Genomic DNA, 57671 nt, shown 5'->3' with positions numbered 1-57671 from the left:
CCCGGGGGTCGTCGGCATCCAGGTTGACCTGGTACGCCCCGGCGAACCGGCTGCTGGCCTGGCTCAGCCGCCCGCTGACGAAGTCCGCCATCCCGAGCCGCCGCATCGCCGAGGCGCGCGGTCCCGGCAGGTCGTGCCGGGTCGCCACCTGCAACGCCTCCTGCCAGGAGTGCACCGCCCGCGCCTGGTCGCCCTGGGCCAGGTACGCCTGACCGACCACCAGCAGTGCCCCGGCCCGTACCGCCACGTCGTCACCGGCGTTCGCGCCGATCTTCTCGGCGAAGGCCAGCGCCTCGGCGATCCGCCCCACCTGGAGCAGGGCGCGGGCGTGCACCAGCCGGTCGCCACCGGGTACCGACTCACCGGCGAGCCGGGCGGCGCGTTCGGCGTACTCGACCGCCTGGGCCGGTTCCCCGGCGGCGAGTGCCCGGCGGGCGGAGCGGCCCAGCGCGGCCATCCCGAGCGGCGCCACGTTCCGGGCGGTGGCGTCGGGTCGCAGGCTGATCACGTCGGCGAGGGCGCTGGCCCGTTCGGCGTGCTCGGCGACGAACGCGTCGCGTTCGGCTGTCGGCAGCCCGCTCGCCCCGGACGGGACCGCCTCGGCCAGCCCGGCACCCGGGTTCGGCGGGGCGGCCCACTCGGCGAGCGCGGCGTGCCGGTCGGCGAGGTCGGCCTTGCCGATGCCGGCGTAGACGGCCTCCCGCATCAGCGGGGTGGCGAAGATGTAGCCGTCCCGGTTGCGGTGCAGCATCCGGCGCTGGAGCAGCTCCTCGACGGCCCGCTCCAGTTCGACCGCGACGACGGCGGTGGGGCGCCCCTCGCGGCCGGCCCGCCGCTCGCGCAGCGCCTCCAGCGCGCCGGCCGGCACCGTGTCGCCGACCACCGCCGCGTCCCGCAACGCCGCCCGGGCGTCCGCCGGCAGCGCGTCGATCCGGGCCGCCAGCACGGCGGCGAGGTCCCGGGAGAGCAGCCGGCTGCCGAGCGAACCGGGCGCCAGCCGCCAGATCCCGGCCGACCCCCGGCCGCGCACGGTGGTCAGCGCGCCCCGCTCCATCAGCAGGGTGACCAGCTCGGCGAGGTAGAACGGGTTGCCCTGGGCGGTGGCGAGCAGCCGGTCCACGTCGGCCTGGGGCAGCCGCCCCCCACCGAGGTACGCGGTCAGCAGCCGGGCGGCGTCCGCACCGCGCAACGGCGGCAGCGCGTGCACCTCGGCGTCGGAGACCCGGGTCAGCGCACCGGCGGTCCGGACCAGCTCGGGGCGACCGAACAGCAGCACCAGTACCGGACCGGTCAGCCGGGACAGGGTCACGCCGAGCGCGTCGACGGTCTCCGGGGTGGCGTCGTGCAGGTCGTCGACGATGACGGCGAGCGGTGTCTCGGCGGCGAGCGCGCTCAGCAGCTCGGCGACGGCGGCCGGGATAGCGTCCGAGTCCGGGCCCGGTTCGCCGGCCGACCACTCGGCGGGTCCCGCCGGCACGGTGCCGTGCGCGGGCGGCAGCTCGGCATAGCCCAGCAGGGCGAGCAGCAGGTCGACGGCGACCGGCGGCGGGTCCGGCCGATATCGGGAGAGCCGCTGGCCGAGCCGGCGCAGCCGCTCCTCCACCACCGGCCGGGTGACGGCGGTGGCCGGGCTGTCCGGCAGGCCGACGGCGGCCCGGACCAGGTCGGCGAGCGGGGCCAGCCGGCGGCGCTCACCGAACGCCGCGCACTTCACCGAGAGCACCCGGGCACCGGTGTGTGTCGCGTAGCGGCCGGCGCCGACGTCGTAACCGGCGGCCAGCCGCTCGACCTCGGCGGCGAACCGGGACTTGCCGATCCCCGCCTCGGCGGTCATCAGCAGTACCCGCGGCTGCCCCTGGTCGATCACCTCGGCGAGTCGGCCGGCGACCCGGCCGATCTCGGTCTCCCGCCCGACGAACGGTGCCTCGTCACCGAGCCCGGAGCGGGTGCCGGGTGCGTCCAGCAGGCCCAGCAGCTCGTACGCCTCGACCGGCTCCCGCTTGCCCTTCAGCCGCAGCGGCCGGAGCTGCCGCCAGGAGGCGACCCGCCGGGTTGCCGCCGCCGTACGCGCACCGGCATAGACGGCGCCGATCGCGGCGGCGTCGGCCAGCCGGGCGGCGGTGTTCACGGTGTCGCCGATGACGGTGTACTCGATCGAGGCCTGGATCCCGGCGACGACGTCACCGGTGTTCAGCCCGACCCGCAGGCCGAGCGGGGCTCCGCCGCCCTGCTCGTCGTCGAGGACCCGGCGCACCGCGCGCTGCATCGACAGCGCCGCCCGGACGGCCCGCTCGGCGTCGTCCTCGTGCGCGACGGGGGCGCCGAAGACGGCCATGATCCCGTCGCCGGTCAGCTTGTCGACGTGCCCGCCGAAGGTCTTGACCGCACCGGCGAGCGCGGCGAGGACCCGGTCGGTGACCGTACTGACCCGCTCGGGGTCGAGGTCTTCCGACCAGGAGGTAAAATCGGACAAATCACCGAAGAGCACCGTTACGACGCGGCGCTCCGCTTGCGGCAGGGTCGCGGCAGCCGGCAGCGCGACTCCACAGTTGTGGCAGAACCGCGCACCGGGTACGGCGACAGTTCCACACACCGGGCAGGTCACGGATTTTCCAACCCACCGGACCCCGGGCCGGATTCCCGGTTCTGCGCGACGGGGCCGGATTTCCGGCTCCCCTGACCGGAATCGCCCGCCTGGTCCGGACCGGAACCGCCCGCCTGGTCCAGACCGGAATCGCCCGCCTGGTCCGAATGACCGAGATAGCCGAGCTGGGCCCGGACCGACCACTCGGCCGCCGGCCAGAGCGACCGGTCCACGTCCGCGTAGACCGTCGCCACCACCTCGGCGGCGGTCCGCGCCCCCCGGCCGAGCGCCGCGCGGACCTGGTCGAGCCGGGCGTGCCGGTGGGCCAGGTAGAACCGGGCCGCGGCGGCACAGTCGGCCAGCGGCGGCCCGTGTCCGGGCAGCGCCGGTACGCCGGAGAACTCGGTCAGCTTCGCCAGGCTGGCCAGGTAGTCCCCGAGATCACCGTCGGGGTGCGCGACGACCGTGGTGCCCCGGCCCAGGATGGTGTCGCCGGTGAGGACGGCCCGCTCGCCAGCACCGTCGACGACGAAGCAGAGCGAGTCGGCGGTGTGGCCCGGGGTGGGCAGCAGCCGGATCCGCAGGCCGGCCAGTTCGACGTTCGACCACGCGCAGCGGGCGGTCAGCTGCTCGGCGCCGGTCAGCTCCAGGAACCTGTCCAGCCCCTCGGTGTGGTCGGGGTGGCCGTGCGTGACCAGCACCGCGGCGACCCGACCGTGCTCGGCCACGGCGGCCAGGTGACCCTCGTCCAGCGGTCCGGGGTCGATCACGACCACCTCGCCCGCGCCGGGCACCCCCAACACCCAGGTGTTGGTGCCGTCCAGGGTCATCGGCCCCGGGTTGGGTGCCCGGACCAGCGCCGCCCAGCTCGGCAGCTGGTCGGCAAGCGCCGCCGCCGGCGCGGTCACGTGCCCGGTCATGGCAGAGATGGTACGACCCGCGGGCGAACAGTCCGTGACCTGCCGCGTTCCGGCTCGGGTCCGACGGCCGTCCGCCGGGCCAGGTGCGGATGCGGATGCAGATGCGGACGCGGCTCAGCCCGGGGCTGACTCGGGCCACCTCGACCGGCTCAGGCCACCTCGACGATGACGTCGATCTCGACCGGCGCACCCAGCGGCAGCTCGGCGACCCCGACCGCGCTGCGGGCATGCCGGCCGGCCTCGCCGAACACGGTGCCGAACAGCTCTGAGGCGCCATTGAGCACGCCGGGCTGCCCGGTGAACCCGTCGGCGGAGGCCACGAAACCGCTCACCTTGACGATCTTGACGACGCTCTCCAGGCCCACCAGCGCGTCGATCGCGGCGAGGGCGTTGAGCGCACACTGCTCCGCCAGGTCCTTCGCCTGGTCGGCCGAGACCCCCGCACCGACCCGGCCGGTGGCCAGCAGCTTGCCGTCCCGGATTGGCAACTGGCCGGAGACGTAGACCTGGCGGCCGGACTGCACCGCCGGCACGTACGCGGCCAGCGGCGGCACCACCTCGGGGAGCAGCAGGCCCAACTCGGCGAGCTTGGCGTGTGGCCCAGCCGTCACGACTTGGCCCGCTTGAGATACGCGACGAGCTGCTCCGGGTTCGGACCGGGTATCACCGCCACAAGCTCCCAGCCGTCCTCGCCCCAGTTGTCGAGAATCTGCTTGGTGGCGTGCGTGAGCAGCGGCACCGTGGCGTACTCCCACTTCTGCATCGCTAGAGGTCTCCTCGTCTCGGACTTGTCGGCGACAGCCTACGGGCTGCGGCCCCGGCGGTACGCGTACGCCTCCCGAATGGTGCCGGCGGAACCGGGCTCTGTCCCACGGCGCGTAGGCGTGGCTGCTCCGGTCGGGCGGGCCGGGATACCCTGCCGGGGCGGGTCGCCACAGCCCTTCCGCCACACCCACGGACCACGCCAGCCCTCCCGACCCGCCGGCCGGCGCCTTGACCACCGCATCGGGGCCGTGCGGGGATTGGGGAGACATGAGGCAACCGTCCGACGGCGACGAACCCGCCCACCCGCCGGCCGAGCCCTCACCACCGGCCGAGCAGACACCCTCGCCGGAGGCACCGGCACCAGCCGAGCCCCCGCCGCCGGACGAGTCGACTCGTCCGATCGCGGTGGATGCGACGGAACGACCGGCAGACGCCTCGGCGGCGGCAGACAGACCGGCCGGGGCCGGGCCGGCCGAGGACGAGTCCGACGAGGAACCGGTCGAGCGGGTTCCGACCTCACCGGAGCTGCCGACCCAGCGGATCGCCCCGCCAACCCGACCGACCCCAGCAGCCTCGGGAGACACGACCGCTCCGGAAGACACGACCGCTCCGGTAGACACGACGACCCCGGCGGAGACGACGACCCCGGCGGAGACGACGACCCCGGCGGACAGGACTCCCTCGGCGGCCGCGACCGCACTGTTGGCTCCCCCTGCTGCTGAGGCAACTGCCCGCCTGGGTCCGACGCAAGCCACCGAACCGACCGGGGCGACGGAAGCGACCGAGGCGACCGGGGCGACCGGGGCGACGGAAGCGACCGAGGCGACCGCGCCGATGGACCCGGGGATGACGGCGGACGCCCCGTCGGCGCCGCCGATGCCGGCCGACCCACCGCCCTCCAGCCCACCCAGCTCCGCCCCGCCGGTGTCGACGCCACCCGGACACGGGGCGCCGGGGACGCCGATACCAGGACAGCCCGGTCCGGCTGGCTATTACGCCGGGCAGCCTGGACCAGGACCGGCCGGGCCGGGCTATCCGGTACCTCCCGCTCATCCGCCGGCCGCACCCGCCGCCCGCTGGCAGAAACGGCGCGGCCTGGTCGTCGCATCGGTCGCACTGGCCGTCACACTGCTCCTCTGCGTAGTGGGCGCGGTCTCCGCCGTACTGGTGATCCGGGGTGCGGAGCAGGGTGAGGGGGCTGGCGACCCGGTCGTCGCCGTGGACGAGTTCCTGACCGCCGTGTACGGCGAACGGGACGCCGACCGGGCGAGCAGCCTGGTCTGCTCGGCCGCCCGGGACGCCGACGCGATCGCCGCGAAAATCCAGGAGGTGGCGAACTTCGCCGGGCGGTACGACACCGCGCGGTTCCGGTGGACCACACCCAGGGTCGACGAGCAGACCGCCGACCGGGCCGTCGTGTCGACCAGACTGACCATGACGACCGGCGACGAGCGGTCGGTGGAACAGCAGCTGACCTTCGTGGTGGTGCGCGAAACCGGCTGGTGGGTCTGCGACGTCGCCTGATGCCCCGCCGCCCCGGCCCGCCAGGTCCGCGTCGGGACCTCGCCGGGACCGCATCGGGACGCATCGGGACCGCGTCGGGGCTGATCCGGCCGGCCGGCGGCCATGCTCCCGGGGCTGGCCGTGCTCCGGCGCTGGTTAGGCTCGGAGGATGCGAGTGGGCGAGGAGTCGGGCGATCGGGTGGACGCCGACCGGGCGAGTGCCCGGTGGCCGGCCCGGCTGCACGTGATCACCGGTAAGGGCGGGACCGGCAAGACCACTGTCGCCGCCGGGCTGGCACTGGCGCTGGCCAGCGGTGGTCGCCGTACCCTGCTCGTCGAGGTGGAGAGCCGGCAGGGCATCGCCCAGCTCTTCGGCACCGACCCGCTGCCGTACGAGGAGCGGTCGATCGCCACCGCCCCTGGCGGCGGTGAGGTGCGCGCGCTGGCCGTCGACTCCGAGGAGGCGCTCCTGGAGTACCTCGACATGTTCTACAAGCTCGGGGCGGCCGGCCGGGCACTGCGCAAGCTCGGCGCCATCGACTTCGCCACCACGATCGCACCGGGGCTGCGGGACGTACTGCTCACCGGCAAGGTCAAGGAGGCCACCACCCGGACGGCGGACCGGCGCCGGGTGTACGACGCGGTGGTGCTGGACGCTCCGCCGACCGGTCGGATCGGCCGGTTCCTGAACGTCACGGCCGAGACCGCCCGGCTGGCCAAGGTCGGCCCGATCAAGACCCAGAGCGAGGGGGTGGCGGCACTGCTGCGCTCCCCGATGACCTCGGTACACGTGGTCACGCTGCTGGAGGAGATGCCGGTCCAGGAGACCATCGACGCGATCACCGACCTGAACGGCCTGCGGATCCCGGTCGGCCGGGTGATCCTGAACGCGACCCGTCCGCCGCTGCTGGCCGGCAGGGTCAGCCAGGCGGAACTGCGCCGGGGGCTGGCCGCCGCCGGGTTGCCGACCGACCGGGCGACCGTCGCCGGCCTGCACGCCGAGGCCCGGGACCAGCTCGTCCGGCGGGAGTTGGAGGAGTCGCTCCGGGCTGACCTGGTCGAACTCGGGTTGCCCCTGGTGGAGCTGCCGCTGCTGGCCGAAGGAGTGGACCGCACCGGCCTGGACCTCATCGCCCACACGCTGCTCACCGCCGACTGAGGTGTAAGGAAGGGCCCCCTCTACAACGAAAAGCGATAACCGGGGGCCCTTCCTTACACCTCAGAGCCGATTGACTCACACCTGAGTGGCACCACGCCGTCGGCGGCGCGTCGTCCCGATACGCTCGGTTGGTGCGTCCCGATCACCCAGTGCCGGAGCTGGACATCGACCAGATCCTCGCCGACCCAGGCGTCCGGATCGTGGTCTGCTGCGGCTCGGGCGGGGTGGGCAAGACCACCACGGCGGCCGCCCTCGCGCTCCGGGCGGCCGAGCGGCACGGCCGGCGTACGGTGGTGCTGACCATCGACCCGGCCCGACGGCTGGCCCAGTCGCTCGGGCTCAACGAGCTGGACAACACTCCCCGGCAGGTCAAGGGGATCGACGTCGAGGCGAGCGGCGGCGAGCTGCACGCCATGATGCTGGACATGAAGCGGACCTTCGACGACGTGGTGCTCGCGCACACCGATCCGGCGAAGGCGGCGGAGATCTTCGCGAACCCGTTCTACCAGGCGATGAGTTCGACCTTCGCCGGTACCCAGGAATACATGGCGATGGAGAAGCTGGGCCAGTTGCACGCCCGGGGCGAGTGGGACCTGATCGTGGTCGACACCCCGCCGTCCCGGTCGGCCCTGGACTTCCTGGACGCGCCGGCCCGGCTCTCCCGGTTCCTGGACGGCCGGATGCTGCGGCTGCTGCTGGCACCGGCCCGCAGCGGTGGACGGAGCATGTTCAGCCTGGTCACCGCCTCGTTCGGGATGTTCTCCCGGGTGGTGCAGAAGGTGCTCGGCGCCCAGTTGCTCACTGACCTGTCCGGCTTCGTGGCGGCGCTCGACTCGATGTTCGGGGGCTTCCGGCAGCGCGCCGAGCAGACGTACCGGGTGCTCCAGGCCCGGGAGACGGCGTTCGTGCTGGTGGCGGTGCCGGAGCCGGACGCGGTCCGGGAGGCGGCGTACTTCGCGGGCCGGCTCGGCCAGGAGCGGATGCCGCTGGCCGGTCTGGTGCTCAACCGGGTGCACCGGCCGGCGGTGGAGCGGCCCACCGCGGCCGAGAGCCTGGCCGCGGCCGAGCGGCTGGTGGAGCTGGGCGGCCACGAGTCGACCGTCGAGACCCTGTTGGCGCACGCCGCGCTGGTGCAGCAGGCGGCGCGGGAGCGGCGGGTCGCCCGGGTCTTCACGGACGCCTTCCCGGCGGTACCGACGGTGGCGGTGACGGCTCAGCCCGCCGACGTGCACGACGTCGACGGGCTGCGCACGATAGGTGCCGCGATCAGCCGGCGGTGACCGGCTGTCAGCCGGTGTCGCCAGCTACGCGCCGGCGTTGACCAGGACCTTGTCCTTGTTCTTCAAGGCCGCTTCGAACATCTTGCGCCAGCTCGCCACCTGCGGGTGACGACGCAGCAGCGCCCGACGTTCGCGTTCGGTCATGCCACCCCACACGCCGAACTCGATGCGGTTGTCGAGCGCGTCGGCCAGGCACTCGTACCGCACCGGGCAGCTGCGGCAGATCCGCTTCGCCACGTTCTGTTCGGCGCCCTGCACGAACAGCGCGTCAGGATCACCGTTCTGACACGCCGCCAACGTGGGCCAATCTGTGATCATGCCCATCTGTTCCTGTCCCCCCTTGCAGTCCCGCTACCGACCAGAGCCGGTCAGCCGGCGATAACCCCCCGGCCATCCGTGCCGCCCTCCCCCGGGCACCACGGACGACATGCGTTTCTCTCGCCCGACCATCATGCTCTGTAGTCAATCGATTACGCAACGTTGTCAGCCAAATCCGTCAACCCGGACATTTATTGACGCATCATCCGGCAATCCGGCCCTGACTACCCGGCCGCGATCTGCGAAAACGCTGCGGAGACTTCCCGGAGGGAGGAGACTCTGCAGCAAGGAGCCCGCAACCGCGCACCAGGGGTCGTGCGTTTAACACAACGAGGCCAGCGCCCGCAGGAAATGGGGAAAGTACGCAGGGCGCGCCCGCTGTGTCGACTCACGTACCCTGTCGAGGTGACCTGGATGCGGAAGCGTGACCACAATGTCTTCACGAACGCCGCGTCGCTGCTGATCTGTGGGCTGCTGGCCGGCGTGGTGGTTGCCGCGGCCGCGTTCCCCGCGGTGGCGATGTCCGGGCTGGCCGCCAAGGCCGGCGCGGAGACGTTCGACAAGCTGCCCACCGAGCTGACCGTCAAGAAGGCGCCGCAGATCAGTTACCTCTACGCATCCGACGGCAAGACGCCGCTCGCCACGATGTACGACGAGAACCGCCGCGACGTGCCGCTCAAGGACGTCGCGCCGGTGGTCGCACAGGCACTGGTCGCAGCCGAGGACAAGCGCTTCTACGAGCACAACGGCGTCGACGTCAGCGGCGTCGCCCGGGCGTTCGTGGCGAACAACCAGGCCGGGGTCACCACCCAGGGTGCATCCACGCTCACCATGCAGTACGTCCGGCTCACCATCGCCTACTCGGCGACCCACCCGCAGGACGTGGTGGCGGCCACTGAGGACACCAGCATCCGGAAGGTGCGCGAGATGCGGTACGCCCTGCAACTCGACGCCGACCTGAGCAAGGACGAGATCCTGGAGGGCTACCTCAACATCGCCCCGTTCGGCAACGGCGCCTACGGCATCTTCGCCGCCAGCCAGGTGTACTTCGGCAAGCATCCGAAGAACCTGAAGCTCGAAGAGGCCGCGATGCTGGCCGGGATGGTGAAGGCCCCCTCGGAGAACGACCCGACCACCAAGAGCGGCTACCCGGCGGCCGTCGAGCGGCGCAACTGGGTGCTCGACCAGATGGTGGAGACCAAGGCGATCACCGCCGAGGAGGCCGAGAAGACCAAGGCGATCAAGCTGGTGGTCAAGGACAAGCGCACCCCGAACGGCTGCGTCGACGTCGGCAAGAACGACTGGGGCTTCTTCTGCGACTTCTTCTACCGCTGGTGGATGCAGCAGGAGACCTTCGGCCGTACCCAGTACGACCGGGAGCGGCGGCTCAAGAGCGGCGGCTACACCGTGGTCACCACGCTGGACGCCAGGACGCAGAAGGCCGCCAAGGACGCCGTCGAGCGCAACGTCAAGACGGGCAAGAAGGAAGCCATGATGGTGGCGGCGGTCGAGCCCGGCACCGGGCGGGTCCGCGCGCTGGCGGTGAACCGGAACTACAAGCTCGACGACCCGAACAAGCCGCAAAACAAGATCAGCACGAACCCGGCGAAAAAGAAGAAGAAGATCCGGGGTACGTACCCGAACACCACCAACCCGCTGCTCACCGGCGGCGGCGACATCACCGGCTACCAGGCCGGCTCGACCTTCAAGATCTTCACCATCGTGGCGGCGCTGGAGAACGGCTACCCGCTGGAGTGGAGCATGAACGCCAAGCAGGTCGCCCAGACGAAGTACATCGTCGAACGGGGCTCGAAGGCCGCCTGCTCGGGCACGAACAAGTACTGCCCGCAGAACGCCAGCAAGAGCATGGCCGGCGTACACAACATGTGGAGCGCGTTCGGCTCGTCGGTGAACACCTTCTTCGTGCCGCTCCAGGAGCGGGTCGGCGCGGCCAAGGTGGTCGACGCGGCGAAGCGGATGGGCATCACCTTCCGGGCCAGCAACGACGCGAACTTCGCCGCCACCAAGCAGGCCGCGGACGGCTGGGGCGCGTTCACCCTCGGCGTCTCCCAGACGACCCCGCTGGAGCTGGCCAACGCGTACGCCACGCTGGCCGCCGACGGCAAGTACTGCGAGCCGATCCCGGTGCAGCTGATCCGGGACCAGGAGGGCAACAAGCTCGACATCGCCAACCCGCGCTGCGCACAGAACATCAAGACCGAGGTGGCCCGGGCCGCCGTGGACGCGGCCCGCTGCCCGGTCGGCGACCGCTCCGCCACCACCCGCTGCAAGGGCGCCACCGCCCCCAACGTGCGGGGCGCCGTCGGCAAGCCGGTCGCCGGCAAGAGCGGCACCACCGACAGCGAGAAGAGCGCCTCCCTGGTGGTGATGACCAAGCAGCTCGCGGTCGCCGGCATCCTCGCCGACCCGGACTGGGCCGAGACCACCCAGAACATGGGGCACAACGAGCCGGGCGGCGTCAACCACGCCGTCTACCAGACGCTCCGCGACGCGATGAAGGGCAAGCCGACGATCCAGTTCACCCCGCCCGGCGGTAAGACCCTCAAAGGTGACCAGCGGAACATCCCGAACGTCAAGTGCCAGCCGATCCAGACCGCGCTCTCCCGGGTCCGGGGCGCCGGGTTCGACGCGGAGGTGGGCGGCCAGGTCGACTCGACCTGCCCGGCCGGCACCGCCGCCGGCACCAGCCCCGAGGGTCGGACGATCAAGGGCGGAGCCGTGAGCATCGAGGTAAGCAACGGCAAGGCACCGGCCGGCGACACGGCGGGCGGCCCCGGCGGCCCCCGACCACCCGGCCGCCGCTGACCGGGTACGACGAGGACGGGCGGGCACCCCGAGCCGGGGTGCCCGCCCGTCGCACGTCAACCGGCGCGGTGCGCTGTTGCGCGGGCGCCTGGGGCGCTGGTGCGCGTGGCTGTCAGCCGGCGCCGAGCTGCCGGCGTACCTCGGCAGCCACCCGACCGCCCTCGGCCCGGCCCGCCACCGCGGCCTGGGCCGCCTTCATCGCCGGGCCCATCTGGCCGCGATCGGTGAAGCCGCCGCCGGCCAGCGCCCCCGCGACCAGCTCGGCCAGCTCCTCGTCGGCGAGCTGCTTCGGCAGGTACCGGTCCAGCACCTCGCCCTCGGCCCGCTCCCGCTCGGCCTGCTCGGCCCGCCCGGCGTCACCGAAGGCGGTCGCCGCCTCACGGCGCTTCTTCGCCTCCTTGGTCAGCACCGCCAGCACCTCGGAATCGGACAGCTCCCGCTTCTGGCTGCCGGCAACCTCGGCGGTGCCGATCGCCGCCAGCGCCATCCGCAGCGTCGAGGTGGTCAGCTCGTCCCGAGCCTTGAGCGCGGAACGCATGTCCGTGGTCAGGAGGTCCTTCAGGGTGCCCATGGAGGGTCAAACTACCCTGAGCGGCATGCGAAAGCGCACAGTATTCCGGCTGGCCGCCGGCACCGTCGTCGCGGGCGGCGCCGTCCTGGCGTACGCCTCGCTGGTCGAGCGCAACCTGTTCACCCTGCGCCGGTACGACGTACCAGTACTCGCCACCGACGCCGAGCCACTGCGCATCCTGCACCTGTCGGACCTGCACATGATGCCGGACCAGCGCCGCAAGCAGTCCTGGGTCGCCTCGCTCGCCGCCACCGACCCGGATCTGGTGGTGGTGACCGGGGACAACCTGGCCCACCCCGACGCGGTCCCCGGGGCACTCCGGGCGCTGCAACCGATGCTCGACTACCCCGGTGCCTTCGTCTTCGGCTCCAACGACTACCGGGGACCGGTCTGGAAGAACCCGTTCAGCTACCTGCTGCCCGAGCGGGAGTACGTGCAGGGCGTCGAGCTGCCCGCCGAGGACCTCCGGGAGGTACTCGTCGGCGCCGGCTGGGCGGACCTGAACAACGCCCGTACGTCGATCAAGGCCGGCGGGCGGCAGGTCGAGCTGGTCGGCGTCGACGACCCGCACGTCGAACGGGACGACTACCCCTCGGTCGCCGGACCGGTGCCGGCGGGAGCCGACCTCGCCATCGGGGTGACCCATTCCCCGCAGCCCCGGGTGCTGGACCAGATGGCCGCCGACGGCTTCACGCTGCTGCTCGCCGGCCACACCCACGGGGGTCAGGTCCGGGTCCCGCTGGTCGGCGCGCTCACCACCAACTGCGATCTGCCCCGCTCGATGGCCCGGGGCCTGCACCGCTGGCCCGGGACGGACGCCTGGTTACACGTCTCCGCCGGCCTCGGCACCCACCCCACCGCCCCGGTACGGTTCGCCTGCCGGCCGGAGGCGTCACTGCTGACCCTGATCCCGCGCTGAGCTGCCCGGCCGGCCGCGGGCGTGGGCCGGGACGCACCGGGGCGGATACCGAATTTGCCCGGCGGGGCGGGTGGGCTACTATTGCTCGGCACGCCTCGGGGTGTGGCGCAGCTTGGTAGCGCGCTTCGTTCGGGACGAAGAGGTCGTCGGTTCGAATCCGGCCACCCCGACCAGAGTAAGTGCAGGTCAGGCCCGGTATCATTGCTGGTGATACCGGGCCTGATCCGTCTCCCGGATCGTCTTGGGAGAAATCTGGGAGACGATCTTGAATTCGCCTCCCAGCGACCTACCGCCGGGCCTTCGACAGGCGGTCCAGGACCGGCACCGGAGAGCCGGCGGCCAGTTCCCGGCGGGCCGCTAGGCGGTCTCCCAAAGGCCGGTCAGATCTCCCCCATGAGCCGCTGACGCATCTCCGGCGTGACATGCGAGTACCGCGTCTGCACCGACCCGTCCTCATGCCCCATCCGCTCGTCCATGAGCTTCTAGCCGAATCCGCTATCTGGATGACACGGCGCTTCGTCCGCGGGGGCGGCGGGTGTCGGAAAGCGGGGCGCCCCTTGTGTCCGCCGAGAGCGCCCAAGCCGTCGGAAGAGTTCAGGCAACGGGATCGTCTGCTGCGTCCAGCAGGCGCCGGAGCTTAAGCGTGGAGGGGTGTTCGTCGCCCAGGGTCCGCCGCCGGATGTCGTAGACGGCCTGGTACTCGGTGCGGGCCTGCTCGTAATCACCCTGGGCATGGAGCACCCTGGCCAGCTCATGCCGGCTGGCGAGGGTGTCAGGGTGTTCGTCGCCCAGGGTTCGCCGCGCGATGTCGTAGATGGCCTGGTGCTCGGTGCGGGCCAGCTCGTAGTCACCCTGGGCATGGAGCACCCTGGCCAGGCTGTGTCGGGTGGTGAGAGTGGACGGGTGTTCGTCGCCGAGGGTCCGCCGCCAGATGTCGTAGACGGCCTGGTGCTCGGTGCGGGCCAGCTCGTAGTCACCCTGGGCATGGAGCACCCTGGCCAGCTCATGCCGGCTGGCGAGGGTGTCAGGGTGTTCGTCGCCCAGGGTTCGCCGCGCGATGTCGTAGATGGCCTGGTGCTCGGTGCGGGCCTGCTCGTAATCACCCTGGGCATGGAGCACCCTGGCCAGCTCATGTCGGGTGATGAGGGTGTCGGGGTGTTCGCCGCCGAGAATCCGCCGCGCGATGTCGTAGATGGCCTGGTGCTCGGTGCGGGCCTGCTCGTAGTCGCCCTGGTCGTGGAGCACGTTTGCCAGGTTGTGTCGGGTGATGAGGGTGTCGGGGTGTTCAGCGCCCAGGGTCCGCCGCCAGATGTCGTAGACGGCCTGGTACCCGGTGCGGGCCAGCTCGTAGTCACCCTGGGCATGGAGCACCCTGGCCAGCTCATGCCGGCTGGCGAGGGTGTCAGGGTGTTCGTCGCCCAGGGTTCGCCGCGCGATGTCGTAGATGGCCTGGTGCTCGGTGCGGGCCTGCTCGTAGTCACCCTGGGCATGGAGCACCCTGGCCAGCTCGTGTCGGCTGGTGAGGGTGTCGGGGTGTTCGCCGCCGAGAATCCGCCCCCGGATGTCGTAGATCGCCTGGTACCCGGTGCGGGCCTGCTCGTAGTCACCCTGATCGTGGAGCACGTTTGCCAGGTTGTGTCGGGTGGTGAGAGTGGAGGGGTGTTCGGCGCCGAGGGTCCGCCGCTCGATGTCGTAGATGGCCTGGTACCCGGTGCGGGCCTGCTCGTAGTCGCCCTGGGCATGCGTCGCCCGAGCCGCCAGCCCAGCAGAGGGGCTTGTAGAGAGATCTGTGTAACGGATTGAGGGGAATATCCGTTATGGCCGGTAGGAGCCGGTCGGCACAGACAGGACAAGTGTGATGACTATGTCGATGATCAACCCGCGGAGTGAGGGCCTGGCGGTGGACGCCGAGGAGCTGGGGGGGGTGCGGGAACGGATCGCCGCTGACGGGCCGAGGCTGCCCCTGGCCGGCCCGGTACTCGATGAGGAAGCCGCGAAGCGGGCCGCGCGGAAGGCGGTCGCGGATCTGGTCGACGATCAGGCGATGGACGCGGTGTTGGCGCAGGTCAAGGGTGACGGACTGCGGCTGACCGGGCCGGGTGGGTTCCTGTCGGAGTTGGTCAAGGCCGTTCTCGAACGCGGGTTGCGGGCCGAGTTGACCGAGCATCTCGGCTACGGCAAGCATGATCCGGTCGGTAAGGGCTCCGGGAACTCGCGGAACGGGCACACGCCGAAGACGGTGCAGACCGAGGTCGGGCCGGTCGAGGTGCGGGTGCCGAGGGACCGGGCGGGCACGTTCACCCCGGTGCTGTTGCCGAAGAACACCCGCCGTCTGGGTGGCCTCTCGGATGTGGTCATCAGCTTGTACGCGGGTGGGATGACGGTGCGGGACATCTCGCATCATCTGCACCGGGTGTACGGCACCGAGGTCGGTCCGGACACCATCTCCACCATCACCGACGAAGTCCTGGAAGAGGTGAAGGCGTGGCAGACCCGGCCCCTCGATGAGGTGTACCCGATCGTCTACGTCGACGCGCTGATGGTGAAGGTCCGCGACGGCGGCACGGTGCGGAACAAGGCCTGCTACCTCGTGGTCGGCGTGGGTGTGGACGGGGTCAAGCACGTCCTCGGGATCTGGGTCCAGCAGGCCGAGGGGGCCAAATTTTGGATGCAGGTCTGCACCGAACTGCGTAACCGTGGCGTACGGGACGTGCTCATCGCCTGCTGTGACGGGCTGACCGGCCTACCCGAGGCGATCGAGGCCGTGTGGCCGCACACCACCGTGCAAACCTGCGTGGTACACCTGATCAGGGCGGCGATGAAATTCGTGTCCTACAAGGACAGGCGGGCGATGGTCACCGCGCTCAAGGAGATCTACACCGCGCCGACGGTCGAAGCCGCGGAGACGGCCCTGCTCGGCTTCGCCGACAGCCCGCTCGGCAAGCGGTACCCCGCCGCCGTCGCCGTCTGGGAACGCGCCTGGGACCGCTTCACCCCGTTCCTGGCCTTCCCACCCGAGGTGAGGCGGATCATCTACACCACCAACGCGATCGAGTCGTTCAACTACCAGATCCGCAAGGTGATCAAGAACCGGGGACACTTCCCCACCGACGACGCCGTGGTCAAGCTGATCTGGCTGGCCATCGCCGACATCGAGGACAAACGAGCCCGGCAACGCGCTGCCGAGGCCGGCAAACCCCGCACCCAGGCCCGACAGGCACCGCCCCGTCTCGTCGAAGGCGCCGGCGTCCATGGCTGGAAGCAGGCCCTCAACTCGCTGGACATCTTCTTCCCAGACCGTATCCCCATCAATGTCCGATAGTTAGACAGGATAGGAAGTTACACAGACAATCGGACAGGCTCCAGCAGAGCGGGCCGCCCAGCGAACCAAGTCCGAGGATGGACATTCGATGCGGGACACTCGCCGCAACAGCTCGAACGCATGCGGGGCGAGTAGCTGCCACAGCGGCCACCGCTGCGGATCCTCGGGTAATCCCGTCGACTCACCGTCAGTGGCCGAATAGATCGCCAGCGCCGCGAGCGTTTCAACATCGGGGGAATTGTCGTCGTGCGAGGCGGCGAAGGTGTCCAGACTGGCCGCCCGCACCGCCGGATGCAAGGTCAACACCCGCTGAACATCCACACCGGCCGCGACATCGATCAACGCCATGTCTGCCAGCGCCTCCAACAACCGGGAGACGTCCCCAGCGCTGACACCTCCCAGCACCCTCGACCGGCTGAGCACCTCAGGATCAAGCAGCAACCGGAACGGTACCGGCGCCTCAGCGAACTGCGCCAACAACCGCAGCAACACCTCCGCATGCGCCAGACCCCGCCTCGCCAACAGGTCCAGCGAAAGCGTCAACGCCCGGCTGGTCACCTCCTCCGCCATCTCCTGACCCGCCACGAACCGACGCCCACCAGCGGCCCGCAGCACCGCCAGGTATTCAACGAACGTCGCCGGACGGCCAGGCTCGGGCAGCAGCGCCGCCCTCGTAGCCGCCAGATACGCCCCCGCCAACCGCAACGCCAGCGGCAACCCGCCCAACCAGCGAGCCAACGCCCGCGCCTCATCACGCCCGCCCGCCTGCTCACCAGCGGCATCCCGCAACACCTCCGCCGCCAGATCCTCATCCAGCATCCCCACCCGCTGCGGGTGACACCACGACGGCCACCCGCCGCTACGGCTGGTCACCACCACCAACCCGACCACCTCAGCCGGCCGCAACCACCCATTCCCATCCGCCAACTGTCCCGACCCCGCAAGCACCTCCGGATCATCAGCGTTGTCAACAACCAGCAACCACCCCGACGCCAACCCTGCCAGCCGCCCCCACAACACATCTCCAAGATCCCCAGCCCGCAGCTCCTGCTCACTCGCACCCGCAAGCCGAGCCACCGCCGTCAACCCCGCCCGACACGACACCTCATCAACCGCCGACACCCACCACACCGGCCCACCATCCGACCGCGCGCACACCTCCAACGCGATCGACGTCTTTCCACACCCGCCGAGCCCGTGCAACACCCGCACCCGCGACCCACCCACACCACCGGTGACCAGCCCAAGCAACTCATCAACCAGTTCATCCCGGCCCCGCAGATGCCGGCTACGCCGTCCCATCGGCGGCGCGACCGACACCACCGGCCGCTCACCATCACCACCCAGGTACACCGCGCCGACAGAACCGATAGCCATCCCCTGACCGGTAGCCGTCAACGCTGTCTGCGCATGCACCGCCACGCGATCAAAGCCGGGCCCAGCTAGGCCGAAGCCGGACCCGGCCTGCGAGGGTTTGCCGTCGACACCGACCCCTGCACCACACCCGCCACCACCGCCTGATCCCGCGCCTCCATCCGCACCTCCCCCGCCGCGAACCCCCGATCACCCGCGACCGGCCCCACCCCAACAGCGCCCCCCAACCCCTCTCCGCCCTCCGCCGGCCCGGGCGGTGGCACCGGACGCCGCCACGCGTACACCGCGATCACCACCCCGGACACGGTGACGAAGAACCCCACCACCGACACCCACCAGGACGCCCGCTCCACACCCTGCGTCGAAAGGAACCGCACGAACAGAGCCAGGCCGGCACCGGCAACCAGCAAACCCACCACAAAGATCACCTTGCGTAGCAGTCGCATCGACACATCATCACCGACCGTCGCAACCAGACCAACACACAAACGACCACCGCAACCACCCCAGAAGACGCACCCACCGGCCCACTCAGCCAAGCATCAGCAGGACCCGGACAGACCCACCTCCACCGCGCTCGTACCCCGTGCCCCCTACGTGCCCGTGGTGCAGGAAAGCAACGGAGAACGATGGTCAACCACAGGCACCATGCCCAGAAAACAAGCCGCTGACCATGGTCCGGGCCGGACCTGACGCGTTTCTCGAATCGCGCGGAGAGAAGCGGGAATAGGAAGACGCCGGCCCGCACCGCAGGGTGGACGGCCAGCACCCTCAATCCAGCAGGTACCCGATCAACCGGTCGGCGAGTTGCTCCGGATGACTGAGCGCAACGCAGTGCCCGCCGTCGATTTCGTCCGGGACGGTGCCGAGCCGGTCGGCGGCCACCCGGCGCTGGAAGTCGGGCAGGAAGAACCGATCCTCGCGGGCGAGGAGCACCCTCGTCGGCACCTCCGGCCAGGCATCCAGCGGCCACGGCTCGTCCCACTCCGCGCTGACCTGCTGCCGAACGTGCGCCGGAGCCTCCGCGACGATTTCGGCTGGCACGCCGTTGTAGAACTGCTGCTCCTCGCTGAGCCCCTCGACGCCGCGGTAACCCGTGTTGTCCCACCAGTCTCCCGGCTTCTCGCCGGGCTTCGGCACCATCGGGGTGAGCAGGACGATCAGCCGCGCCGGCAGTTTGTCGGCGACCAGCGGCGCGGTGAACGCACCGTACGACTGGCCGACGAGCACGAGGTCGCTCCGGTCACCGACCGCGTCGACGACCGTCGAACAGAACTCGGCGAGCCCCGCCGACCTGTCCTCGATCGGCAGCTCCGGCACCACGACGTCGTGGCCACGCCGGGCCAGCTCGGGAACCAGAAGGTGCCAGTCCCAGGCACTGCCCCCGCCGCCGTGGATCAGAACGAAAGTCGCCACGCGCCGAAGCCTCACACACGGGTGCGACAGGACCGTCAGCGGCGCGAGTTGAGCCGGGCGGCCTGCCGGGTCAGGTGGTCGCGCTCGGCGAGGTTGAGCGCCTTCCGGGCGGCCTCGGCATACAGCCGGGCCGCCGTCGCCAGGTCGCCGTCGCGCTCGTGCAGGTACGCCGCCACCGCCGCGTAGCGGGGTAGTGCGTCGTCCAGCGCCGCGAGTTCCGCCAGCCCGGCCCGGGCACCGTCCGCCTCACCGACCGCCACCGCGCGGTTGAGCCGGACCACCGGGCTGTCGGTGAGTCGGGCGAGTTCGTCGTACCACTCGACGATCTGCACCCAGTCGGTCTCCTCGGCGACGGGCGCGTCGGCGTGCAGTGCCGCGATGGCCGCCTGGGCCTGGAACTCGCCAAGCCGGTCGCGGGCCAGCGCCGTCTGGAGGATCGTGACACCCTCGGCGATCGCCCCGGTGTCCCAGCGGCTGCGGTCCTGCTCGGCGAGCGGCACGAGGGTGCCGTCCGGGGCAATCCGGCTGGCCCGGCGGGCGTGGTGCAGCAGCATCAGTGCGAGCAGTCCCGCCACCTCGGGGTGGTCGATCACGGCCGCGAGCTGTCGGGTGAGCCGGATGGCCTCGGCGGCGAGGTCGACGTCGCCGGAGTAGCCCTCGTTGAAGACCAGATAGAGGACACGCAGCACGGTGGCGACGTCGCCGGGCTGGTCGAACCGTACGCCCGAGACGGTGCGCTTGGCCCGGCTGATCCGCTGCGCCATGGTCGCCTCGGGCACCAGGTACGCCTGGGCGATCTGTCGGGTGGTCAGCCCGCCGACGGCGCGCAGCGTGAGCGCCACCGCCGACGACGGCGTCAACGACGGATGGGCACACAGGAAGTAGAGCTGGAGCGTGTCGTCGACCCCGGACGCCGGCCCTGGCGCCGGCTCCTCGTCCACGAGGTCCTCACGGCGGCGGCGGGCGGCGTCCGCCCGGGTCGCGTCGAGGAACCGGCGCCAGGCGACGGTGATCAGCCAGCCCTTCGGGTCCTGCGGCGGGTCCGCCGGCCAGACCCGGACCGCCTCGACCAGCGCGTCCTGCACGGCATCCTCGGCCGCCGCGAAGTCGGCTCCACGACGGACGAGGATGCCGAGCACGCCCGGGGTGAGACTCCGGAGCAGTGCGTCGTCCATCGTCAGCAGGTCACTCCGTGATGGTCGGTGGCTCGGTCAGGAAGGGGCGCAGCTCGAGCCACTCGTGGATCGGCTTCCCGCCCGCCCCGGGAGCGGCCGACAGCTCCCCGGCCAACTCGACGGCACGCTCGTAACTGTCCACGTCGATGATCATCCAGCCGGCGATGAGATCCTTGGTCTCGGCGAACGGGCCGTCGGTGACCGGCGGGCGCCCCTCGCCGTCGTAGCGGACGAACGTCCCCTCGGGGGCGAGCGCCTGACCCTCGACGAACTCCCCGGTCCCCTCCAGCCGGGCCGCGAAGTCCCGCATGTACTCCATGTGCGCCGAGATCTCCTCCGGGGTCCACCGGTCCATCGGCACGTCGTTCACCGCGGCCGGAGCGCCCCGGTAGTGCTTCAGCAGCAGGTACTTGGCCATCTCGTGTCTCTCCTCGGTGCTGGTGCGACCCATTCTGGTCACTTCCAGCGCGGGGACGGAGCCGGCCACTCGTTCTCGACATCCCCGGCCAAGAAATTTGCCGGGCGGCCCGCACCAGACGGGTTCAGCCGGGCAGTACCAGGTGGCTCATGGTGGCGTCGCTGCCCTCCCGGATCGGTTCGGTCCGGCCGTCGGGGCGGAAGCCGTACCGTTCGTAGAGGCGGCGGGCAGCGGGATTGTCGTCGGCGACCCACAGCTCGACCGGCAGGTCGCGCTCCCGGGCCCAGCCGACCACGTGGTCGAGGACCTGCCGGCCGATGCCCGCGCCGCGCCGGTCCGGCTCGGTCCACATCGCCACCACCATCAGCCGGCCCGGCTCGTACAACCAGCCGGCCCCGATCCCCACGAGCTCGTCCCCGGCGTACGCGAGCACGGACGGCCCGCTCGCACCGTCGAGCCGGTACCGCCACTCCGGCTCGGTGAACGCCGCCTCGCGCTCGTGGGTCGAGCCGAATGCCTCCGGATCCTGCCGGAGGGCACGCAGCCGGATCTCCCGCCACGACTTCCAGTCGTCGGGACCGACAGTCACGGTCCGCACGTCAGCCATCGGGTCGACCCGGGATGTCATGGTGCGGGGACCGGGTCGTTGTTGAGCTGGGCGGTCACGATCGCCACCAGTCGGTTCCGCGCCTCCAGCAGCTGCCGGGACAGCTCGTCCAGGGCGCGCGGGTCGACGAGCTGGCGGATGTGGGTCCGGTCGTCGAGCAGTTCCCAGCGCTGCGCCGACTCGTCGGGAGCCTCGCTCACCCACATCGCGGAAACGACCGCGTGCCGCTTGGCGAGCAGCTTCGCCGCGATCTCGACCACCGGCAGGTACGCCTGCCGGTACTCCGGGGTGGCGAACTCGACGGAGCCGCGGGCGGCACGTACCGGTTCACCGGGTCTGGCCAGTACCTCGAAGGCGTTGCCGCCTGCCTGGTCGGCACCGATCCAGGCCAGGATGAGTTCCAGGTCGCCGGCCGCGATCGTGATCCGGCCGATCGCCGCCATCACCTCGTCGGGCAGCCTCGCCATGTCGGGCTTCTCCGTCCGCCGACCCCACATCGTCATGATCAGAAAGACTGTGGCCGATCCTAGCCAAGGTCGGCCCCTGGGCCAGCCCGCACCGCATGGCGTAATCTGCAATACCTGCGTCGTTGACGCCAGAACCCCGCCACGAGCAGCATGAACACATGCGACGGCGAATGCTGGCAGTGGTCTTCGAGGGCTTCCAGAATCTCGACCTCGCCGGCCCGGCCGACGTCTTCGCGCTGGCGAGCCTGATCGTCGGCGAGAGCCGCGGCTACCGGCTGGAGGTCGCGGCGGTACGCCCCGGCCCGGTGACGGCCGGCAGCGGGGTCGCGACGCTGGCGACGCTGGCGCTCGACCAGGTGACCGGTCCGATCGACACGCTGCTGGTGGTCGGCGGGCGCGCCGTACCGGCACACCTGGCCGACCCGGTGCTGGTGACCGGGATCGCCCGGCTGGCCGGCGCCGCCGAGCGGGTCAGTTCGGTCTGCAACGGCGCCCTCCTGCTCGGCGAGGCCGGTCTGCTCGACGGCCGCCGCGCCACGACGCACTGGTTGAGCGCCGTGGAGCTGGGCGAGCGGTATCCGGCGGTGGAGGTGGACTCGGACCGGATCTACGTCCGTGACGGTCACGTCTGGACCTCGGCCGGGGTCACCGCCGGCATCGACCTCGCGCTGGCGCTGGTGGCCGCCGACCACGGCCACGAGATCGCCCGGCACGTCGCCCGGGGCCTGGTGGTCTATCTGCACCGGCCGGGCGGGCAGAGCCAGTTCAGCACCGCGATGCGGACTCCGGTGCCGCGCAGCGAGCCCCTGCGGGAACTCCAGAGCTTCATCGACGGCAACCCCACCGAGGACCTGAGCGTGCCGGCGCTGGCCCGGCGGGCCGGGATGAGCGAACGCCACCTCTCCCGGCTCTTCACCGAGCAGACCGGTGTCTCCCCCGGCCGGTACGTCGAGCGCAGCCGGGCCGACGCCGCCCGCCGGTTGCTGGAACACACCGCACACCCACTCGACCGGGTGGCCCGGGAGTCCGGACTCGGTGCCGCCGAGACCCTCTACCGCGTCTTCCGCCGGCACTGGCGGGTCGCCCCCGGCGACTACCGCCGCCGATTCCGCGCCGAACACCCCTGAACACGCCCACCTCGAACACCCGAAATCAGCACCTCCGGCCCGCGCCTGCGCACCCCCGGAGCCGCCCCCGCACGCCCGAGACAAGCACCTCACGCCACGCGCACGCGCACGCGATCTCGCACCCAAACCGCCGAACCAGGAGGAACGATCATGCACGTCGCCATCCCGCTCTACCCCCGCTTCACCGCCCTCGACGTCGTCGGGCCGTACACGGTGCTGGCCTTCGCCCCCGGCGTCACGGTGACCCTGGTCGCCGCCGAGCCCGGCCCGGTCCTCGACGACCGGGGCACGATGGCGATCTCCGCCACCGTCGGTTACGCCGAGCTGCCCCGCCCGGACGTGGTCGTCGTGCCCGGCGGTGCCGGCACCCGCGCCGCGCTCGCCGACACCGCCCTGGTGAGCTGGATCGCCCGGGCGCACGCCCACACCCGGTGGACCACCTCGGTCTGCGTTGGCTCGTTCCTGCTCGGCGCGGCCGTGCCGGGCGGCGGGCGACCAGCCACTGGGGCTGGCTCGACCAGCTCGGGGCCTTCGGGGCCGAGCCGGTCCGGGAGCGGGTGGTCCGGGACGACCGGATCATCACGGCGGCCGGTGTCTCGGCCGGCATAGACATGGCGCTGACCCTGCTGGCCGACGCGACCGACGTGCCGACCGCGCAGGCGGTCCAACTGGCCATCGAGTACGACCCGGAGCCGCCGTTCGACGCCGGCTCGCCGGTCGAGGCGCCGGCCGCCCGCCGGGAAGCCGCCCTCGCGATGATCGACTGAGTCGAACCACTCGGACGAAGATCAACTAACGGAGCGTACCGGGGAGGCGGGGATCACTCGGACCCAGCGGATTCTCAGCACCCTGAGTAATCTTGGTCGGGCCCCTCGGAACCCCTCCTCCCCGGATCGGAAACGGTGTCCCCCGACCACTCCCGCGTAGTCCGCGACGTGACCTCCCGGCTGCCCACGGCGACCAGTGCCGTCGAGGCGGGCCAGGTCACGGTCGCCGCGCTGGGCCGGCACACGCCGGGACGGGTCGCCGTGCTGCTCTGGGTCCGCGACCGGCTCCGTTGCGTCGCCGCGACCGGGTCGTGGCAGGTCTTCGCCTCGGTACCGGCCGGTGCCGGAACGGTCGGCCGGGTGTACGCCTCCGGAAAGACCGAAACGGTCCCGGACGTGACGAAAGAACCCGACTACGTACCGTTGCGCCCCGACGTACGGGCCGAGATCTGTGCCCCGATCCTGGACCGGTCCGGGCAGCCGATCGGGGTACTCGACCTGGAGTGGCCGACCGCCGACGTCGACCTGGACGCCTGGCGGCGCACCGTCGAACGGGTCGCCGGCCTGCTCGGGACCAGGATCGGGCAGCTCGGCGGCCCACCGGCGGAGAGCCGCAGCGAGAAGCTGCTCCGGCACGCCTCGGCGCTGACCTCGGCCGGCACCGAGGCCGAGCTGATGACCGCCGCCGTCTCCGCCGCCCGGGACGTCTCCGGGCTCACCTCGGCGGTCTTCGTGCTGGACGGGCCGGCCGGGCCCCGGGTGGCCACCCCGAGCCTGGTACCCGACGATCTCGAGTCCCGGGTGCACGCCGCGCTGGCCGGCGCCGGGCGGCCGGTCCTGGAACGGCTCCGGGCACACGCGCACGCCTACGGCGCCTCCTACACCCTCGGCGAGGGGCAGCATCCGACCACCGCCGACCAGGACGTGCTGATCGCCGCCGGGGTACGCACGCTGATCTCGGTGCCGCTCGGCCCGACCGAGTACTGCGGGGTGCTGCTGGTCGGCGACGTCCGGACGATGCGCCCCGACCCGACCACGGTCAACCTGATCGAACTGCTCGCCGCACAGTCGTGGATCTGCCTCGAACGGCTGCGCGGGTTGGCCCGGCTGCGCGAGCGGGCCAGTTCCGACCCGCTGACCGGGCTGCGCCACCAGGGGTCGTTCGGGGAGCGGATCGCCGAGTCGACCCCGGGGCACACCGCCCTGCTCGCCGTCGACGTCGACGACTTCAAGACCGTCAACGACACCTACGGTCACCAGGCCGGCGACCGGGTACTCGTCGACCTCGCCCGGGCGTTGCAGAGCGCGCTGCGGCACGGCGACGAGTTGTACCGGGTCGGCGGCGACGAGTTCGTGGCCGTGGTCGAGGTACTCCGCCCGGAGGAGGCGGTCGGGATCGCGCAGCGGCTGGTCGAGGCGGCCCGACAGACCGGCCGGACGGTAAGCATCGGCGTGGCGGTCCAGCAGCCCGGCGAGCCCCCCGACCTGACGCTGCGCCGCGCCGACGAGGCCCTCTACAACGTCAAGCGCGAGGGCCGGGACGGCGTACGCCTGGCCCCGCTCCCCCGGCAAGATCCCGCTCTACCCGGGAAATAGTGGCCTCGGGCGCGGGCCGAGGGGACTCTTTCCCGTTAAGTAGCATGATCATCCCCGCGCCCGCGCCCGCGCGGGGCGGGGCGGGGCGGGGTCAGCGCGAGCGGGCGAGGAACTCGGCGGCGAGCAGTTCGGCGATCTGGGCGGTGTTCAGGGCGGCGCCCTTGCGCAGGTTGTCGCCGGTGACGAAGAGGTCGAGCGCACGCGGGTCGTCGACCGAGCGGCGGATCCGGCCCACCCAGGACGGGTCGGTGCCGACCGCGTCGATCGGCATCGGGAACTCACCGGCGGCGGGGTCGTCGACCAGGATCACCCCGGGGGCGTTCCGCAGCGCCTCCCGGGCACCCTCCGCGTCCACCTCGGTGCCGAAGACGGCGTGTACGGCCACCGAGTGCCCGGTCACCACCGGCACGCGTACACAGGTGGCGGAGACCTTCAGGTCCGGCAGGCCGAGGATCTTGCGTGACTCGTTGCGCAGTTTCAGTTCCTCGGACGACCAGCCGCCGTCGCGCAGCGAGCCGGCCCAGGGGACCACGTTGAGGGCCATCGGGGCGGGGAACGGGCCGAGGTCGTCGCCGACCGCCTGCCGCACGTTGCCCGGCCGGGAGCCGAGCACCCGGTCACCGGCGATCTTGGAGAGCTGGTCGTGCAGGATGTCCACCCCGACCTGGCCGGTCCCGGAGACCGCCTGGTAGGAGGCGAGCACCAGCTCGCGGAGGCCGTACTCGCGGTGCAGCGGCGCGACGGCGACGATCATCGTCAGGGTGGTGCAGTTCGCGTTCGCGATGATCCCCTTGGGGCGGTTGCGCACCTGCTCCGGGTTGATCTCCGGCACCACCAGCGGCACGTCCCGGTCGCCCCGGAACGCCGCGGAGTTGTCCACCGCCACCGCACCCCGGGAGACCGCGACCGGGGCCCACTGCGCGGAGACCTCGTCCGGTACGTCGAACATGGCCACGTCCACGCCGTCGAACGCCTCGGCGCTCAGCGCCTGGACGGTCAGCTCCTCGCCCCGGCACATCCGCGTCTGCCCGGCCGAACGCGCCGAGGCGAGCAGCCGGATCTCACCCCAGACGTTCTTCCGGGAGGAGAGCAGGTCGCACATGACCGTGCCGACCGCACCGGTCGCCCCGACCACCGCGAGTGTGGGGAGCGTCCCCATCGTGGCTACCTCCCGGTCCCGGCGTAGACCACCGCTTCCTCGCTGCCGCCCAGGTCGAAGGCCTCGTGCACCGCCCGGACCGCGGCGTCGAGGTCGGTGTCCCGGCAGACGACCGAGACCCGGATCTCCGAGGTGGAGATCATCTCGATGTTCACCCCGGCCTCGCCGAGTGCGGCGAAGAAGCTGGCCGCCACCCCCGGGTGCGAGCGCATGCCGGCGCCGATCAGCGACACCTTGCCGACGTGGTCGTCGTAGAGCAGGCCCTTGAACTTGACGTGCTCCTGGACCTTGCTCAGCGCCGCCATCGCGGTCGGGCCGTCGGTCTTGGGCAGGGTGAAGGAGATGTCGGTCCGGCCGGTGCCCTCGGTCGAGACGTTCTGCACGATCATGTCGAGGTTGATCTCGGCCGCCGCGACGGTCTCGAAGATCCGGGCCGCCGCGCCGGGCTCGTCCGGCACCCCGACCGCCGTGATCTTCGCCTCGCTCCGGTCGTGGGCGACCCCGGTGATAAGTGCTTGCTCCACGGGTAGGTCCTCCGTCGATCCGGTCACCATCGTGCCGGTGTTGGTCGAGTATGACGAACGTACCCGGATCGGCAACCCGGCCCTTCGGGCGTACTCCACGCTCCGTAGGTGCAGCACCTTCGCGCCACAGGCGGCCAGTTCGAGCATCTCCTCGTAGGTGATGGTCCTGATGTGCCGGGCGTTCGGCACGATCCGCGGGTCGGCGGTGAAGACACCGTCGACGTCCGTGTAGATCTCGCAGACGTCGGCGTCGAGTGCCGCCGCCAGCGCGACGGCGGTGGTGTCCGACCCGCCCCGGCCCAGCGTGGTGATGTCCTTGGTGTCCTGGGAGACGCCCTGGAAGCCGGCGACGATCACCACGGCGCCCTCGTTCAGCGCCGACCGGAGCCGGCCGGGCGTGACGTCGATGATCCGGGCCCTGCCGTGCACCGAGGTGGTGAGCACCCCCGCTTGGGAGCCGGTGTAGGAACGCGCCTCGTAGCCGAGGTTGTGGATCGCCATCGCCAGCAGGGCCATCGAGATGCGCTCACCGGCGGTGAGCAGCATGTCCAGCTCCCGGCCGGGCGGCAACGGGCTGACCTGGTTGGCGAGGTCGAGCAGTTCGTCGGTGGTGTCGCCCATCGCGCTGACCACGACCACCACGTCGTCGCCGGCTTTGCGGGCCGCGACGATCCGCTCGGCCACCCGCTTGATCCGTTCGGCGTCGGCGACCGAGGATCCGCCGTACTTCTGCACGACCAGCGCCACGAGGGTGCTCTCCTTCCTCCGGGCCGGGCAAGGCGCACGACCCTGAGCGTGCCGACGCCGCCGGGTCGAGGCCGGCGGCGCCGTGTGAGACCAACTCAGACTACCGGCCGTGGTCGTCGGCCCGACCAGGCGTTCCCACCATCCGACCTGTCGCAGGCCCGTCGGCGACACGCGAGAGTAGCTGCACCGACCGCCCGTCGCGGGATATCGGGGCAAGAATGGCGAGGTGTATCCCGGCGTAGCCCCCCTGCCCGACGCCGACCGGAGCCGGACCGCCGTCCTCCCGACCCGGCCCGCCGCCGACGCCGCCCCGCGCCCGGTCCCCGGACCGCCCGCGGTCCCCGCACCACACCCGGTCCCCGCACCGCCCGCGGTTCGCGGCGCCGTCCCCGCACGTCCGCTGCTCGGTGTGCTGTTGTTGGCCGGGGTGGCGCTGTCGGCCGGCTGCGGCACGGACACGCCGGCACCGGCCGCCACCCCCACCGCCCCGGCGGCGAGCCAGCCGGCCGACGCCCGGGAGCAGCTCGCCGCGCTCGCCGCCGCCGCGCAGGACCGCCAACTCACGGCCGTCTACACGCTCACCGCGCCCGGCCGGCCGGATCGGTCGATCTCGGTGGTACGCGCGGCGGACCGCTCCTGGCGGGTCGACGTCCCGGGCGGCGCGCTCGGCGGCTCCGCCGACATCTCGCTGGCCCGCAACGGCGCGGGCGTCTTCCAGTGCACGCTCCCCTCGGCCGGCAACCCCGAGTCGGGCTGTGTGCGGGTGGCCGACCCGGGCCAGCCACTCGATCCCGGGATCGACCCCCCGCTGCGGCACCCGTTCACCGACTGGCCGGAGGTGCTCACCGACCGGCAGGCGCCGCTCTCGGTCTCCGCCGCCGCCCTGCCCGGCGCCCAGGGCAGCTGTTTCGCCGTCGAGTCGACCTCGGCCTCGGTCAGTCCGCCGTTGGATCCCGGCATCTACTGCTACGCCTCCGACGGCACCCTCACGGCGGCCCGGCTCCCGGCCGGCACCCTGACCCTGGCCGGTACGCCGACCGCCGCCCCGGCCACCGTCGCGCTGCCCGGCCCGCTGGTCCAGCGTGAGCCGCTGCGGATCGCCGGCCCACCACCGGAGCAGCCCGGCGGTTCCACGGACGACGGCAGCGGCACCGACGACAACGGGGGCGGCACCGACGACACCGAGGGCGCCGACGACAACGGGGGCGACGGCACCAGCGACAACGGGGGCACCAGCGAGGGCGGCGGGGGTGCGGCGGACTGGCAGCGCAGGTGATCTTTCTTCACGTTGAGGGTGCGCTCGGTCACGTCCGGTGACCCCGGTGTCGGGACAGACTGGCCGATACGGCACACTCGACCCCATGGCCCAGCTCTCCCCGATACTGGCGACCCGGTGGAGTCCGCACGCCTTCGACCCGGTCGCCGACCTCACCGACACCGAGGTCGCGTCCCTGCTGGAGGCGGCCCGCTGGGCTCCCTCCGCCGACAACACCCAGCCCTGGCGCTTCCTGCTGGGCCGCCGGGACGACGAGGCGTTCAAGCGGATCCTGACCAACCTCTCGGCCGGCAACCAGCGGTGGGCCGGCCGGGCCTCGGCGCTGCTGCTCGGCGCGCACGCCACCACCGGGCCGGGCGGCGGGCCGCTGCCGCACGCCGCGTACGACCTCGGTCAGGCGGTGGCGCATCTCACGGTGCAGGCCACCGCACTGCGACTCTACGTACGGCAGATCTCCGCGTTCGACGCCACCGGGCTCCGGGCCGACCTCGACCTCTCCGCCGAGGTACGCCCGCACGTGGTGGTCGCGGTGGGCCGGCTCGGCGACCCGTACTCGCTGCCGGAGGACCTGCGGGCCCGGGAGATCGGCCTGCGCCAGCGCCGTCCACTGGCCGAACTGCTGCTGCGCTGAGCTGCGGCCGTCAGGCCCAGCGGCGACCAGCGGCAGCGGCGGGAGCAGCGGTCGTGACCTGGGCGGTTCCCAGATTGCGGACTACGCTTACCCGATCGCCTTCGAGCGCTTAAGGTGACTTTGTCATGTGGCGGTCCCTGCTTCTTCGCCGCCGCGACGAGGCTTCCCAGGCCGGCACCTCGTCGCGGAGTTGAAGCGCGCCGTCCTGCGATTCCGGCCGGACCCCGTTGCGGCCAGCCTCCTCGACAGTCCGACCCCGGCATCCGGCTCGCACCGGCGCCCGGCTCCGGCACGAGGATCCGACATCCAGATCCGACACTCGGCGCTCACGCCACATGACCACGGGAGCTTTCCGCCATGGCACAACCTGCCGGCACCACCACCGACGGTGATCCGATAGCCCGGCAGCGGCCCAGCCGCATGCCGTACCAGCGTTACCAGCCCTACCACCAGCAGTTCGCGATCGACCTGCCGGACCGGCAGTGGCCGACCCGGCGCGTCGAGGCGGCGCCCCGGTGGTGCGCCGTCGACCTACGCGACGGCAACCAGGCCCTGATCGACCCGATGTCGCCGGAGCGCAAGCGGCGGATGTTCCAGCTGCTGGTGCAGATGGGCTACAAGGAGATCGAGGTCGGTTTCCCGTCGGCCAGCCAGACCGACTTCGACTTCGTCCGACAGCTGATCGAGCAGGACCTGATCCCCGACGACGTCACCATCCAGGTGCTGACCCAGTGCCGGGAGCACCTGATCGACCGCACCTTCGAGGCGATCCGGGGCGCGAAGCGGGCGATCGTGCACTTCTACAACTCGACCTCGACGTTGCAGCGCCGGGTGGTCTTCGGCCTGGACCGGGCCGGGATCACCGACATCGCCACCTCCGGCGCCCGGCTCTGCCAGAAGTACCACGAGATCCACACCCCGGACACGGACGTCTTCTACGAGTACTCGCCGGAGTCGTACACCGGGACGGAACTCGACTACGCCCTGGAGGTCTGCGCCGCGGTGATCGAGGTGATCGACCCGACCCCGGACCGGCCGCTGATCATCAACCTGCCGGCGACCGTCGAGATGGCCACCCCGAACGTCTACGCCGACTCGATCGAGTGGATGCACCGCAACCTGCCCCGCCGGGAGAGCGTGGTGCTCTCGCTGCACCCGCACAACGACCGGGGCACCGGGGTCGCCGCCGCCGAGCTGGGCCTGCTGGCCGGGGCCGACCGGATCGAGGGCTGCCTCTTCGGCAACGGCGAGCGCACCGGCAACGTCGACCTGGTCACGCTTGGGCTGAACCTCTTCTCCCAGGGCGTCGACCCGCAGATCGACTTCTCCGACATCGACGAGATCAAACGCGCCGCCGAGTACTGCAACCAGTTGCCGGTGCACGAGCGGCACCCTTACGCGGGTGACCTGGTCTTCACCGCCTTCTCCGGCTCGCACCAGGACGCGATCAACAAGGGCTTCGACGCGCTGGCCGCCGACGCGCAGGCGGCCGGGGTGCCGATCGACCAGTTCGGCTGGGCGGTGCCCTACCTGCCGATCGACCCGAAGGACCTGGGCCGCACCTACGAGGCGGTGATCCGGGTCAACTCGCAGTCCGGCAAGGGCGGCGTGGCGTACATCATGAAGATTGAGCACCACCTCGACCTGCCGCGCCGGTTGCAGATCGAGTTCTCCGGGGTGGTGCAGCGGGTCACCGACGACGACGGCGGCGAGGTGGAGCCGGGCCGGATGTGGCAGCTCTTCGCCGAGGAATATCTCACCGACCGGCAGCGGGAGCCGATCGTCCAGATCGAGAGCTACACGATCGGCACCGTCGACGGCAAGGTCGAGATCGAGGTGGACGCCCGGTTCGGCGCCGGCCGCCGGTCGCTCTCGGCGACCGGTAACGGCCCGATCGACGCGTACGTCAACGCGTTGCAGGCGCTCGACGTCCGGGTCCGGGTGCTCGACTACCACGAGCACGCGATGTCCGCGGGCGGCGACGCCCAGGCTGCCGCGTACGTGGAGTGCGAGGTCGACGGCCGGACGGTCTGGGGCGTCGGACTGGACGCCAACATCGTGACCGCCTCGGTGCAGGCGGTGACCAGCGCCGTCAACCGCGCCCTGCGCTGAGCCGCCCACACCCCTGTCGAACCCGCCGGGTCGGGCGGGTCGGCCCACACCCTGTCGAACCGCCGGATCGGGCGGGTCGGACCGGTCACCCCGGCCGACCCGCGCGAACCGTGCGCGCCGCCGCCGACGTGCCCGCCCTACCCGTGGCGGCACGCCTGCCGGCACCGCTACCAGCGGTGCTCTCCCGCCGCCGTCCGGTCCGCATCCTGGTCCGGTTCGTGCTGGTGGGTCGGGGGCGGCGGCAGGGTGGGGCAGGGGCGGGACTTCCTCGGCTCCCGCTCCGGCCGGTGCACGAGTACGCCGGCGAGCAGTGCGCCGAGCACCATCAGCCCGGCGGAATAGAGCACCGCCTGCCGGTACGCCGGGGTGAGCTGGCCGGAGCGGGCGTACCCGCCGCCGGAGAGGCCGACCGCCAGCGGCAGCGCGGAGACGGCGAGCAGGCCGCCGACCCGGGACGCCGCGTTGTTGAAGCCGCTGGCGGCGCCGGCCAGCCGGTCCGGGGCGGCGGCCAGCACCGAGGCGGTCAGCGGGGCCACCACCAGGGTCATGCCTAGCCCGAAGAGGACGATCCCGGGCAGGACGCGCAGCCAGTAGGAGTCGCCCCGGCTCACCCAGTGCAGCAGGACCAGCCCGGTGGCGGCGACCAGCGGGCCGACGGTGAGCTGCGGGCGGGGCCCGATCCGGGAGGCGAGCGCGCCGGAGCGGGCCGAGCCGAGCAGCAGCAGGATGGTCAGCGGCAGGCTGGCCAGGCCGGTCTCCAGGGCGGAGTAGCCGACGACGTTCTGGAGGTAGACGGCGAAGAAGAAGGTGAACCCGGTGAGCGCGGCGTAGACCAGCACGGTGTAGACGTTCAGCACCCCGAACAGCCGGCTGGCGAAGAGCGTCGGCGGCAGCATGGCCCGTTCGCCCCGGTGCCGTTCGAGCAGCACGAACGCGACAGCGGCGGCCACCCCGAGCGCGGCGGCGCCGATCACCTGGACCGAGCCGGGGCCGAACTGCTGGGCCTCGATCAGCGCGTACGTGACGCCGGCCAGGCCGAGCGCGCCGAGCAGCGAGCCGGCCACGTCGAACCGGGCGGCGGCCCCGCCGTCGGACCGGCTCTCCGGGGTCCAGCGCAGCGCGGCCAGGATCACGACCACCGCCAGCGGCACGTTGAGGAAGAAGATCGCCCGCCAGGAGAGCGCGTCGATCAGCCAGCCGCCGACGAACGGGCCGAGCGCGGTGGAGACGCCGGCCAGCCCGGACCAGGCGCCGATCACCCGGCCGCGCTCGTCCGGGTGGAAGCTGGACTGGAGCAGGGCGAGCGAGCCGGGGGTCAGCAGCGCGCCGCCGAGCCCCTGGAGGAAGCGGGCGGCGATCAGCCACTCGATGTTCAGGGCAGCGCCGCAGAGGATCGAGGCGGCGGTGAACGCCAGCACTCCGGCCAGGAAGACCCGGCGCCGCCCGACCCGGTCGCCGAGTGCCCCGCCGAGCAGCACGAAGGCGGCCAGGGTCAGCAGGTAGCCGTTCAGCGTCCACTGTAGGCCGGCGGTACTGGCGGAAAGCTCGGTGCCGATGTGTGGCAGTGCAACGTTGACCACGGTGGCATCCAGGAAGACCATGCCGGAGGCGACCACGGCGGCGAACAGGGTACCCCGGCCGGCCCTGCTGGACATCCGCAACGGTGCTGACGATTTGCTCACGGTGTCAATCTGCCCTGCCTGTGTCGTACGATGCCGCGAAACGCCGGAACCCGCACCGGTCGCCCCTGCACCGGTCCACACCTCGCAGGCTGGAAGCGTGCCGTTCATCCGTACCAGATCAATAGCCCGGTCGGGAAGCGCGGCCGTGCTCCTCTGCCTGCTCGCCCTCGGCGGCGCCGGCTGTGCCCCGGTGGAGAGCCCGCCGGCCCCGGAGTCGTCCGGGCCGGCCGACACCCAGGCCCAGCTCGGCCAGCTCACGGTGGCGAGCGCCGGCTCGATGCGCGGCTACAGCCGGGAGCACTTCCCGCACTGGCGCAAGGCCGGCAAGAACTGTGACGTCCGGGACACCGTCCTGCAACGGGACGGCACCGGGATCAAGCTCTCCGGCTGCAACGTGGTCGGGGGCCGCTGGTCGAGCCGGTACGACAACCGGGCCCTGAGCGACCCCTCCGACGTGGACATCGACCACATGGTGCCGCTGGCCAACGCCTGGCGCTCGGGTGCCGACGAGTGGGACGACGAGCGGCGCGGCGACTTCGCCAACGACTTGGACCGGCCACAGCTGGTGGCGGTTTCGGCGTCCTCGAACCGGGCAAAGGGCGACCAGGACCCGTCCCAGTGGAAGCCGCCGAACCGGGACGACTGGTGCCAGTACGCGGAGGACTGGATCGCGGTCAAGCACTTCTGGCGACTGTCGGTGACCTCCGCCGAGAAGGCGGCGCTCGACGACATGCTGGGGAGCTGCTGATGGCCGAGACCGGAAGCGCCGCGCAGAGCACCGACATCACCGCCGGCCCGGGTGGGGTGATGACCGACGACGTCGGGGTGGTCACCGGTGACCTGACGCTCCGCACCGAGCTGGACGGTAGGGACGCCGTGCTCCGGGTGCAGTACAAGGACGCCGCCGAGTGGTACTCGGTGACCGGCGGGCGGGCGGCGCTGGCCGACCCGGCCGACCTGGCCGCCGTGCACACCGTCGCGGTCGGCCTGCTCAACCGCCCCGAGGGCTGACCTGCCGAACACGCCGACCGGGTACGCCCCGGTCGGCGTCCGCGCGGGCGATTGGCAAAATCTGGTTTTACGTACAGGATCGTTTTTGCCATGAGAGACGTGATGTACCTGGAGCAGATCGAGCAGGCCGAGACCCTGCTCAAGCCGCAGCGCATCGAGGTGCTGCGGCAACTCGCCGAGCCGCACACCTGCACCGAGGTGGCGAACCAGCTCGGCCAGACCCCGCAGCGGGTCTACTACCACGTCAAGCGCCTGGTCGAGGCGGGCCTCGTCGACCAGGTCTCCGAACGCAGGGTCCGCGGCATCACCGAGGGCATCTACCAGGCGAGCGCCAGGTCCTACTGGCTCTCCCCCCGACTGGTCGGCCGGCTCGGGCTGCGCAAGGCACAGGACCAGATGAGCCTCGGCTACCTGCTCAACCTGATGGAGGAGGTCCAGGCCGACGTCGCCGCGCTCGACCGGACCGCCCCCGAGCTGCCGTCGATCGGCTTCTCCGGCGAGATCCGGGTGCCGGCCGACCAGCGCCAACAGTTCCTCACCGACCTACAGACCGCACTGCAAGAGCTGTTCACCCGCTACGGCGGAGCCGAGGGCGACGCCTTCAAACTCGCCGTCGCCTGCTACCCACACGGAGGCACGAAATGACCGCACCCGCACCGCTGACCCTGCGCGCCCGCGCCGCCGCGCCGGTCAAGAACGTCTGGCACGCCCTCACCGACGCCGCCGAACTGCGCGTCTGGCTCGCCGACCAGGCCGAGGTCGAGCTGCCGGACCGGTACGAGTTCCGGGGGCCGCAGGTGCCCGAGGGCGACGCCCCGCACCAGCGGCTGCGCGAGGTCGGCGAGCACAGCCTCCGGTTCGACTGGCTGCTGGACGGCGAGCAGACCAGCACCGAGATCACCCTGACCGAGGAGAGCACCGACTCCACGATCGTCACGCTCACCCAGTCGCACTGGACCTTCCAGGACGTGATCACCGGCGCCAGCATCCGGGGCGTGCTCCAGACGTACTGGTCGCTGGCGATCGCCAACCTGGTCGACCACGTCGAGGGCCGGCCGCTCACCCCGAAGGTCGACTTCACCTCGGCGACCATGCGCGCCGAGGTCGTCGTCGACGCCACCCCCGAGGCGCTCTACGAGTCGCTCACCGACTCGGCCAAGGTCAGCGAGTGGTTCGGCTACCCGCTCGGGATCGAACCCGAGGTCGGCGGCCGATTCGCGATGGGCGGCTTCGAGAACGACCCCAACCCGGCCAAGGTGCTGGACCTGACCCCCGGCCGGGCGATGACCGTCGACTGGGGACCGGCCGGCGTGGTGAGCTGGGAACTGGAGGGCAGCGGCGGGAAGACGAAGCTCTCCTTCGTGCAGAGCGGCTTCGACCGGCCGCCGTACGCGGCCTGGGGCGGCTGGCTCAGCGGGCTCGCCGAGCTGCGCCGCTACCACGAGCTGCCGGACTGGCGCCCGATCTGGCTCTACGACCCGACCGAGGTCGTACCGCCCGAGGCGCACGCCGAGAGCTGAGCGGTGTCCGCGTACCCCCGGCCCGGGTTCGTCCCGGGCCGGGGTCGTGGTCGCAGCGGGCCGGGTCCTCTCCCCGGGCCGGGTGTCGGGCTCAGACGAACGAGCCGGGCTCGCTCGGCGCGGAGACGACGCCGGGCGCCTCGCCCTCGTCCTCCGGCCGGACGATCTCCGCCGACACCCGGTGCGGCCGGATCTCGCCGCTGGCGATCTGCTCGGCCCAGTGGCAGGCCACCCGGCTCTCGCCGATCTGCCGCAGCACCGGCCGCTCGTCGGCGCAGCGGGTCGGCTGGGCCCACGGGCAGCGGGTGTGGAAGCGGCAGCCGGCCGGCGGGTTCGCCGGCGACGGCAGGTCACCGGCGAGCAGGATCCGCTCCCGCCGGTCCTCCACCTCCGGGTCCGGCACCGGCACCGCCGACATCAGCGCCCGGGTGTACGGGTGCAGCGGCTCCCGGTAGAGCCGGTCGCTCGGCGCCTCCTCGACAAGCGCGCCGAGGTACATCACCCCGACCACGTCGGAGATGTGCCGCACCACCGCCAGGTCGTGCGCGATCACCAGATAGGTGAGCCCCAGCTCGTCCTGGAGTTCGTCGAGCAGGTTCACCACCTGGGCCTGGATCGACACGTCCAGCGCGGAGACCGGCTCGTCGGCGACGATCAGCTCGGGGCCGAGCACGAGGGCGCGGGCGATGCCGATCCGCTGCCGCTGCCCGCCGGAGAACTCGTGCGGATAGCGGGACAGCGCCCACTTCGGCAGCCCGACCGCGTCCAGGGTCCGGGTGATGATGTCCCGCCGGGCGTTCCGGTCGGCACCGATCCCGTGCGCCTGCAAGCCCTCGACCAGGATCGACTCGACGTTCTGCCGGGGGTCCAGGCTCGACATCGGATCCTGGAAGATCATCTGCATCCGGCGGCGCATCGCGCGGAGCCGGTTCGGCGGCAGCCCGGTCAGCTCGACACCGTCGAAGTTCACCTGCCCGCCGGTCGGCCGGGTCAGCTGGAGCAGGGCCCGGCCGAGCGTCGACTTGCCACAACCGGACTCGCCGACCAGCCCGTACGTCTTGCCGCGCGGGATGGCCAGGTCGACCCCGTCCACCGCCTTCACGTGCCCGACGACCCGGTCGAAGATCACGCCCCGGGTGATCGGGAAGTGCACCTTGAGGTCCCGGACCTCGACCAGGTTCGCGGACTGCCCGGTCGGACCGGACTCCTGTACGTCGGTCATGCCGACTCCTCCTCGCGCGGGGCGGGCGGGGTGCCCCACTCCTCCGCCGTTGCCGGCTGCTCCTGTCCCGGTGCCGGCCGGGTACCGGTCGCCGTCGCCTGGGCCGGGACGGTCCCCTCCGCTGCCGGCTCCGGCGCGGTCGGCGAGGCGGGCGGGGGCGGAGCCGAGCCGACCGGCGGCACCGGGTTGACGCACCGGTACGTCCGGTCGGTGTGCGTGAGCGCGAGCTGCGGCGGCTGGCCGAGGCACGCCTCGACCTGCCGGTCGCAGCGCGGCGCGAAGGCACAGCCGTCCGCCCAGGGCAGCACGTCCCGGACCGAGCCGGGGATCGGCGAGAGCCGGTCGCCCCGGCCGGCGTCCAGCCGGGGGATCGAGCCGAGCAACCCCACCGTGTACGGGTGCCTCGGCTCGGCGAAGAGCGGCTTGCGGCGGGCGGTCTCCACCACCCGTCCGGCGTACAGCACGTTCACCGTGTCGCACATCCCGGCGACCACGCCCAGGTCGTGCGTGATCATCACGAGTGCGGTGCCGGAGTCGCGTACCAGGTCCTTGAGCAGTTCCAGGATCTGCGCCTGGATGGTCACGTCCAGCGCCGTGGTCGGCTCGTCGGCGATCAGCAGCCGGGGCTGGCAGGCGACCGCGATCGCGATGAGCGCCCGCTGCCGCATCCCGCCGGAGAGCTGGTGCGGGTATTCCCGCAGCCGCCGGTGCGGGTCCGGGATGCCGACCCGGTCCAGCAGTTCGGCGGCCTCCTTGCGGGCCGCGTCGCCGCCCAGTCCCCGGTGCCGGGCGAGTACCTCGGTCACCTGGCGGCCGACCGGGATCACCGGGTTCAGCGAGGAGAGCGGGTCCTGGAAGATCATCGCGACGTCCCGGCCCCGGATGTCCCGCATCGTCCGCCGGTCCACCCGGAGCAGGTCGGTGCCGTCGAAGTCGGCCCGGCCCTCGACCGAGATGCCGGGCTGCCGGGGCAGCAGTCCCATCAGGGCCAGCGAGGTCACGCTCTTGCCGCAGCCGGACTCGCCGACCAGGCCGACCACCTCGCCGGCGTCCACCGAGAACGACACCCCGTCGACCGCCCGGACCGTACGCTTGCCGCGCTGCCGGAACGTGACGGAGAGGTCCTCCACCTCAAGCAGTGCCATGACAGATCACTTCCGCAGCTTCGGGTCGAGGGCCTCGCGCATCGCCTCACCGAGCAGGGTGAAGCCCAGCGCGGTGATGATGATCGCCACCGCCGGATAGATCGCCAGCGCCGGCCGGATGCCCAGGTACGACTGCGCGTCGGCGAGCATCACACCCCACTCGGGTATCGCCGTGTCCGGGTTGCCGAGGCCGAGGAAGGAGAGCGCCGCCGCCTCGATGATCGCGGTGGCCAGGGTCAGGGTGGCCTGCACGATGACCGGGGCCAGCGAGTTCGGCAGCACGTGGCTGATCGCGATCTTCGAGCGGCGTACCCCCAGCGAGGTCGCGGCGAGCACGTAGTCGCTGTTCGCCTGGGCGATCATCGCGCCGCGCAGCAACCGGGCGAAGACCGGCACCGAGACCACGCCGACCGCGATCATCACTGTGGTGAGGCTGGCCCCGAGCAGCGCCGCGATGCTCACCGCGAGCAGCAGGCTGGGCAGCGCCAGCATCATGTCGACGATCCGCATCAGGGTGGTGTCGACCCAGCGCCCCCAGCGCCCGCCGAGCCCGGCGGCGGCACCGGCCACCCCGCCGATCAGGGCGCCGACGGCCAGGCCGATGAGCGTGGAGACCACGCCGACCAGCAGGGTCTGCCGGGCGCCGACGATCAGCCGGCTGAACTCGTCCCGCCCCTGGTGGTCGAAGCCGAGCCAGTGGTCGCCGGTCGGGCCCGGGATGATGCCCTGGCCCGACTTGACCAGACCCTCCCTGATCCCGATCGTGTCGGTCGGCCCGTACGGCACCAGGAACGGCCCGACGATGGCGACCAGCAGGAAGATGCCGAGTACGACGCTGCCGACGATGGCCGCCGGGTTGCGCCGGAGCCGGCGGAACGCCTCCTTCCAGAGGCTGACGCCGCGCTCCTCGTCCCGGGCGGCGGAGAGTTCGCCGAGCCGATCGAGCTTCTCGGCCTTCTTCCGGGCCCGTTCGGTGATCGTCACCTGCGCCACCCTCCGTTCGCGACTGCGGGGCTCGCAAGCTCACTCCTCGCGCTCACCCGCGCCACCATCCGTTCACCGCCGCAGGACTCCCAAGGATGCTCATCGGACCCTCACCCTCGGGTCGATCAGGCTGTAGGAGAGGTCGACCAGCAGGTTCACAAGGACGAAGACCACGGCGATGATCATGATGAAGCCCATCAGCACCGGATAGTCCCGCTGACCGATCGAGTCGGCGATGAACGCCCCGATGCCGCTGAACGCGAAGACCGTCTCGGTGAGCACCGCGCCGGAGAGCAGGCCGCCGGTGAGCAGGCCGATCGAGGTGGCCACCGGCAGCATGGCGTTGCGCAGCACGTGCCGCTGGCGTACCACCCGCTCGGTCAGGCCCTTCGCCTCGGCGGTCCGGACGAAGTCCTCGCCGAGCACCTCCAGCACGCTGGCCCGGGTGATCCGGACGATGATCGCCAACGGGATGCTGGCCAGGGCGAGGCCGGGAAGCACGAGGTGCCAGAGCGCGTCGGCGGCGGCGTCCCACTCGCGGGTCATCAACCCGTCCAGGACGAAGAAGTTGGTTATCCGGGTCGCGTCGATCGTCGGGTCCTGCCGGCCGCTTGCCGGGAAGAGGTTCAGGTTCTCGGCGAAGATCGCCTTCAGCACGTACGCCAGGAAGAAGACCGGGATGCAGACCCCGATCAGGGATCCGGCGACCGAGACGTGGTCGAGGAGCCGGCCGCGGCGGCGGGCGGCGAGGTAGCCGAGCGGGATGCCGACGGCGATCGCGATGATCATCGCGGTGGCGGCCAGTTCGACGGTACCCGGGAAGCGTTGCAGGAACTCGGTGGTCACCTCACGCCGGGTGGAGATCGAGGTGCCCAGGTCGAGCCGGAACATGCGGGACATGAACCGGCCGTACTGCACCAGGATCGGCTCGTCCAGCCCGAGGTTCTCCCGGATCGCGGCGCGCATCTCCGGGGTGCCGCGCTCGCCGAGGATCGCGGTCTCCGGACCGCCGGGCAGCCGGTGCAACCAGATGAACAACAGGACGGAGAGCCCGAACAGCGCGGGTATCAGCTGCAACAGGCGTCTGACGATGAACCGGAACACGGGCGGCCTCTGGCAGGGGTACGGAGGGTGGCGCGGGCGGGCGCTCGGCTGGCCTCCGGCCGGGGTCTACCGGCCGGGGACCAGGGCGCGCCCGCCCGCGTTCCCTTGGTTATGTCAGGACTTGAACTCGGCGGTGGCGAACCGCTCGTCGGTGAGCGGGCTGGCCTTGACGCCGGTCACGTCCTTGCCGAACACGATCGCCGGCGGCGAGTGCGAGACCGGCACACCCGGCAGGAACTCCATGATCTTCGCGTTGAGCTGCTTGTAGAGCTCGTACCGGGCGGTGGCGTCCGCCGTGGTGTCGGCCTGCTTGAACAGCTCGAACAGCTCGGGGTTGTTGAAGCCCCACTCCGGCTTCTGCCGGTCGAACATGGTGCCGATGAAGTTGTAGCCGTCGCCGTAGTCACCGGTCCAGCCCAGGAAGTGCAGGTCGTGGGCGGTGCCGGTGCTTACCGCGTTGAGGTAGTCCGGGGTCCACTTCAGCGGGATCGGCTGGACCTTGATGCCGGCCGCCTGGAGGTCCGCCGAGAGCAGCTCGAAGAGGTCCTTCGGGTTCGGCATGTACGGCCGGGTGACCTCGGTCGGGTAGTGGAAGCGCAGCGTCAGGTTGCTGGCACCCGCCTCGGCGAGCAGCTGCTTGGCCTTCTCCGGGTTGTACTCGTAGGTGGTGACCTGCGGGTTCCAGCCCTCGACGGTGTCCGGCATGAACTGGGTGGCGACCTTGGCGCCCGGGGGCAGCTTCGAGTCGACGAGCGCCTGCCGGTTCAGCGCGTACGCGATCGCCTGCCGGACCTTCGGGTCGGCGAGCTTCGGGTTGCCGCCCTTCTGGTTGATCGCCAGGTAGAGGATGTTGAACGCCGGGCGGGTGAGCATGTTGAAGCCCTCGCCCTTCAACGGCTCGACGTCCGCCGGACCGACCAGGTCGTAGCCCTGGATGTCGCCGGAGCGCAGCGCCTGCTTCCGGGCGTTCTCGTCCGAGATCGTCTTGAAGATCAGGGTCTTCAGCTTGGCCTTCTGGTCGCCGGTGTACTCGTCGTTCCGCTCCAGGGTCAGCGTCTTGTTGGCGACGTCCCAGGACTTGAACTTGAACGGCCCGGTGCCGGTCGGGTGCTCCATCGCGTACGACGGGTACTGGATGTTGTCCGCGCTACCGCCGATGTTGCTGGCCTGGTACTGCTCCAGCGCCTTCGGGCTGTGGATGGAGAACGAGGGCAGCATCAGCGCGGCCGGGACCTTGCTGGAGACGCGGCTGAAGGCGAGGTCGACGGTGGTCGCGTCCTTCGCCGTGCAGGACTTGAAGAGGCTCTCCGGCAGGTCGTCCCGCTCGTTGGCGGCGAAGCCACCCATCACGTCCTGCCAGTACGGCGTGACGTCGGGGCTCTGCATCAGGCCCTTGGCGTTGAACCAGCGGTTGAAGTTGACGCAGACCGCCTCGGCGTTGAAGTCCGTACCGTCGTGGAACTTCACCCCCGAGCGGAGCTTGAAGGTCCAGACGGTGCCGGTGGCGTCCGGGGTCCAGCTCTCGGCCAGGCCCGGCGTGATCTTGGTGCCGCCCTCCTCGGGGCGGACCAGCGTCTCGAAGACCTGACGGGCGACCCGCAGCGACTCACCGTCGCTGGCCAGGCTGGGGTCGAGCACCTTCGGGTCACCGGCCACGCCGAAGACCAGTGTGTCCTTCTGGCTTGCGCCCGAATCGCCGCGGTCGCTCTCGGCACAGCCGGCTACCGCGAGGGCCGCGACCGCTACGGCCGCGATGGCGACCTTCGGCCTTGGTGCACGCATGGTGCTTCACCTCGTCCTGTGGATACGACAAACGCGGTGACGGGGGGCCACCGATGGCGAGACACTAGCCCCCGCGCGGACCGACCGGAAACGGCCGGGGAACGGGTTGGTACCGGATCGTGTCCTTACCGTCATGGCACCAGCGACAGAGCGTCGCGGGCGGCCGACAATATGATCGTTTGTCCGGATCTGACTATGCGAATTTGTTACATCGCGCATCAGGTCGAGCACGACCGATGTCAGACGGCGCGACGCGGGTTCAGACGGCGCGGCGGCCCTCGAAGGCCCGGCCGAGGGTGATCTCGTCGGCGTACTCCAGGTCGCCGCCGACCGGCAGGCCACTGGCGAGCCGGGTCACCGCGATGCCCATCGGCTTGACCATCAGGGCCAGGTAGGTGGCGGTGGCCTCACCCTCGGTGTTCGGGTCGGTGGCCAGGATCAGCTCGCGCACCGCGCCGGTGCCGAGCCGGGCCAGCAGTTCCCGGATCCGCAGGTTGTCCGGGCCGATGCCCTCCAGCGGATTGATCGCGCCGCCGAGCACGTGGTAGCGGCCACGGAACTCGCCGGTCCGCTCGATCGCCACCACGTCCTTCGGCTCCTCGACCACGCAGAGCACCTCTTCGCTCCGGCGTGGGTCGCGGCAGACCCGGCACTGCTCGGACTCGGCGACGTTGTAGCAGACGGTGCAGAACCGCACCAGCTCCTTGACCCGGCGCAGCGCGGTGGCCAGCCGGGTGACGTCGGCCGGGTCGGCCGAGAGCACGTGGAACGCGATCCGCTGGGCGCTCTTCGGGCCCACTCCGGGAAGCCGGCCCAACTCGTCGATCAGATCCTGGATGGCACCCTCGTACATCGCGGGGTGGCTCAGAAACCGGGCAGGCCGAGGCCGCCCATGCCGCCGGTGACCGGACCCATCTTCTCCTCGGTCAGCTTGCGCACCTCGTCGTGGGCGTTGTGCACGGCGGCCAGTACGAGGTCTTCCAGGGTCTCGACGTCCTCCGGGTCGACCGCCCTGGGGTCGATCTTGATGGCCTTCACCTCGCCGGCACCGGAGATGGTCACGGTGACCAGGCCACCGCCGGCGGTGCCGGTCAGCTCCGCCTCGGCCAGCTCGGCCTGTGCGGCGGCGAGCTGCTGCTGCATCTTCTGCGCCTGCTTCATCATCTGCTGCAGGTTGGGCTGTCCACCCGGGCGCACGGCGACTCCTCGGTTGCGGAAACTGGTCGCGTCCAGCCTAGTCCGGCCGGTCGCGGGCGGCTCGACGCCCCGCGACCGGCCGGCGGGTCGGTCAGCGTACGACGACGGTCTTCACGATCTTGTCGGCCAGCGTCTGCTTCTTGGCGTCCCAGAGCGGCCAGAGGTAACCGATGTAGCAGATGATGCCGTCGACGAAGTGCGCCAGGTCCCGCACGAAGGCCATGCCGAAGCCGATCGGCTGACCGCTGGCGTCGCCGACCAACTGGATGCCGAGTGCCTTCTTGCCCCAGCTCTGCCCGGTCTTGCCGGCCAGGTACCACCGGTTGTAACCACTGACCGCGATCCCGAGCACGATGAAGACCCAGTAGAGCGGGCCCGGACCGGTCGCCTGGCCGGTCTCCGCGTCCACGCCCGGCCCGCCAAGGACGACGGCGAGGATGCTGAACGGCGTGACGATCAGGAAGTCGATGATGTAGGCGCCCGCCCTGGGGCCCCAACTGGCGTAGTTCAAGGGGTACTCCTTGCGATGAAAAGGGGTGAAGAATCGGGAGCCCGGCGTCAGGTGATGCCGAGCCGGTGTACCTGGAACAGCCAACTCGCGCAGGCGAGCAGGGCCGCCGCCCATTCCGTACGCCGCCGGGTCCGGTCCGACCAGCGGACCGGAGGTGGCAGCGCGCCGAGCGTCCGCAGCGCGAGCAGCGGAAGCACGACGACCGTGAGCACCGCGAGCCCGACGATTACCGGGTTGGCCGCCGCCGCGCCGGCCAGGTCGCCCCGGACCAGGGCAACCGCCGCCGTGGTCAGGCCGCAGCCCGGACACGGCACCCCGGTCAGCACGCGCGACGGGCACGGTAGTCCCAGGCCGGTGGCGTCGGTCAGGTACGGCCACGCCGCCGCCGCGACCGCCACGCCCAGACCGAACACCCCGAGCCGCTCGGGTACCGAGAACTCGCGCACGCCACACTCACAGGAAGCTCACAGAAAACGGGATCGGACGGCTGATCTTAGAGAATCGACGATCTTCTCGTCGTCCCGCTTATGGCCGGTGTCGAAAGCGGACAGTCGAGTCGCCGGTAGCCGTTCGAGGTCCCCGGTAGCCGTCTGATCAGCCGGTCAGGTCGGCGCCACTACTTGAGGTCGACCTCGCCGATCCGTTCCGCGCCGAGGGTCTGCTGCAACAGTTGCACCGCCTGCTGCTCGCTGGTCTGCCGGGCGGTCCGCTCGTCGATCACCTCGTCGAGCGGCTCGTCGCCCGGGTCGAAGCCCTCGTAGCCGATCCCGGTAGAGGCGCGCGGGCCGTCGTGGCCGATCCCGGTAGAGGCGCGCGGGCCGTCGTGGCCGTTCCCGGTCTGGGCGCGCGGGCCGTCGTAGTCGGGGTCGTAGGGCGGCTCGCCGGCCCAGTCCGAATCCGCCGTCCGCTCCGCCGCCGGGGCGGGTTTCGGTCCCCGGCCGGCCGCCGCCGCACGGGCCGCCGCGAGCCCGGCGCTGACCGCAGCACCGCCCGCTCCGCCGCTGGTACTGGTCCCGCTGGCCTTCTGTGCACCGCTGCCGTTGGGTCCGGTGCTGTTGCGGTCACCGGCTACGGCCGTGGCGTGGGTGCCGCCGCCGAGGGGCGATGCCGCCGGAGTGGTGCTGGCGGGAGCGGTCCCGCCGGGTGGGGTCGGCTCCGGCCAGTCGTCGTCGGCCGCTCCACCCGGTGCGGATCCACTCGACGCGGCACCGCCAGGTCGGGCCGGTTCCGGCCAGTCGTCGTCATCTGCGCTGGACGGCGAGCCGCCACCAGCGCTACTCGAACCGCCACCAGCGCCACTCGAACCGCTGCCAGCCCGGCCCGCGCCGCCGCCACCGCCCGAGCCGGTCGACCGCTCCCGGCCGCCGGTCGCCCCCCGGCCACCACCGGACGGGGCCGAGCCGTTGACGCCGCCCCGGGGCGAGGCACCGCCGGACGGGCCGTCGGTGGCTGGGCCGTCGGTGGCTGGGCCGCTGTTGACCGGGCCACTGTTGACTGGGCCATTGCTGACTGGACCACTGTTGGCGGGACCGGTCGGTTGCCGGGGCGGGGTTGCCGACGCCGGTGCCCGCTGCTCGCCGGCCACCTCGCAGCGAATCTGCCAGCGCCCGCCCAGCTCCTCGTAGAGAGCGTCGGTGAGCACGCCGGAGGCGTTGGCGAGCATCTGGGCGAGTACCGGGGACTTGACGGTCAGCACCAGGGTGTCGCCGTCGAGGTCGCGTACCACCGCATCGCGCATCAGGGCGGCGATCCGCTTGTTGCTGCGGTTGACCATGCCGACGACCTCGCCCCAGACCCGGCGTACGGCGGCGGCGTCGAGTTCGCCGGTCGGTCCGGCACCTGTCGGCATCGGATCCGGGGTGGCCGGGTCGGGCATCACCGCCTCCGGCGGCACCGGACGTCGGGCCGGTGGCTGCACGGCGGTCGGTGGCTCCACAACCGGTGCGGCGGACGCCGGGCCGGGGCCGGGTGCGGCCGGCGCGTGGCCAGGCCTGGGTGCGGTGCTTTCGCGTACTCCCTGAGGGGGAGCGACCGGCGCGGCGCTGGCGGGGGCCGATGGTGCGGAGGTGGTCGCGGCGGGCGGGCCCGGGTCGACGGCGGCCGGGCGGATCGGCGCGGCGGCCGGGGTCGCGTCGCCGGAGAGGGTGAGCCGGCGCTCCATGCGTTCGAGGCGTTGCAGCAGGCTGCCGGTGGAGTCCTCGGCACCGGGCAGCAGCATCCGGGCGCAGATCAGTTCGAGCAGCAGCCGGGGGGCGGTGGTGCCGCGCATCTCGACCAGGCCGTTGTGCACGATGTCGGCACACCGGGACAGCGTGGCCGGGCCGAGCCGTTCGGCCTGGGCGGCCATCCGCTCGATCTGGTCGGCCGGGCCGTCGATCAGGCCCTTGGCGACCGCGTCCGGCACCTGACGCAGGACGATCAGGTCACGGAGCCGTTCGAGCAGGTCGGAGGCGAACCGGCGCGGGTCGTGCCCGGCCTCGGCGACCCGGTCGATGGTGGCGTATGCGGCGGCGCCGTCCCCGGCGGCCAGCGCGTCACACATCTCGTCGATCAGCGCGGCGTCGGTCACCCCGAGCAGGGCCACCGCGCGGGCGTAGCTGACCCCCTCGGGGCCGGCACCGGCGATGAGCTGGTCGAGCACCGAGAGCGAGTCCCGGGCGCTGCCGCCGCCGGCCCGGACGACGAGCGGGAAGACGGACGGTTCGATCTTGACGCCCTCGGCCGAGGCGAGCTGCTCCAGGTAGGGGCGGAGCACTCCCGGCGGGATCAGCCGGAACGGGTAGTGGTGGGTCCGCGACTTGATCGTGCCGAGGACCTTCTCCGGCTCGGTGGTGGCGAAGATGAACTTGACGTACTCCGGCGGCTCCTCGACCAGCTTGAGCAGGGCGTTGAAGCCCTGGGTCGAGACCATGTGGGCCTCGTCGATCACATAGATCTTGAAGCGGCTGCTGGCCGGCGCGAAGAAGGCGCGTTCGCGCAGCTCGCGGGCGTCGTCCACGCCACCGTGGCTGGCCGCGTCGATCTCGATCACGTCGATCGAGCCGGCGCCGTCGGCGGCCAGGCTCTTGCAGGAGTCGCAGACGCCGCACGGCTCCGGGGTCGGCCCCTGCTCGCAGTTGAGCGAACGGGCCAGGATCCGGGCGCTGGACGTCTTGCCGCAACCACGGGGGCCGGAGAAGAGGTACGCGTGGTTGAGCCGGCCGCTGCGCAGCGCCTGGGACAGTGGCTCGGTGACGTGGTCCTGGCCGATCACCTCGGCGAACGTGCGGGGCCGGTACTTGCGGTAGAGCGCCAGTGCCACTCGTCCCGCCTCCTCTCGACCGGGCCATTCTCCACCCGCCGCCACGCTGCCGAGTGCCAAGGTTGTCACGCGCGCCCGACGTTTTCCACGTCGATCATGCGGGTGCGGCCGGTGGTCGCCCGGTCCGGGGTGATCATGAGGTGGGCCGCGCGCCGAGTGATCCGCCAGGCCGGCTCGGCGGCCGGCAGCCCTGGTCAGGGGGATGACAAGGCCCCCCGTGCACCCGACAGAGCTCGCTTATCCTTGCTGCCTTCCGGCCCTGGGGAGGTTCACGAGGTGACGCCACACGGGGGGTGCCGCCAAGTGTACCCGGCCGGCTGGCGGGATCTCCGGGGGACCGCCGGGGTGGGCAGCCGGCGCGGAGCCTGTATCCTGTCGGACGGAGGATTCGCCTAGAGGCCTAGGGCGCACGCTTGGAAAGCGTGTTGGGTTAACACCCTCACGAGTTCGAATCTCGTATCCTCCGCTCGCTTGACCAGCAGAAACGCCCGGCAGAGCCCTACGGGAACCGCCGGGCGTTCACTGTCCGGTCTCAATTTCGGTCTAGGTAGCTATGCGACGGGCGGTTCGGCGAAGAGCCGAAGCAGGACAGCCGCGACCTCGCTGAAGACCTTCTCCTTCTCGTAGTCACTGCGCCCCAAGAGCGGCATCGAGGGGGAGTTGAACGCCTGGAATCGGGCGAGCTCCGGGATGCTCGTGAAGATGCTCGGCGAGACGATGACCGGCAGGATCCGGCAGCCGTCGTCGTAGGCCGCAGAGAGCAGGGCCGGCAGTTCGACCTCCTCGATGAACGAGGACGCGAGAAAGTCAGGGCTGACCAACAGTACTGCCGCCCGGGCCCGTTGTAGCGCGGCGTCGATCTCTTCCCGCCAACTGTCCCCCGGCAAGATCCGAGTGTCCGTCCAGACGTTCACCAGCCCTCGCCTCATCAAGGGCTTGAGATGACGGTCCAATCGGTCGAGCCAGTCACGGTCCTGATGGCTGTAACTGACGAATACCTGATCGCGCTTGGCGTTGACTCGCTTTCCGACAGCGCGGGCCAGCATCTCGGGATCCTGGCGGCGTAGGTAGAAGAGCAGTTGTGGATCCTCGATGACGAGCCGCCGAGCCCGCCGGTCGAGGAAGAGGTGGTCGGCCAGTTCTGCCTGCGGACCACCGAATCCCTGGGGAGAGGCTTCGAGCAGGTGCGACGTTATCGCCCGCGCGAGGTGGGGTCGCTGCTCCGCAGCCTGGTCCAGTGACAGGATCCCGTCCGGCGTCTCGGCAAGCATGAGAAGGAGCTCGATGCAGGACTGCTGGCTCTGGCCGTCCAGAGCTGCGAACGACTGCACGACCTTGCGGTATTTCAGTGCCAGGGAGTCCTCTACCTGCCGCAGCGCGTCGTCCAGCCCATCGTCGATGGCCAGCGTCCGAGGTGACGTGCATGCGACGCCACCGTGCGCCGCGAGATGCCAGCAGAGCATCTGGGCGGTGTGCAGACTTCCACTGGCGAGTCGGACGATGTCGTGCCCATGGGTGAACTTGATGTTGAGAGCCTGTTCGCCCTTCGAAATCATCTCGTCGATCAGCGCATCGGTCGCCATCGGAACCCGGAAGATCTTGATCCGAGTGGCCAGGTCGAAGGCCAACTCGACGAGACTCTGCCCGGTACCGGGGATGCCAGATATGACCAACCGTCGGTCGGGGGACTCCTCGTCCGCGAGAAGCCTCAGGTAGTCGACGAGCTTGACCCGAAGGTCCTCGGGCAACCGCTGGAAGTCGTCGACGGCAACGACGCCACGACGGTGCTCGGTGGGTAACACCGCTATCTTCGGCAGATCCTCGGGACGCCGGGCGCTCAGTACGGGTATCAGAAGGCCCCTTTCGTGCTCAAGTCGCACAGCTTGTTGCAGGAAGGTGGACTTCCCGATCCCGGACGGTCCCTCTAGGACGATCCCAAGTCCCGGCTGTCGTAGCGCCATCCGGAAGCGGGTGAAGTCCGGCGGCTCCACGAAGGTGAGGGTCGGGGTGCCGTTCAGCTTGAAGACGTCGCTCAACTCTGCCGAGAGCATCTCCGGCCCGACGGCATCGGCAATCATCTCCAGCACGTCCTGCCAATGCGGCTCGCTGCGCTTCAACGCGACAATCGCCGGAGTTGCAAGGGCGACAACTCGCCACGGCGGAACCGGGTGACGATGGCGTCCGCCGCGAAGAACTCGAGGAAGAGGCGGTGCGCGAACCGGTAGGTCCCTTCCTCGACCTCCGTCAGGATGCCGCTACGAACGCTGAATGATTCGATGAGAGACTGACTGATGCCACGAACCGCGACCAGATCCATTTGGTATCTATCGACAAAGTATTCCTCGAACACCCGCCGCAACTCGTCCGATTTGATGTCGTTACCACGCAGGCCGTTGTCGGCCTCCTGCATACGATAGGCGACCCGACGGAGAAGCTCCCGCTTGTCCTCGATCTCGATGAAGCCGGTACTCTCCGGCGTGCGCAGATGGCGGGTGACGTCCCAAAACTCGATCAACAGATCAGTTGCGTGCCGGTAGATACGCAGGCGCGTTCGGGGCAGGACCTGGTGCTTTCCCACAATCGTCAGGATCGTCAGGAGCATCGGGTTGCCCGCCATCTCCCGCAACGACGGTGAGTGCTCAATCGCGTCGAGCAGACGCGCCTCCCGAGCCGGCGCCTCTTCCTCGACCGCCTTCGTCGTCGAGGTCAGCCGATACCAGGACGAGAGGAACGCCGCGATCTGCTTGGCGTCCAAGGGCTGGAGCATTAGGTCACTGAACCCGGCAGCCACGAAGACCCGCTTGGCGTAGCCGTAGGGCCGGCTGCTGACGACCATCCGGACGTTCGGAAACTCGGTTGCGAATCCCGCGATCTGGCTGGACACCTCCTCACGTTGACGCGGATCGAGAACCTCGTCGAGCCCATCGAACAGGACAAGCGTCCTGCCCGTCCTGAGATGACGGACCAGCATGCGCCGGTCGATGCCCAACCCGTTCGTACGGGCCAGGTAGTCCAGATAGGCGACGAACCCCTCGCAGCGTCCGTCGGCCGCGAGAGCAGCGTACGACCGGAGCTGGACCAGCAGTGGAACGTGATCGGCCAACGTAGTCAGTCGATGATCGTGATCCTCCTGGCTAAGGGTAAGTGCCAGGTATCGGATGATGGTCGACTTCCCGGAGCCCGGGGCACCGAGCAGGACAATCCTGCGCTTCTCCGGATCAGCGAGGGCGTCGAACAGGGGCTGCGGCGGAGACGCCCAGGGGTCGACCGGCTCGGCCGAACGATCCGAGGTGTTCAAAATCCCGGACGACACCGGGAGCACCGACTGCTCGACGAACACCGACGCCAACTGGAGTTGGAAGTGCTCCTCCGAGTGCGCTGGCGTCAGGACGTCCAGGTCGAGCACGCCGTAGTGCTGTCGCAGACGACCGAAATATCGCCGTAGCACGTCCTGACCCAGGGTAGAGGACGGGTACTGCGAAAAGTTCGCCTCGCTCAGCACGTTGGCCACCGCCGCGGTCACCATTGCCGCGAGCTGGGAAGGATCGCTGAAGAGACTGCACATGTGGCGGTCGGCCAACTCCGCGCGGAACGCCTCGATGCGGACCGCGTCGTTGCCCCGATCGACGTAACTGCGCGGCCATGGCGCTTCCTCGTCGACCAGGAAGATCAGGCAGCGCTTTCCGTGTGCGAGCGCCTCGCGATACTCCAGCTCGGTGATGGAGCGGTCGAAGCCCGGCGGGATGAACCCGTACCGCCAGGCGAATATGCCTATGTAGACATCGCAGTCCGCCACGTCGGCCAGGCACCGTTCCAGCGGACGGCGATCCTCGGCGACGTACGACTCCATTGCCGTGTCCTCCACGCGCAGCCGGCGCAACGCGAGCTGGACGGCCGCGCGATGTTCCTGCAGATCTCTGAAGGTTGCCGATACGTAGACCTTGGTCACCACAGCTCCAAGACAGCGACGGAGCCTCAGCATACGCACGGCCAGCGAAGCGTGCGTCAGCCCAAAGTGCTGGTCATCGCAGGCCGGTCCACCAGGTCCGGTAGGCCGCGTGAATCTCGAAGCTCGGCGTTTCCAAGATCATATTTTTACCGCCTCGCGGAGTATTTTCGACTCGTTGATCGCGGCTCCAGCCGGGTTCCAAGGCAGCTCTCAGCCCGGTATCGTCCGAGAAGTCGCCCCGAAGCCCAGAACGCCCGGGACACCGGCCCGATCCAGTACGGAGAAGCCGCCGATGCACGACTCTGCTACGCCAAGATTGGGAGATCAGATGCGCCGGCTCCGGGCCGAGCGCGGGTTGTCGCTGCGTGAACTCGCGCGGGTGGCGTTCTACGGCAAGAGCTACCTGCACGAGTTGGAGACCGGAGCCAAGGAGCCGACACAGCAGGCGGCTCTGCGCATCGACGGAGCCCTCGGCGCCGATGGTGCCCTGGCGGCCCTCGCGCAGACGGGCGTACGTCGGCGTGCGGTGATCGCACATGCCGGAATCGCCGTCGTCCTCCCCGAGGCGATTCTCGATTACGGCCGTAGAGTCTCCGCTGATGTGCCGCGGCAGATTGCCGACCGCACCGCCCGGCTGCGACGGATCGACGACTACCTCGGCGGGGCCGACACGTACCAGATGTACACCACCGAGTTGGACTCGACTCGGCGGCTGATCCAGGACGGAAGTTACCCCGACCGTACCGGCCGGGCGCTGCTGTCGGTCTGCGCCGAGCAGGCGCAGATGGCCGGTTGGGCCGCGTTTGATGCCGGACGGTACGACGACGCGGAGCGGCTCTACGGCACCAGCCTCACCGCCGCCCGTGACGCCGGAGACGCGCCGCTCGCCGGCAATGCCATGGCTTTTCTCGCGTATCAGGAGCTAGCCCTGGGTAGGCCCGCGACACCGACGATCGTGGAAGCCTGCGAGACTGCCGATCCGACTGCGACGCCAAGCGTCCGCGCACTGTTGCACATGCGTCGCGCCTGGATTCACGCCGTGCACGGGCAACCCGAGGACGCCGAGCGACATCTCGACATCGGCGTGAGCTGCCTGACAGATCAGGACGACCGGCCGGAGCCGGACTGGGTGTACTGGGTCGACCAGCAGGAAGCCGAGATCATGACTGGACGATGCTGGACGGTCCTGCGTCGGCCGCTGCGGGCGATCCCCGTCCTCGAATCGGTGCTCCGCCGCTACGACGACACCCACGCCCGCGACAAGGCGTTGTACCTGTCCTGGCTCGCCGATGCCTATCTGGACGTCAACGAGATCGAGCAGTGCTGTGTGACCGCCGAGAAGGCCGTACGGCTGTCTTCCGGCGTCGCGTCGGTCCGCCCCAAGCAGCGAATCGAGGCACTGCTCACGCGGCTTGCTCCTCATGCGGAACTGACATGTGTCGCCGCGCTACGGGATTCGATGGTTACCCGATCTGCTCCGTGACGGACTCGCGAAGCCAGCGCAGACAGGCAGCGGAGCCAGCGACAATCTGAGTAGCCGTCACCTGCGGATTGTCCCAGGGATGCCGATGCAACAGGACAGCCTCAAGTGCTGGGTATCGGTCGCCGGTCGTGTAGAGCAACAGTCGCCACTCCTCGCCGGTCCCCTGCTCCCCCACGTGCCAGAAGACGCTTGTTACCGGGCCGATGATCTGAGCACTGCCGGCCAGCCGCGCAGCGACGACGTGCTCCGCGAGATCTACCGCTGCCTCGCGCGTCTCGGTTGCGGTGGCCACCTCGAGATAGTCCGTCACGGGGTCAGAGCGTAGCGGTCCCGCCGTCTGCGGACAGCAAACAAACGGCAGCGGACGGTCGGAGGACGCTGCGACTCTGTCACTCGGAGACCGCAATCGAAAGGCTACGAGCCGGGGCGCGCAACAGGCCTTACGGCATCCGAGTCGCAACCCGAGCGCCCTGTCGGCCCGGGGTATCGGCTTCCTTACCAAGCCCGGGGTCGGCTCCTCAGATGACGTAGGAGCGACGCAGAGTGAACCCATTGAGATGGTGGAAGGATCGCCGGGTTGCCGAGGTCGAGCGGGCGGCGTGGGAGCGGGACGCGGCCGAGGCGGAAGCGGCGCGTCAGCGGGTACTCGACCTGGCCCGCCGGCAGCGCGACGACCCGGACCACGAGGACGGGTCCGACTCCACTCAGCAGGTCCGCCCAGCAGGTCCGCGCCTGGCACCACCCGACCGCCCTCCCCGGCCTGTCCCTGCTCAGCTACGAGCAGCAGCGGCAGTACCGACCGGGGCAACCGTGTCGAGCTGGCTGCGCCGCTGGTGTGCCGCGTGCGGGCCGGGTTACGTGCGGGACTACCGGTGGGACGGGCGGCGCTGGCGTCGGTACCACGAGTGGCGATGACCGAGCCGTCTCCGAGCATCGACGACGTCGCGCAGGATCGGATCCCCGAATTGTCGGCCGGCACCCTGCTCCGGCTCGCGCCCGGGGAGTGGTCGCACTGCGCGACGGCGCGACTCGGGACGTACCTGGAGATGACCGTGACCCGGGTCCACCGCCACGCCGTCCGGGCGGACGAGGTCGGGCTCTGGGTCTGGGTGGCCGGGCACGAGCATCCGGCCTGCACCTGGGCGTACGTCGATCCGCATCCGCCGTGCCTGCACCTCCTGGTGCGGGTCGACGTGCTCGCCATCGCGGCCGACCGGTCCAGGTGACCACCCGCCGTACGCCGACCGCAGAACCGGCGAAAGTTGCCGGCGCAGACGGACGGTCGTCCACCGAACGGCCGAGCCGGGCGGGTCAGCGCACTGGCATCATGTGCGCACCGCCAAACTCACGGGGAGATCATCGTGCGCCCTCGCCTGCGCTGGTGCGCCGTGCCCGCCTGTGCCGCCGTGCTCGTCGCCATGCTGCCGACGACCGCCGCCACCGCCGCGCCGGCCACGCCACGGCCCAGCACCGCCGTCGACCGGGACGGCGCCACCACCGTCAACCGGGACGGCACCACCACCGTCAACCGGGACGGCACCACCATCGCCGTGCGGCGCGTGGGCACCACCGGCACCGCCGCCCCGAAAATCGCCGCCGCCGCCACGAGCTCCCGGCTCGACATCGACCGGGACGGCAGGGACGAGATCGTCACCGGCGGTTTCCTCTACGCGGGCAGCTACGGCATCGTCGTCGACTACTCCGGACTGCCGTACCGGGACAACATCGTCGCGCCGATCGGCTCCCCGACCCGGCCGAACTTCGGCGACGAGATGACCTCCGGGGACTTCAACGCCGACGGCTACGCCGATCTGGCCGTCGGCAACCCGGGCGAGTTCACCCCGGCCGGCGCCGCCTTCGGCGGTGCGGTCTGGATCTTCTACGGTGGCCCCACCGGCCTCGACACCGGGCGCCCGCAGCATTTCAACCAGGACACCGCGGGTGTGCCGGGTGAGATGGGCGAGTACGACATGTTCGGCACCGGGCTCGCCGCCGGTGACCTCAACGGTGACGGCCGGGACGACCTCGCCGTCGGCGCGAACGGCGAGACGGTCAACGGGGCGGTCAACGCCGGCTCGGTAACCGTCCTCTACGGCAGCTCGACCGGGCTCACCAGCACCGGCGCCCAGCTTCTCACCCAGCAGACTCCGGGCGTGCCGGGCGACGCCCACTCGGGCGACACCTTCGGCACCGCGGTCGCGATCGGCGACCTGACCGGTGACGGGTACGACGACCTCGCGGTCAGCGCGCCCTCGGAGGACGAGGGCGTCGCTCCGTACCAGGGCGGTCTCGTCACCCTGCTGCGCGGCGGTGCCGGCGGGGTCAGCACCAGCGGCGTGACGTCCGTCTCCGGTACCGCCGTCGGCGTCGGCGCGCTCGGCGACGAGCTGGCGATCGCCGACGTCGACGGGGACGGGGACGGCGACCTGGTCGCCGCCGCCCCTCGGAGCTGGATCGGCTACCTCGTCTACGTGCCGGGGGTGCCGGCCGGCCTGGACGCGGCTCGGGCCAGGACGATCAGCATGGAGACCCCGGGGGTACCCGGCGACCCGCACACGACCTACCCCGAGGACGACTCGCCGCACTCGTACTTCGGCACCGGGATGTCCACAGGGGACGTCACCGGTGACGGGCGGGCCGACGTGCTCACCGGGGCGATCACCTACGACCTGGGCACCGTGCAGGACGCCGGGGCAGTGTTGCTGATCCCCGGCACCGCACAGGGACTGACCGGCGAGGGCTCGGCGATGGTGACCCAGGACGTCTACCGCGCGAAGCCGGTCGGGCAGCCCAGCACCTCCTTCGGGCCGCCGCAGGCTTTCGACTACTTCGGCGAGGCGACCGCGATCCTCAACCTCGACGGGACCGGTCCGCTCGACATGCTCGCCGCGACCAGCCGGGACGCCGACAGCGGGCTGGTGGTCGAGCTGAAGCTGTCGTACACCGTGCAGCGCAAGCCGCCGTACCACCGGACGCTTGTCGCGCTGAACGCGGTCGACTGGTGGACCGGCGCGGAGTTCGAGGCGTACAGCCTGGGCCACACGCTCCTGCACAACTGACCTGATCGCCGGTGACCGGGCGAGGAACCCCGGTCACCGGCGGGGCTCCGGGTCACTTCCTGACGCGGTACCGCAGGTGGGTGACGCCCACGCCCTCCACCACCTTGGTCGGGCCCTCGAACTGCGCGGGTACGGCGCCGAGGTCGGCGAAGAGCGGCGTGCCGCTGCCGAGCACCACTGGTACGAGTTCGATGCCGATCTCGTCGAGCAGGCCGGCTTCGAGGGCCTGCCGGGCCATCTGGCCGCCGTTGACGACGACCGTCCTGTCGCCGGCGATCTCCTGCGCCCTCGCGACGGCGGCCTCGATGCCCTCGGTCACGAAGACGAAGTTCTCGTCCGCCGCCGGTCGGTTCTCAGGTGGGTTATGGGTGAGCACCACCACCGTGACGTTCATCGGATGCCGGCCACCCCAGGCGTTTGTCATGTCATAGAGGTGCCGGCCGACGACCAGGGCACCGGTGTTGCCCCACTCCTCCTGGACGAGGTCCGCGCTCGCGGCGGACAGCCGCAGCGGCGGCACGTCCGGACTGGCGGTCGGAATCTCGACGTCACCGTTGCCGTACCACTGGAACAGCAGATCGAAGCCACTCTCCGCGGGGCCGGCGATGTAGCCGTCGATCGACATCGTGCCGCCGGTGGTTACCTTGCCCATTGTCCTGTTCCCTTCGTTCGGATCTCCCGTCAACACAACGAAGGCCGGACCGAATTTTCGACATCGGGCTCCGAGGTTACTTCTCTCACCTCCGCACCCGGTCGGTTCCGCCTCCGCACCCGGCCGGGTGCGAGTTGGCGGACAGCGGCCGGATGAAGCCGTATGGCACTGGCTGGGTTCCCGGCGCAGGCGCCGGTGGCCAGGCAGGACGCCGACAGCGGGCTGGTGGTCGAGCTGGAGCTGTCGTACACCGTGCAGCGCAAGCCGCCGTACCACCGGACGCTTGTCGCGCTGAACGCGGTCAACTGGTGGACCGGGGCGGAGGTCGAGGCGTACAGCCTGGGCCACCCACTCCTGCATCGCTGACCTGCCACTTCAGAGTGGTTCGTCCGAGCGGTAGCAGGGCGTCGAGATCATCAGCGCGAACATGGTCGGCGGTTCGGTACTGGTAACCCGGATGCGCACCCCGTCGACCGGATTGCGTACGGCCACCGTTCCAGTCCGGCCATCCGGGAACACCCGGTCTTCCTCAACGGAATAACCGTGCCGTTGCCAGTGGTCGCGAAGCCGGGCGAGGGTGCCGACCTGTTCCGCCGCTGGCACTGGAATCTGGCCGTGACCGACCATCGAATAGACGGTCCCGGAGACCTCACCGAAGCTGCCGTCGCAGGGGTTCGGAATGGGGTCGAGCCCCTGGGCCGGGGCGTGGACGGCGCCGAAGACCTGTCGGCCGTACCCTTCGACCAGCTCGCTGGCGTCGGCCTGGTTGACCTCTCGCATGTCATCTCCGTTCCGGCCGGAACCGCAGCCCGCCAGCAGCACGCCAGCGAGGCCGGCAGCCAGCACCGTGCGGCTGACCGCGTCGACCATGCTCATCACCGCCATCCGTGCGGCGGCAGGCCGTGATCCAGCCCGACGATCTCGTACCGGCCGACGACGATGCCGGCCTGGTTCTGCAGGCTGGCGCTGCCCTCCTGCCAGTAGGCGCTGTGGCCGCTCGTGTCGACGTGGAAACGGTTGGCGCCGAACTCCTGCTCGTGCGGGCTGCCCCCGTGTGTGTCGTCGTAGGCGTCGACCAGGTGTGGTCCGAGAAGCGGGATGCCGCTGCCGTACTTCCCGTGGGTGTCGACCGGCTCGGACACTCCGTCGTCGACGGCGGAGCCGGCCCAGACGTGGCCGGGCGGGAGGCCGAGGTCGCTGGCGTGCTCGACGCGTACGCCGGGGCTGCCCGCGGTAACGAAGTCGTCCACGGCGAGGCCGCCACCGCGCTGCGCCGCCTCGCCCAGCACCGCCGATCCGTAGCTGTGCCCGATCGCGGTGAGGTGCTGCGAGCCGCCACCCTCGTAGGTGACCCGAAGGCCGTCCACGAACGGCGCCAGTGCCGCCGCGCCCTGCTCGGCCCGGCCGCCCGTTCCCATCGACACGCCCAGCTCCGGAGCGTCGTACCCCAGCCACATGATCGTCGAGACATCGCCTGGCGCGGCCGTCAACGCGTCGGCCGCGCGC

The 57671-nt window shown here is 71.0% G+C and carries 52 protein-coding genes, 2 tRNA genes, 1 other RNA gene and 3 pseudogenes (2 of these 58 running past the window's edge); 23 read left to right on the top strand and 35 right to left on the bottom strand.

Annotation, left to right across the window (positions count from 1 at the left end; translation table 11 throughout):
• The 4 genes and pseudogenes from O7626_RS36190 to O7626_RS36175 form a co-directional block, all read right to left on the bottom strand.
• Positions 1-2605: pseudogene (locus O7626_RS36190) on the bottom strand (adenylate/guanylate cyclase domain-containing protein); its annotated part reaches 992 nt to the left of the window's first position; the annotation flags it as partial.
• A 113-nt stretch (positions 2606-2718) separates the two neighbouring features.
• Positions 2719-3504, bottom strand: a pseudogene (locus O7626_RS36185) (MBL fold metallo-hydrolase); the annotation flags it as partial.
• A 149-nt stretch (positions 3505-3653) separates the two neighbouring features.
• A complete protein-coding gene (locus O7626_RS36180; protein ID WP_278065444.1) occupies positions 3654-4115 on the bottom strand; it encodes a RidA family protein in 462 nt (153 codons plus the stop codon).
• Positions 4112-4267 carry a DUF4177 domain-containing protein gene (locus tag O7626_RS36175; protein WP_130465462.1) on the bottom strand — a complete coding sequence of 52 codons (156 nt, stop codon included), beginning with the start codon at positions 4265-4267 and terminating at the stop codon, positions 4112-4114. The genes O7626_RS36180 and O7626_RS36175 overlap by 4 nt, the downstream gene beginning before the upstream one ends.
• 1145 nt (positions 4268-5412) lie before the next feature.
• Between O7626_RS36175 and O7626_RS36170 the strand changes: the two genes are divergently transcribed.
• The 3 genes from O7626_RS36170 (at position 5413) to O7626_RS36160 (ending at position 8211) form a co-directional block, all read left to right on the top strand.
• A complete protein-coding gene (locus tag O7626_RS36170; RefSeq protein WP_278065443.1) occupies positions 5413-5793 on the top strand; it encodes a hypothetical protein in 381 nt (126 codons plus the stop codon).
• 148 nt (positions 5794-5941) lie between these two features.
• Positions 5942-6931 (top strand): ArsA-related P-loop ATPase, encoded by a 990-nt coding sequence (locus O7626_RS36165; protein WP_278065442.1) that lies wholly within the window; start codon positions 5942-5944, stop codon positions 6929-6931.
• A gap of 128 nt (positions 6932-7059) precedes the next feature.
• Positions 7060-8211: an ArsA-related P-loop ATPase gene (locus O7626_RS36160; protein WP_278065441.1), complete on the top strand. Its 1152-nt coding sequence runs from the start codon at positions 7060-7062 to the stop codon at positions 8209-8211.
• Between the two features lie 24 nt (positions 8212-8235).
• Here O7626_RS36160 and O7626_RS36155 read toward each other — a convergent pair whose 3' ends face one another.
• Entirely contained in the window at positions 8236-8535 is a 300-nt protein-coding gene (locus O7626_RS36155; protein ID WP_278065440.1) for a WhiB family transcriptional regulator, read from the bottom strand.
• A gap of 408 nt (positions 8536-8943) precedes the next feature.
• On the opposite strand from O7626_RS36155, the gene O7626_RS36150 reads away from it, so the two are divergent.
• A complete protein-coding gene (locus O7626_RS36150) occupies positions 8944-11355 on the top strand; it encodes a transglycosylase domain-containing protein (RefSeq protein ID WP_278066474.1) in 2412 nt (803 codons plus the stop codon).
• Positions 11356-11467: 112 nt separating this feature from the next.
• Here the strand turns inward: O7626_RS36150 and O7626_RS36145 are convergent, their stop codons facing one another.
• Positions 11468-11926: a GatB/YqeY domain-containing protein gene (locus tag O7626_RS36145; RefSeq protein WP_278065439.1), complete on the bottom strand. Its 459-nt coding sequence runs from the start codon at positions 11924-11926 to the stop codon at positions 11468-11470.
• Between the two features lie 25 nt (positions 11927-11951).
• Here O7626_RS36145 and O7626_RS36140 point away from each other — a divergent pair, with 25 nt between their 5' ends.
• Together O7626_RS36140 and O7626_RS36135 are read left to right on the top strand one after the other, a co-directional pair.
• Complete coding sequence (locus O7626_RS36140; protein WP_278065438.1) at positions 11952-12845, top strand: metallophosphoesterase; 894 nt, start codon at positions 11952-11954, stop codon at positions 12843-12845.
• A 96-nt stretch (positions 12846-12941) separates the two neighbouring features.
• A tRNA-Pro gene (locus O7626_RS36135) sits at positions 12942-13018 on the top strand.
• A 113-nt stretch (positions 13019-13131) separates the two neighbouring features.
• Here the strand turns inward: O7626_RS36135 and O7626_RS36130 are convergent.
• Together O7626_RS36130 and O7626_RS36125 are read right to left on the bottom strand one after the other, a co-directional pair.
• Positions 13132-13327: pseudogene (locus O7626_RS36130) on the bottom strand (LacI family transcriptional regulator); the annotation flags it as partial.
• A gap of 112 nt (positions 13328-13439) precedes the next feature.
• Positions 13440-14606, bottom strand: coding sequence for a tetratricopeptide repeat protein (locus tag O7626_RS36125; RefSeq protein ID WP_278066473.1), 1167 nt, complete (start codon positions 14604-14606; stop codon positions 13440-13442).
• Between the two features lie 283 nt (positions 14607-14889).
• Here O7626_RS36125 and O7626_RS36120 point away from each other — a divergent pair, with 283 nt between their 5' ends.
• Entirely contained in the window at positions 14890-16167 is a 1278-nt protein-coding gene (locus tag O7626_RS36120) for an IS256 family transposase (RefSeq protein ID WP_278066472.1), read from the top strand.
• Here the strand turns inward: O7626_RS36120 and O7626_RS36115 are convergent, their stop codons facing one another.
• From O7626_RS36115 to O7626_RS36085, 7 genes are all read right to left on the bottom strand, one after another.
• Entirely contained in the window at positions 16168-17544 is a 1377-nt protein-coding gene (locus tag O7626_RS36115; protein WP_278065437.1) for a hypothetical protein, read from the bottom strand.
• A 65-nt stretch (positions 17545-17609) separates the two neighbouring features.
• A complete protein-coding gene (locus O7626_RS36110; RefSeq protein WP_278065436.1) occupies positions 17610-17987 on the bottom strand; it encodes a hypothetical protein in 378 nt (125 codons plus the stop codon).
• 325 nt (positions 17988-18312) lie between these two features.
• Positions 18313-18957 (bottom strand): alpha/beta hydrolase, encoded by a 645-nt coding sequence (locus O7626_RS36105; RefSeq protein WP_278065435.1) that lies wholly within the window; start codon positions 18955-18957, stop codon positions 18313-18315.
• A 35-nt stretch (positions 18958-18992) separates the two neighbouring features.
• Positions 18993-20132, bottom strand: coding sequence for a DUF6596 domain-containing protein (locus O7626_RS36100; protein ID WP_278065434.1), 1140 nt, complete (start codon positions 20130-20132; stop codon positions 18993-18995).
• A 10-nt stretch (positions 20133-20142) separates the two neighbouring features.
• Entirely contained in the window at positions 20143-20550 is a 408-nt protein-coding gene (locus O7626_RS36095) for a YciI family protein (RefSeq protein ID WP_278065433.1), read from the bottom strand.
• A 124-nt stretch (positions 20551-20674) separates the two neighbouring features.
• Positions 20675-21139 carry a GNAT family N-acetyltransferase gene (locus O7626_RS36090; protein WP_278065432.1) on the bottom strand — a complete coding sequence of 155 codons (465 nt, stop codon included), beginning with the start codon at positions 21137-21139 and terminating at the stop codon, positions 20675-20677.
• Between the two features lie 35 nt (positions 21140-21174).
• On the bottom strand, positions 21175-21624 hold the full coding sequence (locus O7626_RS36085) for a hypothetical protein (RefSeq protein WP_278065431.1): 450 nt from the start codon (positions 21622-21624) through the stop codon (positions 21175-21177).
• Between the two features lie 158 nt (positions 21625-21782).
• Here O7626_RS36085 and O7626_RS36080 point away from each other — a divergent pair, with 158 nt between their 5' ends.
• The 4 genes from O7626_RS36080 (at position 21783) to O7626_RS36060 (ending at position 25114) form a co-directional block, all read left to right on the top strand.
• Complete coding sequence (locus tag O7626_RS36080; protein WP_278065430.1) at positions 21783-22751, top strand: DJ-1/PfpI family protein; 969 nt, start codon at positions 21783-21785, stop codon at positions 22749-22751.
• A 150-nt stretch (positions 22752-22901) separates the two neighbouring features.
• Complete coding sequence (locus tag O7626_RS36075; protein ID WP_347404832.1) at positions 22902-23360, top strand: DJ-1/PfpI family protein; 459 nt, start codon at positions 22902-22904, stop codon at positions 23358-23360.
• 2 nt (positions 23361-23362) lie between these two features.
• Positions 23363-23518 carry a hypothetical protein gene (locus O7626_RS36065; RefSeq protein ID WP_278066541.1) on the top strand — a complete coding sequence of 52 codons (156 nt, stop codon included), beginning with the start codon at positions 23363-23365 and terminating at the stop codon, positions 23516-23518.
• 135 nt (positions 23519-23653) lie between these two features.
• The gene (locus tag O7626_RS36060; protein WP_278065429.1) at positions 23654-25114 is read left to right on the top strand and encodes a diguanylate cyclase; all 1461 of its coding nucleotides are present in this window, start codon (positions 23654-23656) and stop codon (positions 25112-25114) included.
• 91 nt (positions 25115-25205) lie between these two features.
• Here the strand turns inward: O7626_RS36060 and O7626_RS36055 are convergent, their stop codons facing one another.
• Together O7626_RS36055 and O7626_RS36050 are read right to left on the bottom strand one after the other, a co-directional pair.
• Positions 25206-26273, bottom strand: coding sequence for an aspartate-semialdehyde dehydrogenase (locus O7626_RS36055; RefSeq protein ID WP_278065428.1), 1068 nt, complete (start codon positions 26271-26273; stop codon positions 25206-25208).
• 5 nt (positions 26274-26278) lie between these two features.
• Positions 26279-27544 (bottom strand): aspartate kinase, encoded by a 1266-nt coding sequence (locus tag O7626_RS36050; RefSeq protein WP_278065427.1) that lies wholly within the window; start codon positions 27542-27544, stop codon positions 26279-26281.
• A gap of 409 nt (positions 27545-27953) precedes the next feature.
• On the opposite strand from O7626_RS36050, the gene O7626_RS36045 reads away from it, so the two are divergent.
• From O7626_RS36045 to leuA, 3 genes are all read left to right on the top strand, one after another.
• Positions 27954-28820 carry a hypothetical protein gene (locus O7626_RS36045; RefSeq protein WP_278065426.1) on the top strand — a complete coding sequence of 289 codons (867 nt, stop codon included), beginning with the start codon at positions 27954-27956 and terminating at the stop codon, positions 28818-28820.
• 85 nt (positions 28821-28905) lie between these two features.
• A complete protein-coding gene (locus tag O7626_RS36040) occupies positions 28906-29451 on the top strand; it encodes a nitroreductase family protein (protein ID WP_278065425.1) in 546 nt (181 codons plus the stop codon).
• Positions 29452-29808: 357 nt separating this feature from the next.
• Positions 29809-31563 carry a 2-isopropylmalate synthase gene (gene leuA / locus O7626_RS36035; protein WP_278065424.1) on the top strand — a complete coding sequence of 585 codons (1755 nt, stop codon included), beginning with the start codon at positions 29809-29811 and terminating at the stop codon, positions 31561-31563.
• 167 nt (positions 31564-31730) lie between these two features.
• Here leuA and O7626_RS36030 read toward each other — a convergent pair whose 3' ends face one another.
• Positions 31731-33218, bottom strand: coding sequence for an MFS transporter (locus O7626_RS36030; protein ID WP_278066471.1), 1488 nt, complete (start codon positions 33216-33218; stop codon positions 31731-31733).
• 148 nt (positions 33219-33366) lie between these two features.
• Here O7626_RS36030 and O7626_RS36025 point away from each other — a divergent pair, with 148 nt between their 5' ends.
• The 4 genes from O7626_RS36025 to O7626_RS36010 all read left to right on the top strand — a co-directional run bounded on the left by O7626_RS36025 (position 33367) and on the right by O7626_RS36010 (position 35776).
• Positions 33367-33993 carry an HNH endonuclease family protein gene (locus O7626_RS36025; protein WP_278066470.1) on the top strand — a complete coding sequence of 209 codons (627 nt, stop codon included), beginning with the start codon at positions 33367-33369 and terminating at the stop codon, positions 33991-33993.
• On the top strand, positions 33930-34256 hold the full coding sequence (locus O7626_RS36020) for a hypothetical protein (RefSeq protein WP_278066469.1): 327 nt from the start codon (positions 33930-33932) through the stop codon (positions 34254-34256). The genes O7626_RS36025 and O7626_RS36020 overlap by 64 nt, the downstream gene beginning before the upstream one ends.
• Before the next feature lie 90 nt (positions 34257-34346).
• Positions 34347-34901: a transcriptional regulator gene (locus O7626_RS36015; protein WP_278065423.1), complete on the top strand. Its 555-nt coding sequence runs from the start codon at positions 34347-34349 to the stop codon at positions 34899-34901.
• Positions 34898-35776: an SRPBCC domain-containing protein gene (locus tag O7626_RS36010; protein WP_278065422.1), complete on the top strand. Its 879-nt coding sequence runs from the start codon at positions 34898-34900 to the stop codon at positions 35774-35776. Before O7626_RS36015 ends, O7626_RS36010 begins: the two co-directional genes overlap by 4 nt.
• 91 nt (positions 35777-35867) lie before the next feature.
• Here O7626_RS36010 and O7626_RS36005 read toward each other — a convergent pair whose 3' ends face one another.
• The 11 genes from O7626_RS36005 to ffs form a co-directional block, all read right to left on the bottom strand.
• Positions 35868-36998: an oligopeptide/dipeptide ABC transporter ATP-binding protein gene (locus O7626_RS36005; protein WP_278065421.1), complete on the bottom strand. Its 1131-nt coding sequence runs from the start codon at positions 36996-36998 to the stop codon at positions 35868-35870.
• Positions 36995-38143: an ABC transporter ATP-binding protein gene (locus O7626_RS36000; protein WP_278065420.1), complete on the bottom strand. Its 1149-nt coding sequence runs from the start codon at positions 38141-38143 to the stop codon at positions 36995-36997. Before O7626_RS36000 ends, O7626_RS36005 begins: the two co-directional genes overlap by 4 nt.
• Positions 38144-38149: 6 nt before the next feature.
• On the bottom strand, positions 38150-39127 hold the full coding sequence (locus O7626_RS35995) for an ABC transporter permease (protein ID WP_278065419.1): 978 nt from the start codon (positions 39125-39127) through the stop codon (positions 38150-38152).
• A gap of 99 nt (positions 39128-39226) precedes the next feature.
• On the bottom strand, positions 39227-40231 hold the full coding sequence (locus O7626_RS35990; protein WP_278065418.1) for an ABC transporter permease: 1005 nt from the start codon (positions 40229-40231) through the stop codon (positions 39227-39229).
• Between the two features lie 114 nt (positions 40232-40345).
• On the bottom strand, positions 40346-42013 hold the full coding sequence (locus O7626_RS35985) for an ABC transporter substrate-binding protein (protein WP_278065417.1): 1668 nt from the start codon (positions 42011-42013) through the stop codon (positions 40346-40348).
• Positions 42014-42272: 259 nt separating this feature from the next.
• A complete protein-coding gene (gene recR, locus O7626_RS35980) occupies positions 42273-42866 on the bottom strand; it encodes a recombination mediator RecR (RefSeq protein ID WP_278065416.1) in 594 nt (197 codons plus the stop codon).
• An 11-nt stretch (positions 42867-42877) separates the two neighbouring features.
• Complete coding sequence (locus O7626_RS35975) at positions 42878-43186, bottom strand: YbaB/EbfC family nucleoid-associated protein (RefSeq protein WP_278066468.1); 309 nt, start codon at positions 43184-43186, stop codon at positions 42878-42880.
• 115 nt (positions 43187-43301) lie between these two features.
• Entirely contained in the window at positions 43302-43721 is a 420-nt protein-coding gene (locus O7626_RS35970) for an RDD family protein (protein WP_278065415.1), read from the bottom strand.
• Between the two features lie 47 nt (positions 43722-43768).
• Positions 43769-44167, bottom strand: a complete 399-nt coding sequence (locus O7626_RS35965; protein WP_278065414.1) for a DUF2752 domain-containing protein — start codon at positions 44165-44167, stop codon at positions 43769-43771.
• Positions 44168-44337: 170 nt separating this feature from the next.
• On the bottom strand, positions 44338-47022 hold the full coding sequence (locus O7626_RS35960) for a DNA polymerase III subunit gamma and tau (RefSeq protein ID WP_278065413.1): 2685 nt from the start codon (positions 47020-47022) through the stop codon (positions 44338-44340).
• Between the two features lie 206 nt (positions 47023-47228).
• Positions 47229-47318: signal recognition particle sRNA small type (ffs, locus tag O7626_RS35955), an RNA gene on the bottom strand.
• A gap of 85 nt (positions 47319-47403) precedes the next feature.
• Here ffs and O7626_RS35950 point away from each other — a divergent pair.
• A tRNA-Ser gene (locus O7626_RS35950) sits at positions 47404-47488 on the top strand.
• Positions 47489-47573: 85 nt separating this feature from the next.
• On the opposite strand, the gene O7626_RS35945 is transcribed toward O7626_RS35950, so the two are convergent.
• Together O7626_RS35945 and O7626_RS35940 are read right to left on the bottom strand one after the other, a co-directional pair.
• Positions 47574-49139 (bottom strand): TIR domain-containing protein, encoded by a 1566-nt coding sequence (locus tag O7626_RS35945; protein ID WP_278065412.1) that lies wholly within the window; start codon positions 49137-49139, stop codon positions 47574-47576.
• Entirely contained in the window at positions 49136-50971 is a 1836-nt protein-coding gene (locus O7626_RS35940) for a DUF4062 domain-containing protein (RefSeq protein ID WP_278065411.1), read from the bottom strand. Before O7626_RS35940 ends, O7626_RS35945 begins: the two co-directional genes overlap by 4 nt.
• Before the next feature lie 292 nt (positions 50972-51263).
• Between O7626_RS35940 and O7626_RS35935 the strand changes: the two genes are divergently transcribed.
• Positions 51264-52454, top strand: a complete 1191-nt coding sequence (locus tag O7626_RS35935) for a helix-turn-helix transcriptional regulator (RefSeq protein ID WP_278065410.1) — start codon at positions 51264-51266, stop codon at positions 52452-52454.
• Here O7626_RS35935 and cutA read toward each other — a convergent pair.
• Positions 52435-52764 (bottom strand): divalent-cation tolerance protein CutA, encoded by a 330-nt coding sequence (gene cutA, locus O7626_RS35930; protein WP_278065409.1) that lies wholly within the window; start codon positions 52762-52764, stop codon positions 52435-52437. The genes O7626_RS35935 and cutA overlap by 20 nt on opposite strands.
• 601 nt (positions 52765-53365) lie before the next feature.
• On the opposite strand from cutA, the gene O7626_RS35925 reads away from it, so the two are divergent.
• Complete coding sequence (locus O7626_RS35925) at positions 53366-53680, top strand: hypothetical protein (RefSeq protein WP_278065408.1); 315 nt, start codon at positions 53366-53368, stop codon at positions 53678-53680.
• Positions 53681-53815: 135 nt separating this feature from the next.
• A complete protein-coding gene (locus O7626_RS35920) occupies positions 53816-55513 on the top strand; it encodes an FG-GAP-like repeat-containing protein (protein ID WP_278065407.1) in 1698 nt (565 codons plus the stop codon).
• A 52-nt stretch (positions 55514-55565) separates the two neighbouring features.
• Here O7626_RS35920 and O7626_RS35915 read toward each other — a convergent pair whose 3' ends face one another.
• Positions 55566-56165: a dihydrofolate reductase family protein gene (locus tag O7626_RS35915; RefSeq protein WP_278065406.1), complete on the bottom strand. Its 600-nt coding sequence runs from the start codon at positions 56163-56165 to the stop codon at positions 55566-55568.
• 162 nt (positions 56166-56327) lie between these two features.
• On the opposite strand from O7626_RS35915, the gene O7626_RS35910 reads away from it, so the two are divergent.
• Positions 56328-56531, top strand: a complete 204-nt coding sequence (locus tag O7626_RS35910; RefSeq protein WP_278065405.1) for a hypothetical protein — start codon at positions 56328-56330, stop codon at positions 56529-56531.
• Positions 56532-56540: 9 nt separating this feature from the next.
• On the opposite strand, the gene O7626_RS35905 is transcribed toward O7626_RS35910, so the two are convergent.
• Together O7626_RS35905 and O7626_RS35900 are read right to left on the bottom strand one after the other, a co-directional pair.
• Entirely contained in the window at positions 56541-57035 is a 495-nt protein-coding gene (locus O7626_RS35905) for a hypothetical protein (RefSeq protein ID WP_278065404.1), read from the bottom strand.
• 5 nt (positions 57036-57040) lie between these two features.
• Positions 57041-57671, bottom strand: partial view of an alpha/beta hydrolase gene (locus tag O7626_RS35900; RefSeq protein WP_278065403.1) — the 3' portion only. Its footprint extends 1097 nt past the window's final position; only the last 631 of its 1728 coding nucleotides appear in the window; its start codon lies off the right edge, out of view; its stop codon occupies positions 57041-57043.

Origin of the sequence: Micromonospora sp. WMMD1102 (genome assembly GCF_029626265.1) — a bacterium.
Classification (GTDB): Bacteria; Actinomycetota; Actinomycetes; order Mycobacteriales; family Micromonosporaceae; genus Plantactinospora.
The sequence above is the reverse complement of the archived record's forward strand: the minus strand, read 5'-3'. Positions and strand labels throughout refer to the sequence as shown.

What these genes read in the sequence shown, in the direction of transcription:
- O7626_RS36175 (WP_130465462.1), bottom strand. Translation starts at nt 4,267, where the DNA reads ATGCAGAAGTGGGAGTACGCCACGGTGCCGCTGCTCACGCACGCCACC.
- O7626_RS36165 (WP_278065442.1), top strand. Translation starts at nt 5,942, where the DNA reads ATGCGAGTGGGCGAGGAGTCGGGCGATCGGGTGGACGCCGACCGGGCG.
- O7626_RS36155 (WP_278065440.1), bottom strand. Translation starts at nt 8,535, where the DNA reads ATGGGCATGATCACAGATTGGCCCACGTTGGCGGCGTGTCAGAACGGT.
- O7626_RS36150 (WP_278066474.1), top strand. Translation starts at nt 8,944, where the DNA reads ATGCGGAAGCGTGACCACAATGTCTTCACGAACGCCGCGTCGCTGCTG.
- O7626_RS36145 (WP_278065439.1), bottom strand. Translation starts at nt 11,926, where the DNA reads ATGGGCACCCTGAAGGACCTCCTGACCACGGACATGCGTTCCGCGCTC.
- O7626_RS36140 (WP_278065438.1), top strand. Translation starts at nt 11,952, where the DNA reads ATGCGAAAGCGCACAGTATTCCGGCTGGCCGCCGGCACCGTCGTCGCG.
- O7626_RS36120 (WP_278066472.1), top strand. Translation starts at nt 14,890, where the DNA reads ATGGACGCGGTGTTGGCGCAGGTCAAGGGTGACGGACTGCGGCTGACC.
- O7626_RS36115 (WP_278065437.1), bottom strand. Translation starts at nt 17,544, where the DNA reads ATGGCTATCGGTTCTGTCGGCGCGGTGTACCTGGGTGGTGATGGTGAG.
- O7626_RS36110 (WP_278065436.1), bottom strand. Translation starts at nt 17,987, where the DNA reads ATGCGACTGCTACGCAAGGTGATCTTTGTGGTGGGTTTGCTGGTTGCC.
- O7626_RS36100 (WP_278065434.1), bottom strand. Translation starts at nt 20,132, where the DNA reads ATGGACGACGCACTGCTCCGGAGTCTCACCCCGGGCGTGCTCGGCATC.
- O7626_RS36095 (WP_278065433.1), bottom strand. Translation starts at nt 20,550, where the DNA reads ATGGCCAAGTACCTGCTGCTGAAGCACTACCGGGGCGCTCCGGCCGCG.
- O7626_RS36085 (WP_278065431.1), bottom strand. Translation starts at nt 21,624, where the DNA reads ATGGCGAGGCTGCCCGACGAGGTGATGGCGGCGATCGGCCGGATCACG.
- O7626_RS36080 (WP_278065430.1), top strand. Translation starts at nt 21,783, where the DNA reads ATGCGACGGCGAATGCTGGCAGTGGTCTTCGAGGGCTTCCAGAATCTC.
- O7626_RS36075 (WP_347404832.1), top strand. Translation starts at nt 22,902, where the DNA reads ATGCACGTCGCCATCCCGCTCTACCCCCGCTTCACCGCCCTCGACGTC.
- O7626_RS36065 (WP_278066541.1), top strand. Translation starts at nt 23,363, where the DNA reads ATGGCGCTGACCCTGCTGGCCGACGCGACCGACGTGCCGACCGCGCAG.
- O7626_RS36055 (WP_278065428.1), bottom strand. Translation starts at nt 26,273, where the DNA reads ATGGGGACGCTCCCCACACTCGCGGTGGTCGGGGCGACCGGTGCGGTC.
- O7626_RS36040 (WP_278065425.1), top strand. Translation starts at nt 28,906, where the DNA reads ATGGCCCAGCTCTCCCCGATACTGGCGACCCGGTGGAGTCCGCACGCC.
- leuA (WP_278065424.1), top strand. Translation starts at nt 29,809, where the DNA reads ATGGCACAACCTGCCGGCACCACCACCGACGGTGATCCGATAGCCCGG.
- O7626_RS36030 (WP_278066471.1), bottom strand. Translation starts at nt 33,218, where the DNA reads ATGTCCAGCAGGGCCGGCCGGGGTACCCTGTTCGCCGCCGTGGTCGCC.
- O7626_RS36015 (WP_278065423.1), top strand. Translation starts at nt 34,347, where the DNA reads ATGAGAGACGTGATGTACCTGGAGCAGATCGAGCAGGCCGAGACCCTG.
- O7626_RS36010 (WP_278065422.1), top strand. Translation starts at nt 34,898, where the DNA reads ATGACCGCACCCGCACCGCTGACCCTGCGCGCCCGCGCCGCCGCGCCG.
- O7626_RS36005 (WP_278065421.1), bottom strand. Translation starts at nt 36,998, where the DNA reads ATGACCGACGTACAGGAGTCCGGTCCGACCGGGCAGTCCGCGAACCTG.
- O7626_RS36000 (WP_278065420.1), bottom strand. Translation starts at nt 38,143, where the DNA reads ATGGCACTGCTTGAGGTGGAGGACCTCTCCGTCACGTTCCGGCAGCGC.
- O7626_RS35985 (WP_278065417.1), bottom strand. Translation starts at nt 42,013, where the DNA reads ATGCGTGCACCAAGGCCGAAGGTCGCCATCGCGGCCGTAGCGGTCGCG.
- recR (WP_278065416.1), bottom strand. Translation starts at nt 42,866, where the DNA reads ATGTACGAGGGTGCCATCCAGGATCTGATCGACGAGTTGGGCCGGCTT.
- O7626_RS35935 (WP_278065410.1), top strand. Translation starts at nt 51,264, where the DNA reads ATGCACGACTCTGCTACGCCAAGATTGGGAGATCAGATGCGCCGGCTC.
- O7626_RS35925 (WP_278065408.1), top strand. Translation starts at nt 53,366, where the DNA reads ATGACCGAGCCGTCTCCGAGCATCGACGACGTCGCGCAGGATCGGATC.
- O7626_RS35915 (WP_278065406.1), bottom strand. Translation starts at nt 56,165, where the DNA reads ATGGGCAAGGTAACCACCGGCGGCACGATGTCGATCGACGGCTACATC.
- O7626_RS35910 (WP_278065405.1), top strand. Translation starts at nt 56,328, where the DNA reads ATGGCACTGGCTGGGTTCCCGGCGCAGGCGCCGGTGGCCAGGCAGGAC.
- O7626_RS35905 (WP_278065404.1), bottom strand. Translation starts at nt 57,035, where the DNA reads ATGGTCGACGCGGTCAGCCGCACGGTGCTGGCTGCCGGCCTCGCTGGC.